40 protein-coding genes, 1 tRNA gene and 3 pseudogenes (1 of these 44 running past the window's edge) are annotated in these 57,671 nt (G+C 59.5%); 23 read left to right on the forward strand and 21 right to left on the reverse strand.

The genetic code is table 11. The features are described 5' to 3' along the window. From Q0O99_RS11615 to Q0O99_RS11625, 3 genes and pseudogenes are all read left to right on the forward strand, one after another. Positions 1–384, forward strand: a pseudogene (locus Q0O99_RS11615) (hypothetical protein); the annotation flags it as partial. A 5-nt stretch (positions 385–389) separates the two neighbouring features. Beyond that, positions 390–3,584, forward strand: coding sequence for a glycosyltransferase family 2 protein (locus Q0O99_RS11620; protein ID WP_293751659.1), 3,195 nt, complete (start codon positions 390–392; stop codon positions 3,582–3,584). Positions 3,585–3,643: 59 nt separating this feature from the next. Then, positions 3,644–4,723, forward strand: a complete 1,080-nt coding sequence (locus Q0O99_RS11625; protein WP_293751661.1) for a TIGR03032 family protein — start codon at positions 3,644–3,646, stop codon at positions 4,721–4,723. Positions 4,724–4,766: 43 nt separating this feature from the next. Here the strand turns inward: Q0O99_RS11625 and cysN are convergent, their stop codons facing one another. Then, a complete protein-coding gene (gene cysN, locus Q0O99_RS11630; protein ID WP_293751663.1) occupies positions 4,767–6,695 on the reverse strand; it encodes a sulfate adenylyltransferase subunit CysN in 1,929 nt (642 codons plus the stop codon). Continuing rightward, entirely contained in the window at positions 6,695–7,621 is a 927-nt protein-coding gene (cysD, locus tag Q0O99_RS11635; RefSeq protein WP_293751733.1) for a sulfate adenylyltransferase subunit CysD, read from the reverse strand. Before cysD ends, cysN begins: the two co-directional genes overlap by 1 nt. A 647-nt stretch (positions 7,622–8,268) precedes the next feature. Here cysD and Q0O99_RS11640 point away from each other — a divergent pair. From Q0O99_RS11640 to Q0O99_RS11650, 3 genes and pseudogenes are all read left to right on the forward strand, one after another. Further along, positions 8,269–8,641: pseudogene (locus Q0O99_RS11640) on the forward strand (transposase); the annotation flags it as partial. A gap of 1,037 nt (positions 8,642–9,678) precedes the next feature. Continuing rightward, positions 9,679–10,989, forward strand: a complete 1,311-nt coding sequence (locus Q0O99_RS11645) for a TolC family protein (RefSeq protein WP_293751665.1) — start codon at positions 9,679–9,681, stop codon at positions 10,987–10,989. Further along, positions 10,986–14,297, forward strand: coding sequence for an ATP-binding cassette domain-containing protein (locus Q0O99_RS11650; protein WP_293751667.1), 3,312 nt, complete (start codon positions 10,986–10,988; stop codon positions 14,295–14,297). Before Q0O99_RS11645 ends, Q0O99_RS11650 begins: the two co-directional genes overlap by 4 nt. 42 nt (positions 14,298–14,339) lie before the next feature. Here the strand turns inward: Q0O99_RS11650 and urtE are convergent, their stop codons facing one another. The 5 genes from urtE to urtA form a co-directional block, all read right to left on the reverse strand. Further along, on the reverse strand, positions 14,340–15,044 hold the full coding sequence (gene urtE, locus Q0O99_RS11655) for an urea ABC transporter ATP-binding subunit UrtE (protein WP_293751669.1): 705 nt from the start codon (positions 15,042–15,044) through the stop codon (positions 14,340–14,342). 151 nt (positions 15,045–15,195) lie between these two features. After that, on the reverse strand, positions 15,196–16,071 hold the full coding sequence (gene urtD, locus Q0O99_RS11660) for an urea ABC transporter ATP-binding protein UrtD (protein ID WP_293751671.1): 876 nt from the start codon (positions 16,069–16,071) through the stop codon (positions 15,196–15,198). Continuing rightward, complete coding sequence (gene urtC, locus Q0O99_RS11665; RefSeq protein ID WP_293751673.1) at positions 16,068–17,231, reverse strand: urea ABC transporter permease subunit UrtC; 1,164 nt, start codon at positions 17,229–17,231, stop codon at positions 16,068–16,070. Before urtC ends, urtD begins: the two co-directional genes overlap by 4 nt. 14 nt (positions 17,232–17,245) lie before the next feature. Then, a complete protein-coding gene (gene urtB, locus Q0O99_RS11670; RefSeq protein ID WP_293751735.1) occupies positions 17,246–18,829 on the reverse strand; it encodes an urea ABC transporter permease subunit UrtB in 1,584 nt (527 codons plus the stop codon). A 121-nt stretch (positions 18,830–18,950) separates the two neighbouring features. Beyond that, on the reverse strand, positions 18,951–20,228 hold the full coding sequence (gene urtA, locus Q0O99_RS11675; protein WP_293751737.1) for an urea ABC transporter substrate-binding protein: 1,278 nt from the start codon (positions 20,226–20,228) through the stop codon (positions 18,951–18,953). A gap of 207 nt (positions 20,229–20,435) precedes the next feature. Here urtA and ureA point away from each other — a divergent pair, with 207 nt between their 5' ends. From ureA to Q0O99_RS11720, 9 genes are all read left to right on the forward strand, one after another. Next, a complete protein-coding gene (ureA, locus tag Q0O99_RS11680; RefSeq protein ID WP_293751675.1) occupies positions 20,436–20,738 on the forward strand; it encodes an urease subunit gamma in 303 nt (100 codons plus the stop codon). A 17-nt stretch (positions 20,739–20,755) separates the two neighbouring features. Further along, positions 20,756–20,935, forward strand: a complete 180-nt coding sequence (locus Q0O99_RS11685) for a hypothetical protein (protein WP_293751677.1) — start codon at positions 20,756–20,758, stop codon at positions 20,933–20,935. A 9-nt stretch (positions 20,936–20,944) separates the two neighbouring features. Next, positions 20,945–21,274 (forward strand): urease subunit beta, encoded by a 330-nt coding sequence (locus Q0O99_RS11690; protein WP_293751679.1) that lies wholly within the window; start codon positions 20,945–20,947, stop codon positions 21,272–21,274. A 1-nt stretch (position 21,275) separates the two neighbouring features. Next, positions 21,276–23,018 carry an urease subunit alpha gene (gene ureC / locus Q0O99_RS11695; protein ID WP_293751681.1) on the forward strand — a complete coding sequence of 581 codons (1,743 nt, stop codon included), beginning with the start codon at positions 21,276–21,278 and terminating at the stop codon, positions 23,016–23,018. Positions 23,019–23,033: 15 nt separating this feature from the next. Further along, complete coding sequence (gene ureE / locus Q0O99_RS11700) at positions 23,034–23,564, forward strand: urease accessory protein UreE (RefSeq protein ID WP_293751739.1); 531 nt, start codon at positions 23,034–23,036, stop codon at positions 23,562–23,564. Then, positions 23,479–24,306, forward strand: coding sequence for an urease accessory protein UreF (locus Q0O99_RS11705; protein WP_293751683.1), 828 nt, complete (start codon positions 23,479–23,481; stop codon positions 24,304–24,306). The genes ureE and Q0O99_RS11705 overlap by 86 nt, the downstream gene beginning before the upstream one ends. Next, positions 24,303–24,968, forward strand: a complete 666-nt coding sequence (ureG, locus tag Q0O99_RS11710) for an urease accessory protein UreG (protein ID WP_293751685.1) — start codon at positions 24,303–24,305, stop codon at positions 24,966–24,968. Before Q0O99_RS11705 ends, ureG begins: the two co-directional genes overlap by 4 nt. Before the next feature lie 32 nt (positions 24,969–25,000). After that, positions 25,001–25,088: transfer RNA gene (locus Q0O99_RS11715), tRNA-Ser, on the forward strand. Positions 25,089–25,686: 598 nt separating this feature from the next. Beyond that, on the forward strand, positions 25,687–26,274 hold the full coding sequence (locus Q0O99_RS11720; RefSeq protein ID WP_293751686.1) for a carbonic anhydrase: 588 nt from the start codon (positions 25,687–25,689) through the stop codon (positions 26,272–26,274). A gap of 249 nt (positions 26,275–26,523) precedes the next feature. Here the strand turns inward: Q0O99_RS11720 and Q0O99_RS11725 are convergent, their stop codons facing one another. The 8 genes and pseudogenes from Q0O99_RS11725 to Q0O99_RS11760 form a co-directional block, all read right to left on the reverse strand. Further along, positions 26,524–27,045, reverse strand: coding sequence for a site-specific integrase (locus Q0O99_RS11725; protein WP_293751688.1), 522 nt, complete (start codon positions 27,043–27,045; stop codon positions 26,524–26,526). A gap of 513 nt (positions 27,046–27,558) precedes the next feature. Then, positions 27,559–28,365 carry a hypothetical protein gene (locus tag Q0O99_RS11730; protein WP_293751690.1) on the reverse strand — a complete coding sequence of 269 codons (807 nt, stop codon included), beginning with the start codon at positions 28,363–28,365 and terminating at the stop codon, positions 27,559–27,561. A gap of 112 nt (positions 28,366–28,477) precedes the next feature. Then, positions 28,478–28,660: pseudogene (locus Q0O99_RS11735) on the reverse strand (IS3 family transposase); the annotation flags it as partial. Between the two features lie 169 nt (positions 28,661–28,829). Further along, positions 28,830–29,879, reverse strand: a complete 1,050-nt coding sequence (locus tag Q0O99_RS11740; protein ID WP_293751692.1) for a hypothetical protein — start codon at positions 29,877–29,879, stop codon at positions 28,830–28,832. A gap of 718 nt (positions 29,880–30,597) precedes the next feature. Next, positions 30,598–31,695, reverse strand: coding sequence for a TRAP transporter substrate-binding protein (locus Q0O99_RS11745; RefSeq protein ID WP_293751694.1), 1,098 nt, complete (start codon positions 31,693–31,695; stop codon positions 30,598–30,600). 54 nt (positions 31,696–31,749) lie between these two features. After that, on the reverse strand, positions 31,750–32,949 hold the full coding sequence (locus tag Q0O99_RS11750; RefSeq protein ID WP_293751696.1) for an alpha-hydroxy acid oxidase: 1,200 nt from the start codon (positions 32,947–32,949) through the stop codon (positions 31,750–31,752). Then, on the reverse strand, positions 32,946–33,878 hold the full coding sequence (locus Q0O99_RS11755) for a Rossmann-like and DUF2520 domain-containing protein (RefSeq protein ID WP_293751698.1): 933 nt from the start codon (positions 33,876–33,878) through the stop codon (positions 32,946–32,948). Before Q0O99_RS11755 ends, Q0O99_RS11750 begins: the two co-directional genes overlap by 4 nt. 237 nt (positions 33,879–34,115) lie before the next feature. After that, positions 34,116–35,081: a Gfo/Idh/MocA family oxidoreductase gene (locus Q0O99_RS11760; protein ID WP_293751700.1), complete on the reverse strand. Its 966-nt coding sequence runs from the start codon at positions 35,079–35,081 to the stop codon at positions 34,116–34,118. A 171-nt stretch (positions 35,082–35,252) separates the two neighbouring features. On the opposite strand from Q0O99_RS11760, the gene Q0O99_RS11765 reads away from it, so the two are divergent. The 4 genes from Q0O99_RS11765 (at position 35,253) to Q0O99_RS11780 (ending at position 38,661) form a co-directional block, all read left to right on the forward strand. Next, the gene (locus Q0O99_RS11765; RefSeq protein ID WP_293751702.1) at positions 35,253–36,578 is read left to right on the forward strand and encodes a glutamate carboxypeptidase; all 1,326 of its coding nucleotides are present in this window, start codon (positions 35,253–35,255) and stop codon (positions 36,576–36,578) included. 79 nt (positions 36,579–36,657) lie between these two features. Then, positions 36,658–37,635 (forward strand): tripartite tricarboxylate transporter substrate binding protein, encoded by a 978-nt coding sequence (locus Q0O99_RS11770; protein WP_293751704.1) that lies wholly within the window; start codon positions 36,658–36,660, stop codon positions 37,633–37,635. Positions 37,636–37,723: 88 nt separating this feature from the next. Beyond that, the gene (locus Q0O99_RS11775; protein WP_293751706.1) at positions 37,724–38,092 is read left to right on the forward strand and encodes a hypothetical protein; all 369 of its coding nucleotides are present in this window, start codon (positions 37,724–37,726) and stop codon (positions 38,090–38,092) included. Next, complete coding sequence (locus tag Q0O99_RS11780) at positions 38,089–38,661, forward strand: hypothetical protein (protein WP_293751708.1); 573 nt, start codon at positions 38,089–38,091, stop codon at positions 38,659–38,661. Before Q0O99_RS11775 ends, Q0O99_RS11780 begins: the two co-directional genes overlap by 4 nt. A 13-nt stretch (positions 38,662–38,674) precedes the next feature. Here Q0O99_RS11780 and hemW read toward each other — a convergent pair whose 3' ends face one another. The 3 genes from hemW to rph are packed head-to-tail and all read right to left on the reverse strand — an operon-like array spanning position 38,675 to position 41,269. Then, positions 38,675–39,886, reverse strand: coding sequence for a radical SAM family heme chaperone HemW (gene hemW, locus Q0O99_RS11785; RefSeq protein ID WP_293751710.1), 1,212 nt, complete (start codon positions 39,884–39,886; stop codon positions 38,675–38,677). Next, positions 39,883–40,497, reverse strand: coding sequence for an RdgB/HAM1 family non-canonical purine NTP pyrophosphatase (rdgB, locus tag Q0O99_RS11790; RefSeq protein ID WP_293751712.1), 615 nt, complete (start codon positions 40,495–40,497; stop codon positions 39,883–39,885). The genes hemW and rdgB overlap by 4 nt, the downstream gene beginning before the upstream one ends. Before the next feature lie 19 nt (positions 40,498–40,516). After that, positions 40,517–41,269, reverse strand: a complete 753-nt coding sequence (rph, locus tag Q0O99_RS11795; protein WP_293751714.1) for a ribonuclease PH — start codon at positions 41,267–41,269, stop codon at positions 40,517–40,519. A gap of 175 nt (positions 41,270–41,444) precedes the next feature. Here rph and Q0O99_RS11800 point away from each other — a divergent pair, with 175 nt between their 5' ends. The 4 genes from Q0O99_RS11800 to Q0O99_RS11815 all read left to right on the forward strand — a co-directional run bounded on the left by Q0O99_RS11800 (position 41,445) and on the right by Q0O99_RS11815 (position 45,605). Beyond that, complete coding sequence (locus Q0O99_RS11800) at positions 41,445–42,347, forward strand: YicC/YloC family endoribonuclease (protein WP_293751741.1); 903 nt, start codon at positions 41,445–41,447, stop codon at positions 42,345–42,347. 11 nt (positions 42,348–42,358) lie between these two features. Next, positions 42,359–42,979, forward strand: coding sequence for a guanylate kinase (gene gmk / locus Q0O99_RS11805; RefSeq protein WP_293751716.1), 621 nt, complete (start codon positions 42,359–42,361; stop codon positions 42,977–42,979). 31 nt (positions 42,980–43,010) lie between these two features. Next, the gene (gene rpoZ, locus Q0O99_RS11810) at positions 43,011–43,211 is read left to right on the forward strand and encodes a DNA-directed RNA polymerase subunit omega (protein ID WP_108354341.1); all 201 of its coding nucleotides are present in this window, start codon (positions 43,011–43,013) and stop codon (positions 43,209–43,211) included. 123 nt (positions 43,212–43,334) lie between these two features. Continuing rightward, a complete protein-coding gene (locus tag Q0O99_RS11815; protein ID WP_293751719.1) occupies positions 43,335–45,605 on the forward strand; it encodes a bifunctional (p)ppGpp synthetase/guanosine-3',5'-bis(diphosphate) 3'-pyrophosphohydrolase in 2,271 nt (756 codons plus the stop codon). 37 nt (positions 45,606–45,642) lie between these two features. On the opposite strand, the gene greB is transcribed toward Q0O99_RS11815, so the two are convergent. The 3 genes from greB to Q0O99_RS11830 all read right to left on the reverse strand — a co-directional run. After that, positions 45,643–46,137, reverse strand: coding sequence for a transcription elongation factor GreB (gene greB, locus Q0O99_RS11820; RefSeq protein ID WP_293751721.1), 495 nt, complete (start codon positions 46,135–46,137; stop codon positions 45,643–45,645). Positions 46,138–46,307: 170 nt separating this feature from the next. Next, complete coding sequence (locus Q0O99_RS11825; RefSeq protein WP_293751723.1) at positions 46,308–48,404, reverse strand: peptidylprolyl isomerase; 2,097 nt, start codon at positions 48,402–48,404, stop codon at positions 46,308–46,310. Between the two features lie 31 nt (positions 48,405–48,435). Next, positions 48,436–57,671, reverse strand: the 3' portion of a protein-coding gene (locus tag Q0O99_RS11830; protein WP_293751725.1) for a DUF4347 domain-containing protein. Its footprint extends 3,715 nt past the window's final position; 9,236 of the gene's 12,951 nt are visible here — the last part of the coding sequence; its start codon lies off the right edge, out of view; its stop codon occupies positions 48,436–48,438.

Below are 57,671 nucleotides of genomic sequence, written 5' to 3' on the forward strand. Positions count from 1 at the left end.
CCGGGCAGCAGTTCACGCATCGAAAGCATTGAGCGCATCGACCTGACTGGCAGCGGTAACAACGCCCTGGTTATTAGCTACCGGGACGTGCTGGACATGGCGGGCATGAACCTGATCAACAGCAGCACGAAAGATGCATTAGGGTGGGCCAACGACACTTACAGCTTTGCAGCACAAGAATCCCGTCACCAGCTCATCGTTGACGGTGATGGTGGCGACACAGTTAACTTGGCAGATTACGACGTCTGGACAGATCTGGGCCAGGTCACCCACACGGTCAACACCGTGAGCAAAACCTATGACGTCTATCAGTATGACGATGCTTATTCACAACTGTTGATTGACAGCTCAGTTACAGTCAATTTCTCCGTGATACCGTTCTAGAGATTATGGTTGATGTGAAGCTGCCGAACCTGTCTGTCAGTGCGCTATGGCAAGAATTGCGTTTGAAGGTGACGCAGCCTTTGCTGTGGCAAGCGCTGGCGCGCCAATACGCAAAGCAGTCACTGCCATGGCAGGGCGGCTACACGGCGCGCCAGGCGGTGCGTCTGGATGCCAGTCTGACTGCGGCTGTGCAGGCGCTGGGCTTAGCGGGTTGGCAAAACCCTGGTGCCGGTGACGCGCAATTGGGGCGTGCCAGCTTGCCCGAGGCGGCTGCTCTGGCAAAACGTTTTTTCGCTGTCATTGCTGCGCAGCCTGGTGACTGGCTGACTTGGCTTTACCTGGCGCGCCTACTGGACATGGTGCAAGAAATGGACGCATCAACCGATAGCGTCGATTTGCCCACGCCAGAACATGCACTGCAACAAGCGCAGGCCTTGGAGCCGATTGCGGGCGAATCACTGCACTGGATGGGGGTGTGGCGCCTGAGCGCAGGAGACGCGAAGGGGGCGGTGGCGGCCTTGTCCGGCTTGCTGGGCGTTCGCCCGGTGCGCTTTGGCTCGATGATGGTGCTGGGCGAGGCGCTGCTGGCGGTGGGCAACACAGCGGCGGCAGAAAAAGCCTTTGCAAGGGCATCGCTGTCTGACAACCCAGACTTTCTGCTCTCCCTGTCAGCCAAGGTGTATGCGCACAACTACTGGCAAGAGGCCTTGCAGGTGTTGCAAAAAGCACTGGGCCTGCGCCCGGCCAGCGTGCCGCTGTGGCTGGCCCTGGCCAAAATCCAGTCCGATGTGTATTCGCTGGCCGACTGCGCCCAAAGCCTGCGAAAAGTGCAGACGCTTGAGCCCAACAACGCTGAGGCGCAGCTGTTGCACGCCGGCTTGCAAGGGCGCATGGGCGACGCTAAAGGCCACTTGGCGACCTTGGAGGCAGCGTACGCCCAAGGCGGTGACCCACTGTCGCGCTTGGCCTCGAGCATCGCGATGACCTCGCTTTATCACGACGGCCTGAGCAGCAGCGAGGTGGCCGATTTGCACCGCCGTGTGTGTGCGCCGATAGAGGCGGCCCTTGTGGAAAAGACCGACTTTGCTTCGCAAAGCGCCGGCCCACGCCGTCTGCGCCTGGGCCTTGTGACGGGTGACCTGCACCGCCAACACCCGGTCAATATCTTCATGTTGCCGGTGCTGCTGCGTCTGGATCACAGCCGTCTGGAGGTGTTTGTTTATCACACCGGCACCATGCATGACGAATACACCCGTCAGGCCAAAGCCAGCGCCGACCATTGGACAGAAGCCGCCAGCCTGACCGACCGGGCGCTGCACCAGGCCATCGTGGGGGACGGCGTTGAAATTTTGATGGATCTGGGTGGTCACACCTCAACCCATCGGCTGGGCGTGTTTGCCATGCGTGCTGCGCCCGTGCAGGCGACTTTTTTGGGCTACCCGCACTCTACAGGCTTGAGCCGTATCGACTGGCTGGTAGGCGACGAAGTGGTCAGCCCGACCGAGCACGCGCATTTGTTCAGCGAAGGCATAGCGCAGTTACCGGGCAGTGTGTTTTGTTGGGCGCCGGTGGATGTGTATCCGCTGCCTCCCATCCGGCCCGCTGGCGTGCCTGTGGTGTTTGGCTCGTTCAACAACGCCATGAAACTCGCACCCAAGACCATCGCGCTGTGGGCACAGGTGTTGCAAGCGGTGGCAGGCTCGCAGCTTTTGCTCAAAGCGCCGTCACTGCGCGATGCGGCTGTGCAGGAGCGCTTTGCGGCCTTGTTTGCGCAACACGGCATCGCCAGAGATCGGCTGATTTTCAGAGGCCCCAGCGGCTTGACTGACATGATGCAGGAGTACGGCGTTGTCGACATTGGCCTGGACCCTACGCCCTACAACGGCGGCACCACCACCTTGCAGGCGTTGTGGATGGGTGTGCCAGTGATCACGCTGCTGGGCAACAACTTTGTGGGCCGCATGGGGGCCAGTTTCATGCAAACCCTGGGCCGGACAGACTGGGTGGCCACAGACGAAGCGGCTTACGTGCAGGCGGCGGTGCGTTTGGCGGCTGATATTGCCCAAGTGCGCAGTGGCCGAGCACAACTGCGGGCGCAAATGGCTGGGTCTGCACTGTGCGACATCAATACCTACGTCAACAACTTTGAAGCCCTGCTGCACACCATGTGGGACCACTATTGCCTGGCAGGCAACAGTGGCGAACAAACCCGGTTGATTTCAGCTGACAACTCCCGGCAGCGACAGGTAACTGGCCGGGGCAAGGCAGAGCAGCAGGTCTTGGCTGTCACTGAAGAGGGAAAAACAACTTACTGTGTTGGCATTGCTTGCGTGAGAAACGAAGCCGATGTGGTTGAGATGTGGGCACGCTACAACCTGCAATTGATCGACGAGTTGCATGTGGTGGACAACCTGTCGGTCGACAGCACCCGCTGGTTGCTGCAGCAGTTGCAGGCCGAAGGCTTGCCGCTGCATATCCACGAATGCGACGACCCCAGTTACCCGCAAGGATTGATGCAGACTCGGGTGGCGCGTGAGGTGGCCAAACGCCCTGAAGTGGACTTTGTGCTGCCGCTGGACGCCGACGAGTTGCTGGCCCTGCCCGACCGGGCAGCCTTGCACGCCGCCCTGGCCACGATTCCGCTGGGTTGTGCTGGCGCCATGACTTGGCGTACCTACCTGCCGGCGCCAGAGGCTGCCGAAGGGCAGCCGTTCTTCAGGCGCATGACTCGTCACCGCAGCCTGGAAAACCGCGGGCTCGATAAACTGGTGCTGCGCGCTGCGTTATGCGCTGAACATAGCTGGTCGCAGGGCTCGCACAATGCATTTCATGACCAGACCGGGCAGCCAGTGCGTCGAGTTGACTTGCCGTTCAAGCTGGCGCACTTCCCGGTGCGTGACGCGGATCAGTTGGCACGCAAGGTGCTGGTTGGGGCACAAGCAGTGTTACGCAATCCCAAGCGCGGAAAAAAAGAATCCTGGCATTGGCTGGCGTTGGCGCAACAACTTCGCGAAGCCGATGCAAAGGGTCAGACGCTTGATCTAGAACGCATTGCACTGACTTATTCACTGGATGACGAAGTTCTGCCGCTGCAGCAAATCGCAGAGGATCCGGTGCCCGATTTTTCGGCGCTGATACAGAAGTACCCAATGCCCTCGATGTCGAAGGCCGAGGTGATGGAGTTGCTCAAGAGCGCATAAGCCTCGCTTCGCTATCATGTGGCTCACAATGAATTTTTGGTGGATGCAAGGGCAAACTTATGACAGATAACGCACCAGCAGCAGCGGATACACCGCAAGAGGTCACGCCATCTTCGACGTTTGAGGTCAGCACCTCCCGCCACTTCATGGATTGGATGGCCGAGCAAAAGCTTTCCGTCGCGCTCACCACCTACCAAATAGGCCGACTGTTTTTGCTGGGCTTGAAGGATAACGGCGATATGTCGGTTTTCGATCGCTCGTTCAGCCGCTGCATGGGCATGTGTCCCACGCCGAACGGTTTTTACATGAGCAGCATTCACCAGGTGTGGCGCTTTGAGAATCTTTTCCTCAAAGGTGAGGTCCAAGATGGCTATGACCGCCTGTATCTGCCGCAGGTAGGCAACACCACGGGGGATCTGGATATTCACGACATGGCGCTAGATGCCGATGGCAAGTTGGTGTTTGTGAACACGCTTTTTGGCTGCCTGGCCACGCTAAGCGATACCCACAGCTTTAAGCCGTTGTGGCGGCCGCCGTTTTTGAGCAAGCTGGCCGCAGAAGACCGCTGCCACCTCAACGGTCTGGCCATGAAAGAGGGTCGGGCCGCTTATGTCACTGCTGTGGGCGAGTCAGATGTGGTGGACGGCTGGCGTGACCACCGCTCGGCTGGCGGCATCGTGATGGATGTCCAACGCAATGAGGTGGTGGCCGGCGGCCTGTCGATGCCCCATTCGCCACGCTGGCACCAAGACAAGCTATGGGTATGCAATTCAGGCACGGGCGAGTTTGGCCATGTTGAACTTGATTCCGGTCGCTTTGTGCCCCTGACTTTTTGTCCCGGGTACATGCGTGGCTTATTTTTTCATGGGGATTACGCATTGGTCGGGTTGTCCAAGCCGCGCCGCAACCGAACGTTCAGCGGTTTGGCGCTGGACGGAAACCTCAAGTCACGCAAGGCAGAGGCGCGTTGCGGTGTGCAAGTGATTGACTTGCGCACGGGCGATACAGTGCATTGGCTGCGCATTGAAGGCGTGGTCACTGAGTTGTATGACGTGATTACACTGCCAGGCGTCAAACGGCCCATGGCGCTGGGCTTTAAGACAAATGAAATTGGCCGTGTGCTCAGCATAGAAAAGTAAACGGACTGATCTTGAAAGCAAGTTGTTGAACAGCAAGGCAAAGTCACAGCGGGTGTTGCTGGCACTCGCTGTCTAATATTTTATTGACGAGGGCAGCTGTGGCTTCCTCGATGGTCGACCGATTGGTTGCCATGACGAAGGAAGGAGTTTCTGGAATTTCGTAGGGGCTACCAATGCCTGTCATATTGGGTAATTGCCCATTGCGAGCCTTCTTGTACAAGCCTTTGGAGTCACGCTGCTCGCAGACCTCTAGCGGGGTATCCACAAACACTTCAAAGAAGTTCTCTTGCCCAACGAGTTCTCGAGCCATCTCTCGTTCGGCGCGGAACGGGCTGATAAAGGCGGTCATCACGATCATGCCGGCATCCATCATCAGTTTGGCCACTTCAGCCACCCGGCGAATGTTTTCTACGCGGTCAGCATCCGTAAAGCCTAAGTCCTTGTTCAGTCCCTGACGGATGTTATCGCCATCAAGGATGTAGGTGCGCTTGCCCAGGGCGTGGAGTTTCTTCTCTAGCGCGTTGGCAATGGTGGATTTGCCCGAGCCGGAGAGCCCGGTGAACCAGACGACCTTACCTTTGTGGCCGTTGAGGCGCGCGCGGTCTTCGTGGGTGATGGTCAGCGCCTGCCGGTGCACATTTTCCGCCCGCCGCAAGTTGTGTCGGATCATGCCAGCAGCCACAGTGGCGTGGCTGAATTTGTCGACCAGTATGAAGCCGCCCAGGGTTGGATTCTCATCGTAGGGTGCAAAGGCAAGCGGCTTGCTCAGCGCCAGGTTGGCCACTGCAATGTCGTTCAAGGCCACTTGTTTGCAAGATTCGTGTGCTTGGGTATTGACATCCACCCGGTATTTCAGACTTGTGATGCTGGCACTGGCCCACTGGTTAGACAGCTTGAGGTCGTAAGCACGGCCCGGCAGTCCGTGCTCCTCATGCATCCACACCAGTGTGGCCTCGAATTGGTCGGTCATGTCCAGCGGTTGAGCAGCCAATGCAATTACATCTGAGCGAGAGGCATCGACTTCGCGGTCCAGCACCAAGGTGACGGCATCACCGGCGCACGCCGTGGTCAGGTCCGCGTCTGCCGTCACTATCCTCGCCAACAGGGCCGTCTGCCCGGACGCTGTCACGCGCAGTGCATCGCCCACTGTCAATTGGCCTGATGCCAGGGTGCCACTGAAGCCTCGAAACGTCGCGTCTGGACGGTTGACCCACTGCACAGGAAAAACCGATTTAGCGTGCGCCGGTTTTTTAATTTGCATCGTCTCTAGGCAGCCGATCAGTGTTGGCCCCTGATACCAGGGTGTGTGCGCAGATCGGGTGGTGATGTTGTCGCCCTTCAAGGCAGACAGCGCAATAGCCGTGACGCTTTCAAAGCGCAGCGACTTTGCCAAGGTATTGAAGTCGGTCACGATGGCATCAAAGATGGCTTTGTCGTAGCCCACCATGTCCATTTTGTTGACCGCCAGCACCACGCAGCGGATTCCCATAAGCGACACGAGGTGGGCATGCCGCTTCGTTTGGCCAAGCAGTCCATGACACGCGTCGATCAGCAGCACGGCCACATCGGCAGACGATGCGCCGGTGACCATGTTGCGTGTGTACTGCTCGTGTCCCGGCGTGTCGGCGACGATGAACTTTCGCCTCGGCGTGGAAAAAAAGCGATAGGCCACATCGATGGTGATGCCTTGCTCGCGTTCAGCGGAAAGGCCATCAACCAGCAGCGCAAAGTCGATGTCGTTGCCCTGCGTACCGAACCGTTTGGAGTCAGAATGCAGTGCGGTCAGCTGGTCATCAAATATTTGTTGCGACTCCCACAGCAGGCGGCCAATCAGCGTGCTCTTGCCATCGTCCACGCTGCCGCAGGTAATAAAACGCAGCAAATCCTGCTGGGCTTGCTGTGCAATCCATTCATGGGCAGTGGTGAACGTCGTATGGGCAGTCACTGTTGGGATTTTCTTGGGGCGTTCCATCAGAAATAGCCCTCTTGCTTTTTCTTTTCCATGGAGCCGGCGCTGTCGGTGTCGATCTTGCGGCCTTGGCGCTCGGACTGACGGGTGCCAATGATCTCCAGCAGAACTTCTTCTAGCGTTTCTGCCTGCGACTCCACAGCGCCTGTCAGTGGGTAGCAGCCCAAAGTGCGAAATCGTACTTTCTTGATTTGCACCTCCTCCCCCGGCAACATGCGGCAACGCTCGTCGTCAACCATCATGATCATCTCGGGACGTATCACGACCGGCCTGGGTTTGGCAAAGTAAAGAGGCACCATGGGAATGTTCTCTTGGTAGATGTATTGCCAGATGTCCAGCTCGGTCCAGTTCGATAAAGGGAACACGCGGATGCTCTCGCCAGGGCGCTTACGCGTGTTGTAAAGGCTCCAGATTTCGGGGCGCTGGTTCTTCGGGTCCCAGCGGTGGGTGGCTGAGCGAAAGGAGAAGACACGTTCTTTGGCGCGTGACTTCTCTTCATCGCGCCGGGCCCCGCCAAATACAAGGTCAAACTTGTAGTGGTCCAGGGCTTGTTTGAGGCCCTCTGTTTTGGTGATGTCGGTGTGCAACGCCGATCCGTGGTCAAACGGGTTGATGTTTTTTTCGATGGCTTCGGGATTGGTGTGCACCAGCAGATCCATGCCACTCTCGCGTGCCATGAAATCACGGAACTGGTACATCTCCTGGAACTTCCATCGGGTGTCGATGTGCAGCAACGGAAAAGGCGGCGGTGCCGGGTAGAAGGCTTTTCGCGCCAGATGCAACATGACGCCGCTGTCCTTGCCGATGGAGTACATCATGGCAGGATTCTGGGCCTCTGCGACTGCTTCGCGCAGGATGTGGATGCTCTCGGCTTCCAGGCGCTTGAGGTGCGGCGACGCTGCCAAAGCGGGTTTGCGGTTGCCGCTCAAACGCAAGTCTGCCGCTAGGGTTGGCCGGTAAGCTTGGGGGCAGAGCTGAATCTCAGGAGCGCTCGGCAAGTGGCGCAAGTGCCCTGCCAACAGGCCATGGGGAAATACGGCAATGGGCCTTCCTATGTGGTGTTGGAGCTTGATCAGGGCCTGCTGAATCGTTTCCCGATTCAAAGTGGCCATCGGCACCCAGAACCGTGCACCGCGTGCATCGTTGGCTTGTAGGCAGTTTTCGCCCGTGGGCACTGGGTACAGCTGCGCGAAGAGAACCCTGTCGCGTCGTTTTCTGGCTTGCTCGATGGCCCAATCCAATACCAACCGGTTTGGCGGCCTGCCAAGCTCATCGAGAAGCAGGTCTGGGTTCAGTACTTGCGTTAGCAGACCCAGGGCGTTGATGCGTCGCTCGGCGGTGCGCTTGGAGTCAGCCTCCCCCAGCGCGTGCAGATGCGAGAAGGCGCGCTCAGTGTCCCAGACTTGATGAGCATCCAAGCCGAATAAATGCAGCGATGGCTTTGACGCAATATGCATTTTTATTTCTCTTTTATGTGAATTTTACTTTTTTATTTTAAAAACAAAAAATTAAATTTAGAAAACTTGCAATGCGACAGCTGGCAACTGATGACGCAAAGTTTGTACAAGTCGCCTGCGCCTGTAAGAGGCGCCCTGAAACGGTCATAAAGTGGCTTGATAAGTAATACCCTTTGATAGCTCAAAATGCCAAAGCTGAAGGTGCAGAAATAAATTGGTGGGATGAAAAATCCTTGATCATCAACGATGTGCGAGGCAGGCGTTACCAACCCAAAGGGCTGACGCTGATGGCCTATGCCGCTGGGGTCAAGCGCCATAAGTTGTCCATGATCTCGAGAGTCACCAACCAAGGCAAGACGCGCTGGATGATCATTGATGAGGTCTTTAACAACGACAAGCTCGTTGAGTTTTTTGAGGCCATGATCAAGGAAACAAACAAATGAAATTCTGATATTGGACTATTTGCGAGTACATCACAGCAAGCCCGTCAAGGCCCAGCTAGCGCAACTCACGGAGGTCATAGAAGTATTTAACCTGACCGGACCCATAAATTAAAAATCATAAATACAGTGCGATTCAGCAAAATCGATATGGCTAAAAATCTCTACCCTTCACCCCCGGCCGATCCTACAAATCTGGGGGACCAGGTGGTCAACCCAACAGCGCCGACAGGTCCCTTGCTGAAAGGCTTTGCTGCCAAACCGCCAGGCACTCGGACAAGCAAGTCTTGTAAATGACCACTCCCCTGCAGCTGACCCACCGTTACTTGTGTTGGGCCTGCATGGCCTGTGCCCCTGTGTGGGCTCAGGGGCAGGGGCAGGCGCAGACCCCCAGCACCACACTGGCCTCGCTGGTCCGGGACACACTGGATTCGCCCCCCGCCACCCAAAGTCAACGTGCGCTGGTGGCCTCGGCAGCAGTGGGGGTAGGCCGTGCGCGATGGCAGTTTGACCCCGCACCCTTGGTGTCTGTGGAAAACGCCACCACCAGTGGGGCCGATCCGGCTGACCAGGGGAACCACCGCGTGGCCTCCTTGCGCCTGCTGCTGAGGTGCGTGGACAAGAGGCCGCGGTGGTTAAACGGCCCGCCAACGCATGATGCATTGGACGGCTTGTTCAACCACCGCATTGCAGGCTGGGCCCACACCCCGTCGTTAACGCAAAGGGTCAATAAGGCACCACCGAGACCTGCCGTTTTGTCACACTCAATGGCGTACACTTGACAATTACGCGTGAAATGGCCCCACAGACGGTGGTTCCCAAACGCCAGTTGGCACAAGCCACACATACCCTGGGCCGACCACAAATGGTATGCCCTGCACTGATGAGGACGACATGGCGATCTGGGATGCCTTCAATGTTATGGGGACAAACACGGGGTGCAATGACAAACCACCAGGCTGGGGTGCGACTTGCTGGACGGCAACGCCTTCGCCCGACGCTCACGCTGGTGCCTCTTTGGGGGGTGGCCGTTTGGGCACCGGTGTAGACATTGCGCACAATCTTCATGTCGCCCTGCAAATCTTGTAAGTGACCACTCCCGTGCAGTTAGCCTACAAAAATTTGTTGTTGGTCTGCATGGCCTGTGCCCAATTATGGGCGCAGGCGCAGACCGCAGCTCCCGCCCCAGCCCCAAGCCCGACGCTGGCCTCGCTGGTCCGGGACGCACTGGATTCTCACCCCACCACCCAAAGTCAACGTGCGCTGGTGGCCTCGGCAGCAGCAGGGGTAGAGAGTGCGCGCTGGCAGTTTTACCCCACGCCCTCGGTGTCTCTGGAAAACGCCACCACCAGTGGGACCGATCCGTCTTACCAGGGGGACAATCGCGTGGCCACCTTGCGCCTGCAGCAGCCGCTGTACACCGGCGGTCGCTTGACGGCAGGGGCCGACAAGGCCCAGGCCAGTCTGGACCAAAGCCAAGCCGCCCTGGAAGAGTCGCGCCTGCAGCTGAGCCTGCGGGTGGTGCAGGCTTATGGTGAATGGCTGTCCGCGCACCTGAAGGTGCAGGCCAGCCAAAAGAATGAAGACACCCACAACCGGCTGCTTCGGCAAGTTCAAAGGCGCATCGAGGAAGGGGTCTCTGCCGAAAGTGACCGGGTTTTGGCGCTGGGGCGTCTGGATGCCGTTCGCGCCGAGGTGACCGCTACGCAGGTCCAGGGCGACATGGCACTGGCCCGGCTCGGCCAGTTGCTGGGCCGACCCATTGTGGGTGCCGCTCTGACCCGCACGGTGGCCACACCCCGCCCCGTGAGTGCGCTGACGGCCGCCCTGCTTGAGCAAGCGCTGGGCCAAAGTGCCGCGCTGCAAAAAGCGCAATCGCAAGTGCGTGTGCAAGAGGCCACGGTGGTTGAACGGCGCGCCGATTTGTTGCCCGAGATTTATCTGCGCGCGGAGCGCCAGTACGGCAACTTCAACTTTGCCAATGGCGCGCCGGTCAACCGTTTTTTCGTTGGGGTGAGCAGCCGCTTAGGTGCAGGTCTGTCGGGCTTGTCCAATGTGGCCGCCGCGCGCAGCCAGCTGGAGGCCGCCTTGGCCGAGGTGCAGGTGCAAACGCGCAACCTCATTGAACAGGTGCTGGCAGACCATGCCCAGTTCATGGCCACAGAGCGCCGATTGGCATCGATGCAGGCGTCTTTGCGCTCGGCGCAGTCGGTGTCAGAGTCGTTTGATCGCCAGTTTCTGGCGGGCCGCAAGACCTGGCTAGATGTGATGAATGCCGCACGAGAACTGGCGCAGACCGAGGCCCAGATCGCCGACTTGCTGTCCACCCAGGTGGTGGTGAGCTGGCGTTTGAGTTTTTACACCCAAGGCATTGAGGCCGTGACCCAGGGCACCCCATGAATTCCCCCGAGATGAATCATTTATTGCCCAGCCTGGCGCGCTTGGCGCAACTGCAGCACGAGAGCATTGACCGCCTGGCCTTGCAAGAGGCGGTAGCTGCGGCCTTGGGCGAAAAAGCCTTGGGTGCACCCGATGCCGAACAAGCGCCCCAAGAACAGCTTCAGACCGTCACCCAGCACCTGCAAGTGGCTGCACCCCGCTGGCTCAAAGGGCCTGATGCTTCCAAGATGCCAGCGCTGGTGCACGCGCAAGACGCGAACCAAGGGCACGGTCAATGGGGGGTTTTGCGCGGGCAAAACGCGCAAGGCCTGTGGATCAGCGATTGGTGGGACGCGGCCAACCAGCGCTGGGACGAATGTGCCGATGCCAAGCTGGACCGCCACACCATTGCCACCCTGCGCCTGACCCGCCCCTATTCGGCCACCAACAGTCCGGTGGCCCAACTGATTCGCCATGAATTGCTCGCCAATGCCAGTGTGCTGCGCGAGACGCTTTTGGGGAGCATGATGATCAACGTGCTGGCCCTGGTGATTTCGTTTTACAGCTTGCAGGTCTATGACCGGGTGATTCCCGCAGCCGCCTCGCAAACGCTCTTGGTGCTGACGCTGGGTGTGGTGGGTGCGATCATGTTTGAGTGGCTGGCCAAGCGCGTGCGCAGTCGGCTCTACGAAAGGCTGATTGACCAAGTCGACCAGCGCTTGGCGCGCCAAGTCTACATGCGGTTTTTGGCGATCCGGCTGGACCAGTTGCCCCAGAGCGTGGGGGCCCTGTCCGCACAAATTCGCGGCTATGAATCCGTGCGTGGATTTTTTACCACCGCCACTTCCAGTTTGCTGGTGGATGCGCCTTTTGCACTGCTGTTTTTGGTGGTGATGGCCATGATTGGTGGCTGGCTGGCCGTCATCCCACTCCTGTTTTTTATGGTGTGTCTGAGTGTGGGCATGTATTACCGCCGGCGGGTTGATGTGTTGGCCGCTCAGGCCAATGCGGCCAGCAACCAAAAAACAGGCCTCTTGGTGGAGACCGTCGAGGGGGCTGAGAGCATCAAGTCAGGCCAGGGCGGCTGGCGCATGTTGTCGCGATGGATGAAGACCACCGACGAAGCCCGTGACAGCGATTTGCAAATTCGCAATGTCAGTGAACATTCGCAACATTTGGCCAGTTCACTGCAACAGGTGTCTTACACGCTGCTGGTGGCCACGGGTGCTTTGATGGTGAGTCGAGGCGAGTTGTCATTGGGCGGTCTGATTGCTTGCTCGATCTTGTCGGGGCGGGTGCTCTCGCCGGTCTCGATGATTCCGGGTCAGTTGGTGCAATGGGCCCACGCCAAAGCAGCGCTGCAGGGGTTAGACCGCCTGTGGGCGCTGCAAGACGACCACCATGGGCAAGAGATGCCCATCTTGCCAGCCAAAATCAAGGGCGCTTTCCGCTTTGAGGGGGTTTTGGCCAGCTACGGCGGCAAAAAGGCGCTTGCGGTTTCAAATTTGGTGATTCAGCCTGGAGAAAAAATAGGCGTGCTTGGCCCCATTGGCGCTGGCAAGACAACGCTGTTGCGCTTGCTCTCGGGCATGTACAAGCCGCAAGAGGGGCGCATTTTGCTGGACGATGTCGATTTGTCACACCTGTCCAAACCGCTGCTGGCCGAACACTTGGGCTATGTGCAGCAAGAGGGCCGGCTGTTTGCAGGCACTTTGCGCGACAACCTGATCTTGGGCCAACTCGATCCAGGAGACGAAGCGATTTTGCAGGCCGCTCGCGAGACAGGCCTGCTGCAAACCGTCATCACCGTGCACCCCAAGGGCTTGCAGCAAGAGATTTTTGAGGGCGGCACGGGCCTGTCGGGCGGGCAGCGCCAGTTGGTGAACTTGACGCGGGCTTTTTTGCGCCGTCCGCGAATTTGGCTGCTCGATGAACCCACGGCCTCGATGGACCGGGGTTTGGAGCAGCAGGTCATGCATGCGCTCAAGGCGGCCATAGGCCCATCAGACACGCTGGTATTGGTCACGCACAAGGCTGAAATGTTGGAATTGACCGATCGCCTGATGGTGGTGGCGAACCACCAAGTGGTGATGGATGGCCCCAAGGCGCAAGTTCTTGAAAGGCTGCAAACGCCACCCCCGCAGCAGCGTGCACAACAGGCGGCACAGCAAGCGGCACAACAGCGCGGATTTGCGTCCATCACGATGCTTTTGGTAGCGGCGTTCATTGGATTTTTGTTGTGGGCGGCCTTGTTTGAGATTGAGCAAACCGTGCGCGCTCAAGGGCAGATCATTCCCACCGCACGCACCCAGGTGATTCAGTCGGCCGATGGCGGCGTGCTGGAGAAGCTTTTGGTCGAAGAGGGTCAAAGCGTCAAGGCGGGCCAAGAGCTTGCCATCTTGGAGCGCGAGCGCTCGCAGGCCAGCTATGACGAGAGCCGCGCCAAGGCGGTCGCCTTGTCTGTTGCGCTGGCACGCACGCAGGCCGAGGCGCTGGGCCGTGCACCCGAATTTGGCCCGGCGTTGCGAACTGACCCCAAAATCGTAGCGGTACAGCAAGACTTGTACGAACAGCGCAAACGCAGCCTGCAAGATGAGCTGACGAGCCTGCAACAAGGTCTGGACATGGCCCTGGAAGAGCTGCGCATGAACGAGGCGCTGCTGAAGAATGGCGACACCAGCCGCTTGGAGGTGATGCGGGCCAAACGCCAGACCGTGGAGATCGAGGCCAAGATCAACGCCACACGCAACAAATACCTGCAAGATGCCCGAGCCGAGGCCACCAAGCTCGCCGAGGATCTGGCCGCCATGGCCTACAAGCTCGATGAACGTCGCAGCGTGCTGGGCCACACCGTGCTCACCGCACCGATTGCCGGGGTGGTGAAGTACCTCAAGGTCACCACCATCGGAGGTGTTTTGCGGGCGGGTGACGAGATGATGCAGATCTCACCCACCGAAGGGGGCATGGTGTTTGAGGTCAAGATCAACCCGGTCGACATTGGGCAACTGCAATTGGGACTGCCAGTGGCCATCAAGCTCGATGCGTTTGATTATTCGGTGTACGGCAATTTGGAGGGCACATTGGTGTATCTGAGCTCGGACACACTGGTCGAACAAGCCGCCAATGGCCAAAGCAACAGCTACTACCGGGCCCACGTGAATCTGGACGCCGACAAAGCCCGCAGCCACCCCAACCCGATGCTGGCCGCCGTGGTGCTCAAGCCGGGCATGACTGCCACGGTCGACATCAGAACGGGTCAGCGCTCGGTGCTCAAGTACTTGGCCAAACCCATCTACAAAGCCTTTGGCGGGGCCATGAACGAACGCTGAACGCGAAGACTTGGATTGCCGAGCGGATGACCAGCAGAGGGGTCAAATCGCCACCAACTGTTGAATGTTCTTGGCCTTCATCTCGCCGCCCGGGCCGCGCGCGATCACTTCACCCCGCTCCATCACCAGATACTGGTCGGCCAGTTCTTCGGCAAAGTCGTAGTACTGCTCGCACAACAACACCGCCATGCGCTGGCCTTGCAGGCCCACATCGGCCAGCTGGCGGATCACGCGGCCGATGTCTTTGATGATGCTGGGTTGAATGCCCTCGGTGGGCTCGTCCAGGATCAGCAAACGCGGCTTGGCAGCCAAGGCACGGGCAATGGCCAGCTGTTGTTGCTGACCGCCTGACAAGTCACCCCCCCGGCGGTGCAGCATCTGCTTCAGGACAGGGAACAGCTCGAACAACTCTGGCGGGATCGGCGTGCCTCCTGGCTGTGTGGCCAGGCCCATCCGCAAGTTGTCTTCGACCGTGAGGCGCGCAAAAATCTCGCGGCCTTGCGGCACATAGCCGATCCCGGCTGCAGCACGTTCGTAGGGTTTGGCATTGGCGATGTCTTTGCCGTCCAACACCACGCTGCCGCTTTGGATGGGCACCAGGCCCATGAGTGATTTCAACAAGGTCGTCTTGCCAACGCCGTTGCGGCCCAAGAGCACCGTAACCTGAGCTTGCTGAGCGCTCAGGCTCACATCGCGCAGGATGTGCGAGCCGCCGTAGTACTGATGAATGTTGTTGACTTCTAGCATTGGAACCTCTACAAACCTTCAATTGAATGGCGCACTGACCGTCATCGCGAGGCACGAAGCGATCCATGGACTGCCGCGTCGCTTCGCTCCTCGCAGTGACATCAAGTTCAAAGTCGCATCGCTCATTTCATTGACAAGAGCACACGGCCCTTCAACGCCCCAAATAGACCTCAATCACCCGCTCATCGGCTTGCACTTGGTCCAGCGTGCCTTGGGCCAACACTGCGCCGTCGCACAGCACGGTGACGATGTCCGAGATGGTGCGGATGAAACCCATGTCGTGCTCCACCACCATCAGCGAGTGCTTGCCTTTGAGCGACAAGAAGAGCTCAGCCGTGCGCTCGGTCTCAAAGTCGGTCATGCCCGCCACCGGTTCATCGAGCAACAGCAACTGAGGATCTTGCATGAGCAGCATGCCGATCTCGAGCCACTGCTTTTGGCCATGGCTGAGCGTGCCCGCCTGCACCCGAACGCTGTCGGCCAGGTGGATGGTGTGCAGCACGTCGGCCAGGCGATCGCTTTGGCGAGAGTCGAGCTTGAAGAACATCGAGGCTTTCACGCCCTTGGGAGTTTTCAAAGCCAGCTCGAGGTTTTCAAACACGCTCAGATGTTCATAGACCGTGGGTTTTTGGAACTTGCGGCCGATGCCCAATTGCGCGATCTCGGGCTCGTTGTAGCGCAGCAAGTCGATGGTGCTGCCAAAGAAGACACGGCCTGCGTCTGGACGGGTTTTGCCGGTGATGATGTCCATCATCGTGGTCTTGCCCGCGCCGTTCGGGCCGATGATGCAGCGCAGCTCGCCAGGCGCGATGTCGAGCGACAACTGGTTGATGGCCTTGAAGCCGTCAAAGCTCACGCTCACGTCTTCCAGATACAAGATGCGGCCATGCGTCACATCGACTTGGCTGGCGTCTTGCACCACGCGGCCATAGCCCGCGCTGCGGCCACCGGACTCTGTGGTTTCAACCCGTTGTTGGGCCAAGCGGGCCACGCGTTCAGCGCCTTTTTGCAGCAGATCGGGCGTCATGCGGCACCGCCTTTCTTGGCCGCAAGGTCTTGCGCATGGTCTGTGGGTGTCTGCGCTGTGCCGCGTTGGCGCCAGAGTTTGCGCACCAGGCCCACCACGCCCTGCGGCATGTACAAAGTCACGCCAATGAACAGCGCGCCCAAAAAGTACAGCCAAAATTCTGGCGCGCTCACCGTCAGCCAGCTTTTGGCCCCGTTCACCAAAAACGCCCCCACGATGGGGCCGATCAAGGTGCCGCGCCCGCCCACCGCCGCCCACACCGCGATCTCGATCGAGTTGGCCGCGCTCATCTCGCCGGGGTTGATGATGCCCACTTGCGGCACGTACAAAGCCCCGGCAATGCCGCACATCACGGCCGAGATCACCCAAATGCTCAGCTTGTAGGGCAGCGGCGAATAGCCCGAGAACATGACCCGGGTTTCGGCATCGCGAATCGCCATCAACACGCGGCCGTACTTGCTGCCCACCAGCCAGCGCGAGAACAGATAAAAGCCCAACAAGGTCAAGCCGGTGATGACAAACAGCGTCATGCGCATGCCGGGGGTGGCGATGGGCAAGTCGAGGATGCGCTTGAAATCGGTGAACCCGTTGTTGCCACCCAGCCCGGTTTCGTTCCGGAAAAACAAGAGCATGGCCGCATAGGTCAGGGCCTGGGTGATGATGGAAAAATACACACCCTTGATGCGCGAGCGAAAGGCAAAGTAGCCAAACACAAAAGCGATCACACCGGGGACCAGCACCACCAGCGCAAGCGTGGCCCCAAAGCTGTCTGACAGCATCCAGTGCCAGGGCAGCTCTTTCCAATCCAGAAACACCATGAAGTCGGGCAAGTCGCTTTTGTAATTGCCGTCTTGGCCAATCTGGCGCATCAGGTACATGCCCATGACATAGCCACCCAAGGCAAAAAACAAGCCGTGCCCCAGCGACAAAATACCGGTGTAGCCCCAGATCAAGTCCATGGCCAGCGCGCAGATGGCGTAGCACATGATCTTGCCCGTCAAGGCGATGGCGTAGTCGCTCCAATGGAAAACGCTGCTCTCTGGCACCCACAAGTTGAGAATCGGGGCCAGCACACCGACCACAATGAGCGCCAGCAAAAACGCCGACCAGGCTGGGCGGTCCATCAAAGGAGCGGGGGTGGGGAGTTCCAACTTTTTCATGTTCAGGGTCCTCTTCACGCTTCAGCGCTGCGCCCCTTCATCGCGAAGATGCCTTGCGGGCGCTTCTGGATGAAGATGATGATGAACACCAGCACGGCAATCTTGGCGAGCACCGCGCCCGTCCAGCCTTCCAGCAACTTGTTGACCAGGCCCAGGCCCAGAGCGGCGTACACCGTGCCTGCCAGCTGACCCACACCGCCCAGCACCACCACCATGAACGCGTCCACGATGTAGCTTTGGCCCAGATCCGGCCCCACATTGCCCACCTGACTGAGCGCACAACCTGCCAGGCCTGCGATGCCCGAACCCAGTGCAAAGGCATAGGTGTCGATGCGCGCCGTGTTCACGCCCATGCACGAGGCCATGGGGCGGTTTTGCGTGACGCCGCGCACAAACAAACCCAGCCGGGTTTTGCCAATCAAGAGCGCCACCCCGACCAACACGGCCAACGCAAACACAATGATCAGCAACCGGTTCCAGGGCAACTGCAAATTGGGCAGCAGCTGCAGCGAGCCGCTCATCCAGGATGGGTTTTCCACGCCCACGTTTTGCGCGCCAAACAGGCTGCGCACGCCTTGCATCAGCACCAAGCTGATGCCCCAGGTGGCCAGCAGGGTCTCGAGCGGGCGGCCATACAAATGCTGCAGCACCGCACGCTCCATCACCGCACCCACCAAGGCCGCTGTGAGAAAGGCCACCGGCATCGCGACCAGCAGGTAAGCATCAAACACGCCCGGCAAGTGCTCGCGAAACAGCGCCTGCACCACATAGGTGGCATAAGCGCCGATCATCATCAACTCGCCATGCGCCATGTTGATCACACCCATCAGGCCATAGGTGATGGCCAAGCCCAACGCCACCAACAGCAAGATCGATCCCAAGCTGAGTCCGGTGAACATGGCCCCCAAGCGCTCGCCCCAGCGCAGGCTGTCCTCCACTTTGGCCAAAGCGGACTGGATTTGTTTTTGGACCGCAGGGTCTTGCTCTTGGGACAGCTGTTGGTTCAGCAGCAACAGGGTCTCGGGTTGCTTGCTGTCCGCCAACTCGCGGGCAGCCAACATTCGGTCGTTCGCAGCCTCGCTGGTCAGCTGGGCCGCTGCGCGAGCTTGGCGCACCAGGCTTTGCACCGTGGGGTCTTTTTCAGCCGCCAAAGCTTTCTCAAGCAAAGGCTGGCGACTGGCATCGGGTTCTTTGAGCAGCAACAAGGCCGCTTGCCTGCGCAGCTTCACATCGGGGCTGAACAACTTCAGGGCCGCCAGGGCCGTGTCGATTTCGCCGCGCAGGCGGTTGTTCAGCATCACCTCGTCGGCGTCTGGGGGCACAGTAACCGCTTGTCCGGTGACGGGGTCAAAGCCTTGCCCGTTGCGCACCACCATCACACGATCGCCCGCCAACTTGACCACGTCATCGGCCAGTGCTTGCAAATAGGCCGCGGTTTTTTCGCTGCCTTGGGCCACCGCTTGGGAGATGGCCTCCACGCGGGCATCGCTCTCGCCCACAGCCATCCTCTTGGCTTGGTCCATCGTCAGGGCATGCGCGAAGGACAGCCCCCACAAGGCGCTGGCCATCAACGCCGCTTTCAACATCCATCTTTTCATCTTGCTCATTTCCCGGTCTGGCCACTGGCCACCGTCCATGTCGGGGCCAAAGCCGCCGACCTGCACAAAGACTGTGTAGGTCGGGGCTTCAGCTCCGACAAGCATTCACACTTTCAAACTGTCACTTCTTGGCAGGCTCATCAGGCTTCTTGTCGTTGCCCGGGATGTAGGGGCTCCAAGGCTTGGCCTTGACCGGGCCGGGTGTCTTCCAGACCACATTGAACTGGCCGTCGGCCTTGATCTCGCCGATGAAGACCGACTTGTGCAGGTGGTGGTTTTTCTCATCCATCTTGCTGGTGATGCCGCTCGGCGCCTTGAAGGTCTGGCCCGCCATGGCGGCAATCACTTTGTCGGTGTCAGTCGACTTGGCTTTTTCAACCGCTTGCTTCCACATGTTGATGCCGATGTAAGTGGCTTCCATCGGGTCGTTGGTGAGCGGCTTGTCTTTGTGACCGGCGATGTTTTTGGCCTTGGCATAAGCCCCCCACTTTTTGGTGAACTCGTCGTTGGCAGGGTTCTTGATGGACATGAAGTAGTTCCATGCCGCCAGGTGACCCACCAATGGCTTGGTGTCCACGCCGCGCAGCTCTTCTTCACCCACCGAGAAAGCCACCACAGGCACGTCTTTGGCCTTCAGGCCTGCGTTGCCCAGTTCTTTGTAGAAAGGCACGTTGGAGTCACCGTTGATGGTGGACACCACAGCGGTCTTGCCACCCGCCGAGAACTTCTTCACATCGGCCACGATGGTTTGGTAATCTGAGTGGCCAAACGGGGTGTATTTCTCGTCGATGTCGCTGTCTTTCACGCCCTTGCTTTTGAGGTAAGCGCGCAAGATTTTGTTGGTGGTGCGGGGGTACACATAGTCGGTGCCCAGCAAGACCCAGCGCTTGGCGCCGCCACCTTCTTTGCTCATCAGGTAGTCCACTGCCGGAATCGCTTGCTGGTTGGGCGCAGCGCCGGTGTAAAAGACGTTTTTGGACAGTTCTTCACCCTCGTACTGCACGGGGTAGAACAGCAAGCCATTCATTTCTTCGACGACGGGCAACACCGATTTGCGTGACACCGAAGTCCAGCAACCGAAGATCACCGAGACCTTGTCTTGGCCGAGCAGTTGCTTGGTTTTTTCAGCAAACAAAGGCCAGTTGGAGGCCGGGTCCACGATCACGGGCTCGAGTTTTTTGCCCAACACACCGCCCTTGGCATTGATTTCGTCAATGGCCATGAGCACGGTGTCTTTGAGCACGGTCTCTGAGATGGCCATGGTGCCCGACAGGCTGTGCAGCACGCCCACCTTGATGGTGTTGCCCGCTTGCGCTTGGGCTTGGTGTGCAAAAGTCAAACTGCCAGCCGCGATGGCGGCTGCGGTCGCGAGGGCTTTGAGGTTGCCACGTCGGTTCATCATGAGTTCACTCCAATCAGGTAGGTAAGTTGTACAAACACGCACCGTTCAACAGCGCTGTTCAACCCTTTGCAATCGCCATGCCAACCCCAGAGTCCGACCCAAAAACCTGTGTTTTCCGGGGCATTTTTTCGGGCCTCTATAAAGGGCACACAATTTGCTTGATTTAAGCCATTCAATGCACCAAGACGTTCATCACGCACCAATATGGAACTCACCCCCCGCGAAAAAGACAAGCTGCTGATCTTCACCGCAGGCCTGCTGGCCGAACGCCGCAAGGCCCGAGGCCTGAAGCTCAACTACCCTGAGGCCATCGCCCTGATCAGCGCCGCTGTCATGGAGGGCGCGCGAGATGGCAAGACCGTGGCCCAGCTGATGAGCGAAGGCCGCACCGTGCTGACGCGTGCAGACGTGATGGATGGCATTGCCGAGATGATCCCCGACATCCAGATCGAAGCCACTTTTCCGGATGGCACCAAATTGGTGACCGTGCACCAACCCATTGTTTGAACCAAGAGCGCCCCGAAATGAAAACCTTTGCACCCTCTGCCACCACCGCCTGGGCGCTGGCCTACCTGCACGCCCCCGTCTGGGCGCACGAAGGACACGGCCTGTGGGGCAGCCACTGGCACGCCACGGACGCCCTGGGTTTTGCCGTCGTCATCGCACTGGCTTTGGCCGTTTGGGCCATAGGCCGTCGCAAATAAGGGGGCCGCATGATTCCCGGTGAATTTCTGATCGACCCCGGCCAACACGCCTTGAACGTGGGCCGCCGCACTTGCACCCTGGTGGTGCAAAACGCCAGCGACCGCCCCATCCAAGTGGGCTCGCATTACCACTTTGCCGAGACCAACGCAGGCTTGCGCTTTGACCGCAACGCCGCGCAGGGCATGCGCCTGAACATCGCCTCGGGCATGGCGGTGCGCTTTGAACCCGGCCAACAGCGCACCGTGGAACTGGTGGACTATGCGGGCGGTCGTGTGGTGTACGGGTTTCGGGGTCTGACCCAAGGCGCACTCGACGCCAACACAGCCAAAGGCAACTGACATGGCCCACATCGACAAACGCGCTTATGCCGAAACCTTTGGCCCCACCGTGGGCGACCGCGTGCGCCTGGCCGACACGGCACTGATCATCGAGATGGAAAAAGACTTCACGCAGCTGGCGGGCAGCTACGGCGAAGAGGTCAAATTTGGCGGCGGCAAAACCATCCGCGACGGTATGGCGCAATCACAGCGGACGAACTCCGCCCACGGAATGGGCCCTCAAGCACCCGGCGCGATGGACTGCGTGCTGACCAATGCGCTGATCATCGACCACTGGGGCATCGTCAAAGCCGATATCGGCCTGCGTGGCAACCGCATCGCGGCGATCGGCAAAGCAGGTAACCCCGACACACAGCCGGGGGTGGACATCGTGATTGGCCCCGGCACCGAGATCATCAGCTGCGAGGGCCTGATCGTGACCGCGGGCGGCATCGACTGCCACATCCACTTCATCTGCCCCCAGCAAATTGACGAGGCCCTGGCCAGCGGCGTGACCACCATGATGGGCGGCGGCACGGGCCCCGCCACCGGCACCTTTGCCACCACCTGCACACCCGGCCCCTTCAACATCGAGCGCATGTTGCAAGCGGCCGACGCCTTTCCCATGAACCTTGGCTTTTTTGGCAAGGGCAACGCCAGCCTGCCTGCCGCCTTGCACGAGCAAATCAACGCGGGCGTGATCGGCCTGAAGCTGCACGAAGACTGGGGCAGCACCCCATCGGCCATCAGCAATTGCCTGGACGTGGCCGACGAGGCCGACATCCAGGTGGCGCTGCATTCGGACACGCTCAACGAATCAGGTTATGTGGAAAACACCATCGAAGCCACGCGGGGGCGCGGGCTTTGCGCCTTTCACACGGAAGGCGCAGGCGGCGGTCACGCGCCCGACATCCTGAAGGTGGTGGGCCAAGCGAACTTTTTGCCCAGCTCGACCAACCCGACCATGCCCTTCACGCACAACACACTGGACGAGCATGTGGACATGCTGATGGTCTGCCACCACCTGGATGCCAGCATCGCCGAAGACCTGGCCTTTGCCGAAAGCCGCATCCGCAAAGAAACCATTGCAGCCGAAGACATCCTGCACGACCTGGGCGCCATCAGCATGATGAGCAGCGACAGCCAAGCCATGGGCCGGGTGGGCGAAGTCATCCTGCGCACCTGGCAGACCGCACACAAAATGAAGCAGCAGCGCGGCAGCCTGCCCGGCGACACCAGCCGCCATGACAACGCCCGTGTCAAGCGCTACATCGCCAAATACACCATCAACCCCGCGATTGCACACGGCATCAGCCACGATGTGGGCAGCATCGAAGTGGGCAAATGGGCCGACCTGGTGATCTGGAAACCGGCCTTCTTTGGCGTCAAACCGGCCCTGGTGCTCAAGGGCGGCTTCATCGCCCTGGCGGCCATGGGCGACCCCAATGCCTCCATCCCCACGCCCCAGCCGGTGCATTACCGCCCCATGTTTGGCAGCTTTGGCGGCGCGCTCACACGCGGTGCCTTGACCTTCGTTTCCAACGCAGGATTGAAAGCGGGCATTGGCGAGCGTTTTGGCCTGCAAAAACCCTTGTCCGTGGCGCACAACATCCGTGGCGTGCGCAAGCAAAACATGGTCCACAATGCCTACCTGCCCCACATGGAAGTCGATGCACAAACCTATGCGGTGCGTGCCGACGGGCAGTTGCTGGTTTGCGAGCCCGCCACCAGCCTGCCCATGACGCAACGCTACTTTTTGTTCTGAACGCCCATGTCCACTCTGCTCATTTGTTCCAAACTCATGCCGCAAGGCCGTGGCCTGGCCCGTGTGTTGGTGCAACGCGCCAGCACCCTCACCCTGGACTGGGACACGCGACAAAAAAGCCGCTTTGACGCCACCGACAGCCAAGGCCGCTTGTTGGGCATCTTTTTGCCCCGCGGCGCTGTGGTGCGCGGCGGCGATGTGCTGGTGGCCGAAGACGGCTCGTTGGTGCGGGTAGAGGCCGCACCGCAGGCCGTGCTGCGCATCACCGCTTGCACTGAGCACGGCTCGCCCTTTGACCTGACACGCGCCGCCTACCACCTGGGCAACCGCCATGTGCCGATTGAGCTGCAACCCGACCACCTGAAGATCGAACCCGACCATGTGCTGGCCGACATGCTGCGGGCCATGCACATGACGGTGCTGGCGGTGTCGGAGCCCTTTGAGCCCGAAAGTGGTGCCTATGGGGACCACGGCGACCACGGCGGCCATGGTGGTCATGCCGGGCACGCACATGGGCACCACCACGATCACGACCATGCCCATTGACCCGCCAGTAGGAGCGGTCTCCGACCGCGATCGGCCCTTTAATGATGCATCGCGGTCAGAGACCGCTCCCACAACCCGCCTGCTGCAACTGATCTGGCTCGCATCGCCTGCGTTGCCCATTGGCGGCTTCTCGTATTCCGAAGGCCTCGAATCCGCCATCGAGCAAGGCCTGGTGCACAATGAAGCCAGCGCCACCGATTGGCTGGTGGACCAGCTGCACCTGACGCAGTCGCGTGGCGACATGGCGGTCATGGCGCAAGCCATACCGGCTTGGCAAGCCATGGACACACCGCGCCTGCAAGACCTGAACGACTGGGTGATGAGCACCCGCGAAACCGCCGAAATGCGTCTGCAAGCCGAGCAAATGGGCCGCTCCCTGCTTGACTGGCTGCGCAACCTGCAACAAGCCAGCGACGCACAACTGCAATGCTGCGCGCAGTTGCCCCCCACCTACCCGCTGGCCATGGCGCTGGCCTTGTCTCTGGCGCAAGCCCCGCTGGACCAATCCCTGCAAGCGGTCGCCTTTGGCTGGGCCGAAAACATGACCCAGGCCGCGCTCAAAGCCGTGCCATTAGGCCAAAGCGCCGGGCAACGCTTGCTGGCGCGCCTGGCCCGAGAAATCCCGGTGGCGGTGCACACCGCCATGCATTTGAACGACGAAAACCGACAGGCTTTCAGCCCCATGCTGGCCATCTTGTCGGCCCGCCACGAAACCCAATACTCCCGGATCTTCAGATCATGAACACCTCGTCGGCACTGCACCACATCCCGAACCGCACCCAAAAACTGCCCCCCCTGCGTGTGGGCATCGGCGGGCCTGTGGGCTCCGGCAAAACCACATTGCTGGAGATGCTTTGCAAAAACATGCGTGAGCGCTGGGACCTGATCGCCATCACCAACGACATTTACACCAAGGAAGACCAGCGCTTGCTGACGGTGAGCGGCGCGCTGCCCGCCGAGCGCATCATGGGTGTGGAAACCGGCGGCTGCCCGCACACGGCCATTCGCGAGGACGCGTCGATCAACCTCGAGGCGATTGACCGCATGCTGGAAAAATTTCCGAATGCCGACGTGGTTTTCATTGAAAGCGGCGGCGACAACCTGGCCGCCACCTTCAGCCCGGAACTCTCCGACCTGACGATTTACGTGATCGACGTGGCCGCCGGCGAAAAGATCCCGCGCAAAGGCGGCCCCGGCATCACCAAGAGCGATTTGTTTGTCATCAACAAGACCGACCTGGCCCCGCATGTGGGGGCCGATTTGCAAGTGATGCGCGACGACACCAACCGCATGCGTCCCAACCGCGAAACCCGCCCCTGGGTGATGACCAACCTGAAAACCCTGGATGGCCTGGCCGAGGTGGTGGCCTTCATTGAAAAACGGGGCATGCTGGGCAGCGCCTGAGCGGCTTTTTAATCGCTACAATCTGCACCCAAGGAAGCGTGGCAGAGTGGTCGATTGCACCGGTCTTGAAAACCGGCGACTTGAAAAGGTCCGTGAGTTCGAATCTCACCGCTTCCGCCAGGACACAACCCTAAGTGATTGATTTACTTAGGGTTTTTTCTTTTTCGCCTTCGCTGAGTCACACTCCAAGTCACACCAATGTGCTGGACTTCACCCGTCTCACCGCGACATCTCTGGACAATGTCGCTGGGACACACCGATTTCCAGGGCAATCGCCCTCCTCTATACATGTGCCAGAGCATGTAACTTGTGCTGGCGCTGAGTGTGACTTCGACGCTTGTGAGATCACTTTTGCTTCTGAGTCACCTTGGCTCTTCCCATTCTTGGACCTTGTCCCTAAAGAAACCTACGAATGCTCCATTTGAGTAATGCCAACGCGCCAAAGTTCCACCATTTATACGGGTAGGCTCTCCAAGGATTGATCTTTCTTCTTCACTGAGTAAAAACAAGTTTGAGAAAGCCCGTAGGATTCACTACGACGGAAACTGAGCCAACATCTGAGCGTCCAGAAACACGACGCTTAAAGGCCTTTGATTTAATAAGGGTTCCTACTAGACCGCGGTATGAAAATGCCCAGTTACCATATCAGAGGTTTATGATACATTTTTCGTTTTCAACTCGTTTTTAAATTACGATAACTCAAATCAAAAGACAAAAAATGAACAAAGCTTTTACTTTTACTCAAAATATACAGAGCAATCGCTATATTGCCACATGTTGCGACACCTCGCTTTCAGCCCAAAGTCGTCGTAGTTTCCTGCAAGCCGTGGGCGGCTCTGTGTTGTTCACGAGTGTAGGCATGTTGGCTACCGGCTCTGCTGTGGCGGCATCTGGCAATTACGAAGCCATGGTGCTTTCGTGTATTGATCCGCGCTTTCAGGATTTGGTGAACAAGCAGCAGGCTAGCGAAGGTATGAGCGGTAAGTACAGCGCGTTTACTATTGCCGGTGCGTCCATCGGTGTAGTGGCACCGGCCTTCAAGGAATGGCACAAGACCTTTTGGGAGAACCTAGGGGCGTCTGTGCAGTTGCATAACATCAAGAAAGTTGTAGTGGTGAATCATCGTGACTGCGGTGCTGCCAAGATTGCTTACGGTGATGCCAAGGTTGCCAACGCTGCTGTGGAAACCGTTACGCATAAGGAGGCATTGATGGAATTCCGCAAGCAGCTAAAAGAAAAACACCCTAATTTGGGCGTCGAACTCAGACTTATGTCGCTCGACGGAAAGATTGAGCAGTTTGCCTGAGCAACCGCTATTTGTTAAACACTGATAGCGCCCTAGGGCGCTTTTAGTGTTTATGTAGGTTATAACTTTGAGCGCTTGTGTACTTTTACCCACGCCGATACGGTTCAAATCAGCTTATTATTTGACGGCGTGAGTGGACAACGAAATCAAAAACCTTTTCAATCGCTGCCAAACCGCCATGTAAAGTACCGGTGACTTCGACTGAATTTTTCGAATGCTTGTCAACGATTGCGGCAACTTGACCGTGCTCTACAAAGTTTTGGCCACAATAAAAAATTTTAAACAATACCCCGCCCAATCGGCCATCAGCGCCCGACACTTTTCCAAATAGTCGCCACGCGGATAGGCGGCTTCGGTCTGGTCAGCCAGCGAGTGGGCCAGCGATTGTTCGATGACTTCACGGCTATGGGTTGTTGTCTCTCCTGCCCAGTCACGGAAAGATGAGCGAAAGCCGTGAACGGTGTATTCCTTGAAGCCTAATGTGCCCTTCAAGCAGTTGCTCATTGCCATGTTCGATATAGGCTTGCCTTTACCTCGACTGTCGAACACCCAGGGCGACCCTTCAACTCGGTTGATTGATTTCAGAACTTCAATCGCCTGATCTGACAAGGGCACTGTGTGCTCACGACCCTTTTTCATTCGCTCTTTGGGGATCGTCCAGATTCCTTTGTCAAAGTCGAACTCTGACCAGTTCGCTTCAATCGTCTCGCTGGTTTTGGTTGCTGTCAGAACACACAGGAGCAAGGCTTTTGTCGACAACACCGCTTCCACAAAATACCCATATAAATCAATAATTTACGAACGTTATTTGGATTTACATACCCAACCACATACCATCAAAACAATGTTGGCTTTTAGCAGTGGTAGCAGTCGATTGCGCCATGCCTAGCCAGTCGGCTAACCAACCAGTGGCGTCTTTCAGGGTTTAGCGGTGCGCTTGTATGACAAGCGCCAAAGGGACCCTCGTCCCCTTGTCATTTCTGGCTGGAAGGCCCCCCACATTACCCCGACCACCCACTTTTAACGTTTGGTTCCATCCGGCTACCCTTGCACCGTGATTCGGACGAACGTTGTTCATTCTGGACTTTTTGTACCCGATGCTGGTTTGGAGAACTGGTATCAATATGCCATCCGCTACAGCGACTATGAGGTGTGAAATACGTCTGACTTTCGCACCCAAATTTCATCGCTATTTAAATACCCATTTTGAAAAACCTTAATAATCGATCTCGAATATCGCTTCCCAGATCGCGTATCAGTAATAGTACCTGTTACATTATCAAATCACCAATTTTCATATTCCGTCAAAGATTCCAAATCTTCAGCAGTATTTAAATAATGATTCGAATATTCTTTGGAAAAATCTTTAAAATTAATGCTAGAAATTGATAATTTATGTTGCTTTAATCGCACAAGTGTTTGACATAAAATTATCAGGACTTCTGTTTTATTAGCGGGGCTAATTGCTTGTATTTTATTATTGTGTAAATTAATTATGCTGCCCAGGGAGGCCGGTTCATGATGAGTAGATTCAAACGTGCTTCTTCCATGTACAGCCCTGTCCGACTTTTCAAAAACTCCTATTTGCGTCGGAGAAGAAAGATTAGACTTTACGACGATGGGGGGAATTTTCTTTACCGTAACTGCTTCGGATTTCTCCGTGTATTTTTCAGGTATATTTTTTATATTCTTAGAAAGATATGAATTTAAAAACCACAGTAATCCGATAACAGGAATTCCCATCAAAAAAATTAACTTGCGATTGAAAAATAATAAAATTAATAAGGCAATCCCATATAAAATAATTATTAAGGTTGCCAGCCCCCGGAGACCATGGCGTTCACCTGATAATTTTTCAAATATCAAAGCAATAAAAGATCCAGAGGCGATCCAAATTACAAGCACAAAAATAATTCGGATTAAACCTGTTCCAATAATATCAAAGTCAGAGCTTGAATACAAAGAACTATCAGGATCAAAACCGCGATCAACTAGACCAGGCCCTGCAAAGGCAGTGCAACATAGAACACAACAAAGATGAACTGCATAACGGGCAAACATGGCAATATTTTTAAACACAGAAATTTCCAAATGACTTGGATAGAGAAAAACCAAAGTACATTAACTTTTCTTCCTCTGCCTGAACTGTTGACGCCGATCCAATATTGACCACCTGGGGGTGCAGCTAAATTCTTGGACTGGTTTATGCTGTAAATTCCAAGCTTTTCCGGTATTGGATGGGACTGAGTGACCCCAATGACACTTTGATTCGTTTCTCGTTGTACCAGCGAATGTAGACGTCAACGCTCTGGATGAACTGCTCAAGGGTGATGCCCTGCCAGTCGCGTGGATAGAACATCTCAGTCTTCATCCTCCCAAAAAACCCATAACGCGGACGTTCAGTAGGAGCCAGCCTGCTGGCGATCATGCGTTGGGCCACCCCAGTCAATCGCTTCCAGGCAAGCTCCTACAAACTGGCCGCGCGTTGAGGGCAAATCAAGAGGGCCTGACCCCGACTGACACCGTTTACTTGTTTAGAAAAGCCACCGTTGAAATCAAGGCCACTTGATGAGTTGCGCGAAATCATTGGCGATCTTAGTCGCGGCAGCACTCGGTTGCTTGTGCCCCCGCAACGTCCAGTATTCCCGTACGCGGGCGCTGAGGGCGACGCGATTGTCGATGGTGCAGTCGTTGCGTCCGTTGATACGATCTATTACAGGGCGAACAATGGGAATCATCGAGATTTCATTGTTGGTAAATGCTGCGACAGACCTGTGTTCCAAATGCTTTGGTTCGATGACGACGATGGTGATATCGGTGACATCCGGGGTCTGTCTATTTTTGATCTGAGCCTCCATAGATTCAAGCATGCGCGGCAATTCCGTCAGAGTGAAAATAGAGTTATGGCGGAGGCCGCACCTTACGACCGATGTGACATGCCCTCGTGCCGATTGCCCGAGCCGGTCGGACACTTCGGTGAAATACGTCTTGAATGGGCCGTCCTCCCACTCAAATTTCTTGTTGACATAGCGGGCGGCAGTGGTCGCCTCCAGCTGTCCAAAGATCTCGGCACCCAAGGCGGTGTTCCATTGATCGACCAGCTTGGCCAAAGCAAGTTCGTTGATCCCGTTCCAGAAAATGCTGCCATTCACTGGTGTATACGCGTCGAATTGCTCCATTAACTGCTCATAAGCCTCTTTTGCATACTTGTACTGGTCTCCCACCATGAACTCGGCTTGGTACAACTCAGCAATGTCGTTTTTGACAAAAAACGAGTTGGCCTTCGTAATCCCGATCAGCTGAGGCCCAGCTGTGTGATAACCCACTCTCCTTGCGCCGGCCTGTGCCATCGCTCGCCGGTGCACGGCTTGCATGAGTTCGGTTTTGAATTCCGGGGTCCCGAACATCTTCTGGGCCAACATCGGGTGGCCTTTCACGCGATTAAGCCAATTTAAATCGGACTCGCCATCGGTCTGAGGGAACGTGTTTTGAAGTTTAACGTACAGTTCGACGGGCATCGTTCCACGGTAATTATTAGCATAAAGCATAATATTCCCTTTGTATGTCAGGATCGGAAGCCCGAAATTTTCAGGCTTCTTTTTCAAGTTGCTACGCGGTAATTTCTGACGGATTGACCTGTGTCAAATGTTAATCCAAACTCTGTAAGATTATTCAGTCAAACTGAAATTTCTCCTGTTGGACGTACCTCTTCACCGTTGATTTGTGAGGCTTTCAATGGCTGTGCCGCGTGCCAACTTTTCTCAAACTGCTTTGGACTGACATAGCCCAACTGGTCTTGACCCCGTGACCCAGTGCCGCAGGTGTGTTTAATCAACCGCCCGTTTTCTTTGTATTTTTTAATTAAAAAACATATAGGCTTCAGCACATTCCTTGAACGTTTTGTTCTTGGCTGCTGCGACGATCAGGGCGCTACGTTGGGCTCGTAGATTTTGGCGCAAGACCTTGACGACCGCTTTGATGGGTCTTACAAGCTGTGTTGGTCAGGCATGCACGGCGAGCAGCAAAGCTTTGGCGAACACGTCTTCGTGATCGTCTCACCCTGCGGGCAACCAATCATCCTGGAAATCAAAGCTGGCAGCGCAGCCCAAAGCGACAACGGGCTGACCAAGCCATATGGGGCCGAAAGACATGGGCTACTTCCACCCATGACCAAATCAAATGAAGCGCTTGGGCAATTTTTCTTTGTGTCTCGGCTGTCCAACGCCCACAAGCAATCCCCCAAAAAAAACCGCAGACTTGCTCTGGGGTCTGCGGCCATTGGGGCCATCGCCAGGAGGCAAAAGCCACACGCGCCAGCGCGGTTCAACCCCGCTTGATGGTGCTGTCCATGAAATTGTCAAAAGGCGACTCGCAGAACTGCGACCAGAACAGTTGCTCGTCGCGGAACTTTTTCCACGGCACATACAGCTTGGTGAAGGCTGGGCTTTTCGCAGCCATCTCGTCGTAGAGCTCTTCAGCGGCTTTGTAGCAAGCTTGCATGATCGGCCTTGGGAAGGAGCGCAGCACAGCGCCACCGGCCACCAATCGGCGCAGAGCAGCGGGGTTCGAGTTGTCGTACTTGGCGGTCGACCACTGGTTGGCTTCGGCGCAGGCGACTTGAATCGCTGCCTTGTAGTCGGCGGGCAAGGCGTCCAGGGCTTTGGGGTTCAGAAACAAGGTCAGGGTGGCGCAACCTTCCCACCAGCCGGGGAAATAATAGAACTTGGCCACTTTGTTGAGGCCAAGTTTTTCGTCGTCGTAAGGGCCCACAAATTCGGCCGCGTCGATCACGCCTTTTTCAAGCGCGGTGTAAATGTCGCCCGCACCCAGTTGCTGGGGCACCACGCCCAGCTTGGACAGCACCATGCCGGCCAAGCCGCCTACTCTGAATTTCAAGCCTTTGAGGTCGGCCGCTGTTTTGATTTCTTTGCGGTACCAACCGGCCATTTGCGCGCCTGTGTTGCCGACCGGCAAACTGGTCACCCCGTGGTCTTTGTAAAAGTCGTTCAGAGCAGCCAAACCGCCGCCGTCGTACAGCCACGAATTTTGGGCGCGTGCATTCATGCCAAAGGGCATGGCGGTGCCAAAGCCAAAAGCGGGGTCTTTGCCGATGTAGAAATAACTCGCGGTGTGGCCGCCTTCCACCGCGCCGCTTTGCACCGCGTCGAGCACCTGAAGGGCTGGAGCCAGTTCACCCGCTGGGTGCACCGTGATGCGAAAGCGACCGTCGGTCAACTCGCCCACGCGTTTGGCCATCAGCTCCATGGCGCCGTAAATGGTGCCCAGTGAGCGCGGGTAGCTGGAGGCGATTCGCCATCGAATTTCGGGTCGGGTGCCCGTTTGGGCCAATGCCGGTGCGGCCATACTGGCAGCAATTCCGGTGACGGCGCTGCTGGTGGCTAAAAATTTTCTGCGTTCCATGAAGGTCTCCTTGTAGTAAGTGAATTGGAATGACAACGGGGGAACCGGGTTGGCCTAAGGCGAGGCCGTTGAGGTGTGCGGGGCCAACCCATCAGCGGCATCGCCCCAGCGCGCCAGACCGGACAGTTTCATGGACAGGCGCAATTCATCGATCAAAATTTGCAAGGCGTGTCTGGCACCGGCTTCACCGCCTGCTGCGGCACCGTACAGCACGGCACGGCCCACCGCCACGGCTTTTGCGCCCAAGGTATGGGCTTTGAGGATGTCCACCCCCCTACGCACACCAGAATCGAGCAGCAAGGGCATCTTGCCCCCCAGCCGACGGGCGATGGCAGGCAGGGTGTCAAGGGACGCGGCCGCGCCGTCCAACTGTCGCCCGCCATGATTGGACAACCACAAAGTGTCCACCCCCATTTGGGCCAAGCGCCAAGCGTCATCGGGGTGGGCCACGCCTTTGACCATCAGTTGCCCTTTCCAGCGATCGCGCAGTCGGGCCAGATCGTCCCACTCGTAGGCCGGGTCCAAGCTTTGGCCGACCTTGGCCGCTATCGTCAGGTTGGCCGACTGTTGGCCCATGTAGCCTTTGACGTTTTCAAACTGGGGCGAGCCGCTCTGCAACATTTGCCAAGCCCAGGCCGGATGCGCCAGGCCACTGAGCACTTGCCGCACATTGAGCCGCAAAGGCACGGTGATGCCGTTGCGCAAATCACGCTCCCGCTTGCCGCCTGCTTGCAGGTCGAGCGTGACCACCAAGGTGCCGTAGCCTGCAGCCTGTGCGCGTTGGACCAGTTGGTCATTGAAGGCATGGTCTTTCAAAACGTAGAGCTGGAACCACAAATCGCCCTGCACGGCGTCGGCCATGGCCTCGATGCTGGTGGTGGCCATGGTCGACAAGGTGTAGGGCAAGCCCAAAGCGGCGGCCGCTTTGGCAATGGCGATGTCGGCCTGGGGCCACGCCAACATGCACGAACCCATGGGTGCGATCACGATGGGGGCTTGGGCGGTTCGGCCATGCCAAGGTGTTTGCATGTCGGGTTGGCTGACGTCGTTGAGTATCCGAGGCCGCAGCAAGGTGCGCTCAAAAGCGGCGCGGTTTTCGCGCAAGGTGATCTCGTCCTCTGCCCCGCCGTCAATGAACTCGAACACCGCTTTGGGCAAGCGCTTTTGGGCCATACGGCGCAAATCTGCGATGTTGATGGCCCTTTTCAAGTGGGCGTTCAAGCCAGCATTCAGAACCGGGTTGGGTGAGCTCATGGCGTCAGCACCTGGGTCGCTGGGGTCGTAGCCCCCGTCGTGGCCAGTCGGCGCGCCAACACACTCATCATTTGGTACAGCTCAGCCGCTTCAGGGTGCCACTGCATGACCCGCTCGGCTTGCGCCGACACCACCGCGCTGTCGCCCCGTGCGGCAGGTCCTGTGATGGCCTTGGCCGGTCCCAAGGTCAGCAAATTTTGAACACTGCCCTGCAGCAATGAGCGGTGCATGTCGGGGATCAAGGCCTCGGGCACACCAGCGGCATGCCAGGCTTCTCTGGCCACGGCCTGCAACACCGCCATGAAGTTGCTGGAAAAAACTGCCGCCGCGTGGTACAGCGGTTTGGCCTGTGCGTCCACCGGGAAACAGCTGCCGCCCACGCCCGTCAACAAAGAATGCAGCAAAGCGGTGGCCGCGGCATCACCCTCCAAGCCGCAGGGCGTGCCTGCGAATTGGTCCAAACACTGGGCAGGGTCGGCAAAGTTGAAGACGGGATGGGCGCTGGCCACCTGCCAGCCCTGCGTCGCGAGCGCAGCCAAGCTGACGCTGGACAAAAAGCCACTGCAATGAAAAACAGTTGGCGGCTGAGGGCGGGTCTGAGGCAAAGCCTGTGAAGGCGAGGGCAAGGGCAAAGTGGCTAACGCTTGAGCCACGGCCTCGACTTGGCTGTCGGGCACGCTGAGCATCCACACATCGGCCGCTTGCAGCTCGGCCATCTGGGTCACCACCGCACCCGCACCCACAAACTGCGCCGCCCTCATGGCCGACGGCACGCTGCGGGAGTAAAACTGCTGCACTTGGCACAAACCCGCGCGTTGCCACAAAGCCGCCAAAGTGGTGCCCACCCGGCCACAACCGAGCACGTTCAGGCGCAGTGCCGTGGGCGTTTGTGCTTGGCTTGGATTGGCTGAAACCGAAAGTGCAACCATTTGATTTTTGTAACGAGTTGGATTTTCATAATAGCCATGACGTGCAAAAGCAGTCAATCACATCCACGGCCTCACAGGGTAAGTCCGCATCCGCAAAAAACCAAAAGAGCCATTTGCTTGGTCATTTCGACCGTTTCTCAGGGCAGCAACACGGGGTACGCCTCAAAATTTGTCATTGACGGGGTTCTTTGGGCTTGCGCATCAAGTTGGATCCGCGCCAAACCCCAGCCAGGCCCTTCAGGTTTTGCCCTGCAACATGGCCTCCACCAGCTCCTGCACCGCCAATGCCTCCTCGGCCGTGGCCAGTTTGTGGGGCTTGCCGCGCAACCACAAGTCCACTTCGCTCAATTGCCGCTGCAGTGCGCTGGTGCGCGGGTCTTCGGTGCGCCAATCCACGGCCTCCACCCAGGGTCCGCCGTCTGAGCGCCACAGTTGAAAAAATTCACGAAACTGGTGGTTCAGGCGGCTGCCACGCACCGTCACTTCTTGCCGGTCGGGCTGTTGGCCACCGGTGGTGGCCATGACCGTGACGGGCCTCCCATCGGCGGTGGTCAAGCGGGCCAGCATGTCCAGCTCACACAAAGTGGGGTCTTGCGGGTAACGTGGCAAGGCCTGCTGCAAAGTCAGCGGCCCCAGAAATCGACCGGCCAAGAACAGGAAATGCGAGATCACTTCACGGGTGTAGCCGCCCTCCTCGCGCAGGCGCAGCCAGTCTGCATCTTTTTGCCAAGCACGGGGCCAGGCGGGGTAATTGACCACGATGTCGATGCCCAGCAGCTCACCGGCTTCACCGGCTTGGATGGCTCGGTTCAGCTCTTCAAATCCCCGCGACGCCGCTTGCGTGAAATTGACCACACCGGGCAATCGGCTTCGGGCCAGCTGGGCCACCAGATCTCGGCTTTGGGCGTTGTCAGTCCCCAAGGGTTTTTCCATGAACACGCCCTGCCCGGCCGCGGCGGCCTGCAAGGCATAGGTTTTGCGCGGGCCTGGCGGGCAAGCCAGGTACACCACATCAGCTCCCTGCATGGCCGCCTCGGCGCTTACAGCCACCGGTGCATCGGGCAGCATGGCGCGCGTTTTGGCCACAGAATCGGACGACGGATCCCACACACTGCAGACCTCGAAAGCGGCGTGGCGCAGCGCGTTGTCCAGCATGCGCCGCCCCATAATGCCCAGACCAATGATCGCCAATTTGTGAGTCATATTTTTCTCCTGTGGGTGACAAGCTTAACAAGGCCTTGGCGGCATCAGGCCCGCCTTCACATCGCCCTTGCAAGGCCGGGCTGCCTGGCCCATCGGTGTCGCGAAGGCTGCTGACTGGCTTGATTCAAAGACGTTAAATGACAAGATTGATCCTTCAAAGAGGAGTTCGTCATGGTGTTTTCGCATTGGGTTCGACATTCAATTCGCCCGGCAGCCAAGCTGCTGCTGGCCGCAGGCTGCTGCGCCGTGGCACTGATGCCGGCTTGGGCGCAGACCCCAACCGACCCTGTCAAGGCCCGTGTTCAAACGATGGCCCAAACCCAGACGCCGGCCTTGTTGGACACCCTCAAAACCCTGGTCTCCATCGAATCGGGCAGCCGAGATCTGGAAGGCCTTGAAAAAATCAGCCAGTTGATTGGGCAACGCCTGCAACAACTGGGCATGGAGGTCAAAACCATTCCCACCCAGGCCCCAGACTTCCACCCCCAACTCAAAGGGGCAAAGCTGGGTTCGGTGGTGATGGGCACCAAAAAAGGCAAGGGCCAAAAGAAAGTGCTGTTGATCGCCCACATGGACACCGTCTATTTGAAAGGCATGGTGGCCAAACAGCCCTTCCGCATCGATGGCAACCGGGCTTATGGCTTGGCCATTTCGGACGACAAAGGGGGTGTGGCCTTGATTTTGCACACCGTTCAAATGCTGCAGGATTTGGGTTTTGACGATTACGCCGAGCTGGCCGTGGCCATCAACGGCGACGAAGAAGTGGGCTCGGCGGGCTCCAGCGCCCTGTTGGTGCGATTGGGCGAGGAATACGATGCGGTGATGTCCTTTGAAGGTGGTGGCGTGGACAAAGACATGGTGCGCCTGGCCACCAGCAGCATTGCCATTGTGGAAATGAAAATCACCGGCAAAGCCTCCCACGCCGGGGCCAACCCCGAAGGCGGGCGCAATGCTGTGTATGAATTGGCACACCAGATGCTCAAGACCCGCAATTTTGGCGACCCGGCCAAGGGGCTCAAGATCAACTGGACCGTGGCCCGCGGTGGCGATGTCCGCAATGTTATTCCGGCTTCAGCCAGCGCCATTGCCGATGTGCGATCGCTGTCCAACAAAGACCTTGACTTGATGGAGGCCAGCCTAAAAGAAGCCATCAAGGACAAGCTGATCCCTGACACCCAAATTGATTTGAGCTTTTACCGAAGCCGTCCGGCCTTTGAAGCCACACAGGCCTCTCGGGTCATGGCACAGCACGCCTTGGGGATTTTTCAGGAAATTGGCCAAAACCTGCTGGTGCAAGAGCGTGCCACTGGCGGGGGCACAGATGCGGCTTTTGCCGGCTTGCGCCCCAAAGGCGGCGTGTTGGAGAGTTTTGGACTGCGGGGCTTTGGAGCCCACTCGAACGACGACGAGTACATCTTCATCGACTCGATCGCGCCACGGCTGTATTTGTCCACCCGCATGGTGATGGATGTCGGCAGCGGCAAAGTCAAATGGTGATCCTGCGCCCGCAGGATTGAGCTGACAACCCATGCGCCTGCAAATTCGGCGCTCTTTTTTTAAAACACCACGCCACGCCATGACACGTCATTTGATCTTCATCACTTTTTGGGCCCTTGTGAGCCTGGTGGGCCCTGGGTCCGTCGCTTCAGCGCAGGACTTCCCACCCAAAAAGACCATCAGCATGGTCGTGGGCTTTGTGCCCGGCGGGGCGGCCGACACGGGTGCCCGCATCATTGCCAAAAAACTGGGCGAGAACCTGGGGGTCGCGGTCACGGTTGAAAACAAAGCCGGTGCCGGCGGCAACATTGCCCACCAATACACCGCAACCGGCCCAGCGGACGGCAGCGTGCTGTTGTTCGGCTCGGTCGGCCCGCTCAGCATTGCCCCCAACATGATGAAGCTGCCTTATGACCCGGTCAAAGACTTGGCCCCTTTGACCATGGCGGTGAACTTCCCGAACGTGCTGGTGGTCCACCCCGGCACGGGCATCAAGAGTTTTGCTGAATTCATCGCCGCCGCCAAAAAAGACCCCGGCAAACTCGACTTTGCCTCCACCGGCCCCGGATCGGCATCCCACTTGGCGGGTGAATTGCTCAACGACATGGCCAAAATCGACACACTGCATGTGCCCTACAAAGGCGGTGCGGCGGCGCTGCAGGACCTGCTGGGTGGGCGTGTCGCGGCTTGGTATGCCACCTACGCCACAGCAGCGCCGCACATTGAAGCGGGCAAGGTGGTGCCCCTGGCCAGCACCGGCACGCAGCGCCTTGGCGGATTGCCCCAGGTGCCCACCATTGCCGAGTCGGGCTACCCCGGCTTCAGTGCCACCAACTGGTATGCCTTTGTGGCTTCGTCCAAAGTCCCTGCGCCTGTCCTGGACCGCTGGCATGCCGAACTGGTGAAAGTTCTTTCCGCGCCCGATGTGGTCGAGCAACTCAACAAACATGGGCTGACCCCCATGCCGGGCTCTCGCGACGATTTGGCCCGCTACATGGCCAAAGAAACGGCCACTTGGGGTCGAATCATCCGTGAGCGCAAAATCAACGGCCAATGAGCGGGTTGTGAAAAAGCCAAGTGGTCCTTCCAACTGGAGACAAACAGGTCGTACACAACACGATTCAATTGGTTAAAATCGCAAAATAATGGAAAAAACCAACAGCCCCTTTGCTTCAGCCTACCTGCGCTTCTTACAGTTGGCGCAGGTGGTTCAAGCCCTGCCTGACGGCCTGGAGATGGATGCCAACGAAAAGGCTTTGCTGCAAGCCGTGGTTTTGCGTTGGTACGAAAATGAACCCATGACCGTGCGTGAAGCCATTGGCTTGGTCGATTTGGGCTCACCCGCCACGCTGCACAAACGCATCACCCGGTTGCGCGACAAGGACATGTTGGGCACTCTGAACCTCGAAGGTGATCGGCGCGCCAAGTTCCTGATCCCCACCCAACGCACGCTGGATTACTTCAGTCACCTGGGTCAATCCATGCAGCAAGCCCATCAAAAAACGGTGGCATGACCCGCAGCATTCATCACCTCATTGAGCAAACAGCGTTGGCTTTGACCAGCGCTGTTTTGTTTGTGCTGTTTTTTAAACTCAACGGCTGGGTCTTTTCCAATTTCGCTTACAGCGAAAACATCAGCTGGGTCTTTTTACCTGCGGGCTTTCGGGTGATTTTGGTATTGGTCTTGGGTTTACCCGGGGCTGTGGGTCTGGTGTTGGGCAGCTGGTTCATCGACAGCGTGCTTTTTTCGGCTGACGCTTGGCTGTTGCCATTTTTAAATGGCCTCGTGTCCGGCTTGACGCCTTGGCTGGTGATGAAATACCTGCAGCACCAAGGGTGGTTGGCGCCCCACATCATGTCCATCACGGCCCAACGTTTACTTCAAATGACCTTGATCTTTTCTGCGGCCAGCGCCATCAGCCACCAGTTGCTCTGGTGGTTGTTCGAAAGGGAAGATACCAACATTTTGGTCGACGTTTGGCCCATGTTCATTGGCAACGCCTTGGGGGCCTTGTTGATGCTCTACGGTTTCAAATTTGCCTTGGACCGGATCCGGCCGAACAGGTCAACCCCAACCCATTGATTTTTTTGGGCGCTCAGTCGCTGGACGGTAAAAACAGCGCCTGTAAATCGCTCAAAAAGTCAAAGCCCCGGTCTGTTGGCCAGACCCGCTGCAGGTCACGCTCAATCAAGCCTTTTTTTTCGGCCTCGGCCAGCCCTTTTTGAAGGCTGGTCATGGCCAAACCCGTGCGGTCCACAAAGTCGGCCAAATCAAACCCACCGCGCAAACGCAGGGCGTTGAGCATGAATTCAAACGGCAAGTCCTGGCGTGACACCTCGGTGCTTTGCGTGACCGGCTCGCCTTTCATGGCCTGCTGCATGTACAGCGCAGGCTCGCGGAAGCGCACTTGCCGCAGCACGCGGTGCGCAAAACTGAGTTTGCTGTGCGCACCCGCGCCAATGCCCAAGTAGTCGCCAAACTGCCAATAGTTCAGGTTGTGGGCACAAGGATGTCCGGGCTTGGCATAGGCCGACACTTCGTAACGATCCAAGCCCGCCAAGGCCGTCAGTTCGGTGATGCGGTCCATCATCTCGTAGGCCAGATCGTCCTCGGGCAAGGCAGGCGGGAACTTGGCAAACACCGTGTTGGGCTCGATCGTCAGGTGGTAGATCGAGATGTGCGGCGGCGCAAAGGCCAAAGCGGTCTGGATGTCTTGCGTGAGGCCCTCGAGCGTCTGGCCCGGCAAGGCGTACATCAGGTCGAGGTTGAAGGTGTCAAACACCTGCGCCGCTTCGGTCACGGCGGCCAGAGCCTGGTCGCGGTCGTGCACGCGGCCCAGGGCTTTCAGGTGCGCGTTGTCAAAGCTCTGCACGCCTATTGACAAACGGGTGATGCCGGCTTGATGGAAGGCCTTGAAACGGTCTTTCTCAAAAGTGCCGGGGTTGGCTTCCATGGTGATTTCGGCGTCCGGCGCCAAGCGCACGCGGGCTCGAATGCCCGAAATCAAACGGTCAATCGCTTCGGGCGAAAACAAGCTGGGCGTGCCGCCCCCCAAAAACACCGTCTGGATGCTGCGGCCCCAAATCAGCGGCAGGCTCGCTTCCAGGTCGGCCAACAGCGCGTGGATGTAGGCGTCTTGCGTTGACACTGGGTCAGCGCCCTCACGCAACTCGTGCGAGTTGAAGTCGCAATACGGGCACTTTTTGATGCACCAAGGCAGGTGCACGTACAGCGACAGCGGCGGCAAGGCGTTCAGTTGCAGCACACCGGGGCGCATGGCGTGCACCGGGTCCATCATCGGGCTCATGGCGCGGCGCTGTCCAGCCAGCGTTCAAGCATCAGCGCCAGCATGGCTTGCGCAGCGCGGCCTCGGTGGCTGTGGGCGTTTTTCACCTCGGGGGGCAACTCGGCAAAGGTCTTGCCAAACTCGGGCAACAACATGACCGGGTCAAAACCAAAACCGTTCGTGCCCCGGCGCTCGGGAGTGATCTGCACCACCACCCGGCCCACGGCAATCAGCGGCTCGGGGTCATTGGCGCTGCGCACCGCCACCAGCGTGCTGACCATGGCAGCGCGGCGGTTGGCGATGCCCTGCATTTGCGCCAGCAAAGCGGTGACGTTGGTGTCATCGCCTTTGGGGTAACCAAAGCGGGTGGCGTAATAAGCCGTGTCCACGCCGGGCTGGCCGCCAAAAGCATCCACACACAAGCCCGCGTCGTCGGCCAAGGCGGGCATGCCGCTCAGCTGCGCTGCATGGCGGGCTTTGGCCAGGGCGTTTTCAACAAAGGTCTTGAACGGCTCGGCGGCTTCAGGAATGTTCAGCTCGGACTGGCGCACCAGCGTCATTTTCAGCGGCGCCAACAGGGTTTGCAGCTCGGCCAGTTTGCCTGCGTTGTTGGAGGCAAGAACGATTTTCATGTGCGCCATTGCCAGGGGTTCAGGCGCTGAACGTCAGGGTCTGGGGCTGGTCGTGCGCCTGCTTTTGCAACTGCACCAACTGGGCAATGCCCTTTTCGGCCAGCGCCAGCATGCCGTCCATCTCGACGCGGGTAAAAGCCACGCCTTCGGCCGTGCCCTGCACTTCCACAAAGTGGCCCGCACCGGTCATCACCACGTTCATGTCGGTGTCGCAAGACGAGTCTTCGGGGTAATCGAGGTCCAGCAAGGCGGTGCCGTTTTTCAGACCCACCGAAATGGCGGCCACGCGGTCGAGGATGGGGGATTCGGTCAATTTGCCAGTCTTCATCAACCAATTCACGGCATCTTGCGCGGCCACAAAAGCGCCCGTGATGCTGGCGGTGCGGGTGCCGCCATCGGCTTGCAGCACGTCGCAGTCGAGGTGGATGGTGCGCTCGCCGAGCTTTTTCAGGTCAAACACCGCGCGCAGCGAGCGGCCAATCAGGCGCTGGATCTCTTGCGTGCGGCCGCTTTGCTTGCCGCGCGCGGCTTCGCGGTCGCCCCGGGTGTGGGTGGCGCGGGGCAGCATGCCGTATTCGGCCGTGACCCAGCCCTCGCCACTGCCCTTTTTGTGGCCCGGCACCTTTTCTTCGACCGAAGCGGTGCACAGCACGCGGGTCTGGCCAAACTCGATCAGCACCGAGCCTTCGGCGTGGATGGTGTAGCCGCGGGTGATGCGCACAGCGCGCAAAGCGTCGGCAGCGCGGCCGGAACGAACAGAAGAGGATGTCATGAGAATGTCTTTAGAGAGTGGTGTGATGCCGGCGTAGCCAAGAGGTGTGGGCGAGTTTGCGATAATGCCCTGTTTCATGCTTTGCCAAACCCGTCAAGGGCCTGGCCAAGGCAATTGCCCCAGGCTGTTGTTCGGCCTGCGGCGCGAAGGAACCCGTTCAATGTCAGTTTACAGTATGACCGGCTACGCCAGCGTGCAGCACAGCCCGCTGCCCGCAGACGGCGAAGCCCCCGCCAGCGCGGCCCCCACCGCCCGCCTGGGGCTTGAAATCCGCTCGGTCAACAGCCGCTTTCTCGACCTGAGTTTTCGCCTGCCCGAAGAGCTGCGCCAGCTCGAACCCAGCCTGCGCGAGCTGATCACCCGCCAGATCAAACGCGGCAAAGTCGAACTGCGGGCCAGCCAGGACGCAGGTGACGGCGCTGCCCTGCAAGCCCCCAACCACCAAGCCCTGCAAAAAATCGCGGCCTTGCAAGAAAAAATTCAAGATTGGTTGCCCAGTGCCCAGTCCTTGAGCGTGGCCGATGTGCTGCGCATGAGCGCTGGCAGCTCGGGCCAGGCAACGCCCGACGAAGCGGCATGGATACAACTGGCCGCCCAAGCGGTAGACGCCCTGCGCGAAGCCCGCGCCCGAGAGGGTGCGCGCCTGACCACGATGCTGCAAGGCCACATTGGCCAGCTGCGCAGCCTGGCCGAACAGGCGGTGCCGCTGGTGCCGCAATTGGTCGAGCAGCAGCGCCAGCGCTTTTTAGAGCGCTGGAAAGACGTCATGGCCTTGGCCGATGGCAGCCACCTGCCCGAAGCCGCGCAAGACCGGGCGCTGACCGAGGCCACCGCATTTGCCATCCGCATCGACGTGGCCGAAGAGTTGACCCGCCTGCGCTCGCACCTGGACGAACTCAGCCGCCTTTTGGACAAAGGCGGTGACATTGGCAAGCGCTTGGACTTCTTGATTCAAGAGCTGCACCGCGAAGCCAACACCCTGGGCTCCAAGTCGGCTGTGCTGGAGATGACGCGCATCTCGGTGGACATGAAGGTGCTGATTGAGCAAATGCGTGAACAAGTCCAGAACATCGAATAAAGAGCCGCAGCATGGATTACCCCGGAAACCTGTTTGTCGTGGCCGCCCCCAGCGGGGCTGGCAAATCCAGCCTGGTCAAGGCCTTGATGGAGCTGGATTCGCGTGTACACCCCACCGTCTCACACACCACCCGCGCCCCAAGGGGCCAGGAAAAGCATGGCCGCGAGTACTTTTTTGCTTCGGCACAAGAGTTTGACGCCATGGTGCTGGGCGATGCCTTTGTCGAATGGGCCCATGTGCACGGCCAGCGCTACGGCACCTCGAAAAAGATGATCGAAGAACGCATGGCCCAAGGTACAGACGTGATTTTGGAGATCGATTACCAGGGTGCCCTGCAGATCCAAAAGATGTACGCCAACGCGGTGCTGATCTTCATCTTGCCGCCCAGCTGGGAAGAGTTGCGCTCGCGCTTGGAGCGCCGGGGCGAGGACACCCCCGAGATCATCGAGCTGCGCCTGCAAAACGCCGCAGTGGAGATGGCGCAGGCCAAGGAGTTTGACTTCGTTATAATTAACGAAGTATTTGACCGCGCCCTGTTTGACCTCAAAGCGGTGGTTCACGCCCAGCGACTCAAGTACCACGTTCAACGCCGCGCCCGGCCTGACACCTTTCAAGCCCTCAAGATGGCTTGACTCCCCACACAGACATTTTCAAGGAAAACTCATGGCCCGCATCACTGTTGAAGATTGCCTGGACAAGATTCCCAACCGCTTTCAGCTGGTTTTGGCCGCCACCTACCGCGCCCGCATGCTGAGCCAGGGCCACACGCCGCGCATCGAAAGCAAGAACAAGCCTGGCGTGACCGCCTTGCGCGAAATTGCGGCGGGCAAAGTCGGCATCGAGATGCTCAAGCGCGTGACTTGAAACGCCACCATTTGGCCCGGTCTGGCCCCCGCCAGTCCCGCCACCAGAGCTGAAAACGCCCCTTCATGGGGCTTTTTTTTGGCTGCCGCCTAAGTAGGCAATCGCTTACGTTACATTGATGGCATGAGCGCCGTCGCCCCCAAAATACCCAAAGCAAACGCCAGTCGCCCCAAAGCGCTGGACCCGGCGGCTGCCAACGCGGCCGCCGCCAGCTTTGCTGTGCTGGAGGCGCAACTGGGTTACCTGAGCGAAACCGACACCGACATGGTGCGGCGGGCTTACAAATTTGCCGACGAAGCCCACCTGGGCCAGATGCGCAAAAGTGGTGAACCCTACATCACCCACCCGATCGCGGTGGCCGGTTTGTGCACCGAGTGGAAACTCGACGCTCAGGCGTTGGCTGCCGCCCTGCTGCACGACGCGATGGAAGACTGCGGCGTGACCAAGATCGAGCTGATTGAGCGCTTTGGCTCTCCGGTGGCTGAGCTGGTCGATGGCCTGACCAAGCTGGACAAGCTCGAATTCAACACCCTTGAAGAGAACCAGGCCGAATCCTTTCGCAAGATGCTGCTGGCCATGGCCCGTGATGTGCGCGTCATCCTGATCAAGCTTGCCGACCGCACCCACAACATGCGCACCATGGCCGACATGCCACGCAGCAAGTGGGGCCGCATTGCGTCCGAAACGCTCGAGATCTACGCCCCCATTGCGCACCGGCTGGGCCTGAACCAGATCTACCGCGAACTGCAAGACCTGTCGTTCAAACACCTGCTGCCCTGGCGCTATGCCGTGCTCACCAAAGCCGTGACACGCGCACGCAACCGCCGCCGCGATCTGATCCGAAAAGTACAGAACGATGTGCAAGCGGTGTTTGCCCAGGCCCATATGGATGTGCGCATCAGCGGCCGCGAAAAGACGATCTATTCCATCTACAAAAAGATGGACGAAAAACACCTGAGCTTTGCGCAAGTGACCGACATTTATGGCCTTCGGGTCATTGTCCCCTCGGTCATCGACTGCTACACCGCTTTGGGCTTGTTGCACCAAATTTACAAGCCTTTGCCCGGCAAGTTCAAGGACCACATCGCCATTGCCAAGGTCAACGGCTACCAGTCGCTGCACACCACCTTGGTCGGGCCGTCCGGCGTGAACGTCGAGTTTCAGATGCGCACCGAGCCGATGCACTTGGTCGCCGAATCGGGCGTGGCTGCGCACTGGCTGTACAAAGAGCACGAGTCGGCCAGTGCCCAATCCGCGCGCTTGGGCTCGCAGTGGCTGCAATCGCTGCTCGACATCCAGACCGAAACACGCGACGCCGCCGAATTTTGGGACCACGTCAAGGTCGACTTGTTCCCCGATGCCGTGTATGTTTTCACGCCCAAGAGCCAGATCATGTCCTTGCCACGGGGCGCCACAGTGGTGGACTTTGCCTACGCCATCCACAGCCGGGTGGGCGACCATGCCATGGCCGCCCGCATCAATGGCGACCAAGTGCCGCTGCGCACCGAGCTCAAAAACGGCGACGTGATTGAGGTGATCACCGCCCCCGTCTCAGCCCCGAATCCGGCCTGGTTGGGCTTTGTGCGCACCGGACGCGCCCGCTCCAAGATCCGCCACCACCTCAAGACCATGGCGCAAACCGAGTCGGTGGGCCTGGGTGAAAAACTGTTGGCACAGGCTTTGCGTGCCGAAGGCATCCACCAGCTCCCCGCCAACGACGAAGCGCACCATGCGCTGTGGGAAAAATTGCTGCGCTTCACGGGCAACCGCAACCAGCCCGATTTGCTGATGGACATTGGCCTGGGCAAACGCATCGCCACCATCGTGGCCAAGCGGCTGACGGCGCTCTTGTCCGAATTGGGCCAAAAACCCGACCCACTGCTGATGACCCGCGAACGCTTCACAGCGCACGATTCCATCTCGCAAGGCTCGATCACCCTGGATGGCAGCGAAAACGCCTCAGTGGTCTATTCACGTTGCTGCCGGCCCCTGCCCGGTGACGACATCGTGGGCTACCTGGGCCGAGGCGAGGGCCTGGCCGTGCACACCCGCGATTGCGCCACCGCACGAAAACTGGAACACAAGGACAGCGAACGCTTCATCGGCGTGGAGTGGTCTGACGAATTGAGCCGCAGCTTTGAGACCACCATCACCGTCACCGTGGTCAATGGCAAAGGCGTGCTGGCCCGCGTGGCCGGCGCACTGGCCAGCGGCGAAACCGACATCGTGCACGTGGACATGGGGCAAGAAACGCCCCAGGACACGGCCGAATTGAAGTTCGTGGTGGCTGTGCGAGATGTGACGCACTTGGAACAGGTGCTGCGTCACCTCAATCGCACCCCCTCGGTGATCAAAGCTGAGCGACAAACCAACAAGAACCAAGGACGGACCTGATCTTGTCCAAGCTGAGCGCAGAGGGCTATGCAGCCGCTCAAGGGCCCTTTGGATAACTCACCTGCAGCACCTCGATGTCGATCACGCCTGCGGGCGTGAGCAGTTTGAGTTCATCGCCTTGGCGTGCTTTGAGCAAAGTGCGCGCAATGGGCGAGACCCAGCTGACCTGGCCTTGCAAACTGTCGGCTTCGTCAATGCCCAAAATCGTCACCGTGCGTTCTGTGCCTGAGTCTTCGGCATACGTGACCGTGGCACCAAAGAACACCTGGTCGCTGCCGTGGTGCACCACCGGGTCGACCACTTCGGCCATCTCCAGACGTTGGGTCAGGAAACGGATGCGCCGATCGATTTCACGCAAACGCTTTTTGCCGTAAATGTAATCGCCGTTTTCCGAGCGGTCGCCATTGCTGGCGGCCCAATGCACGATCTCGACCACCTTGGGCCGCTCGTCGTCCATCAGGGTAAAAAACTCCGCCCTCAAACGGGCATAACCCGCAGGCGTGATGTAGTTGATCAACCCTGAAGTACTCATGCACGCATCTCCATCAGGTCGATGGACTTGGAGTGGAGTGACCTGAGTTGGCTCTAAACAAATCAGCAATCATGCAACCAGCTCCTCATTGCGCAAAAAATACCGTATCCCGGATTCACAGGCTCATCCGGGACCACCCATTACCCCAATGGCTGGATGAACAGTGGGCATCAGGCATAAACTCCAAACTGCGACAAACTCAAACCCTGTGCATTTGACAGGGACAGTAAATAATCTGGCTGCTCTGTATCGAGGTCAAGGGACCCAGCAGGGCCGTCAAAATTGCCGTCTACATCACCGCTTAAGTAGGCCACCAAACCAACCGGCAGAACGGTCCGGGTATCCGTCAGGTCAACGCTGATGGCCTGCGAAACGCCGGGTACCAGGGGGTCGGCCGTGATGGCCGCCACGGCTGGACTGTTTTCATTGGCAAACCTCCACACGGGCTCGGGCGTGCCGGTGCCTCTTAAGCCCACCACATGTTTGAGCACGCCAATGGCATCGTTGAGTTCGACACGACCGTTGCCATCGAAATCAGCAGCCAAGGATTGATAAGGCGACAAGGCCTGGTTGACGGGGTTCACGTTGAGGCCAACCACCATTTTGAGAATGGCGATGGCGTCTTGAAGGTTGACAGCGGCGTTTACGGCTTCCTGCTCGACCAAAGGAGTCGAACGGCTAAGTTGGAGATCGAGCACGGCCGTACTGGCTTCCAACAGCCTGGCACTGCCGTCGCTGGCTGTGACCTGCGGTAAACCAGTGGCGCTGACCACGACATCAGCCAAAAGCTTGTGCTCTTTCCAGGTATAGGCCAGCACATCGATGGCCTTGCCGCTGACTGGCGCGGTCGGGTAAGTCAACGTTTTGAAGTTGTAACTGCTCAGACCGGCAAAGGCATTGCCGGCCAAGTCCTGGACCATTCCAGAGGAAAAAACCAGGCTGAAATCGGTGCCTTCAGCCAGGTTCGCTGTCGGGTTCACGGTGAGGGTGTTGCCGGCCCACTGCAGGCGAGGGCTGGTGGACACGTCAAACCGCTCAACCTCCACACCTGCCACTGTCTTGAGCACAATGCTGCCGCTACCGCGCTCCACCGCCTCGCTGAACACCAACTCTAAGTTACGTGTGGGGGCAACGGCCAGGGCCTCATCGGCTGGGCTGAGCGCTTGCACCAAGGGTGCCGTGGTGTCGACCACCAAGGCACGCACCATCACGCCAGGAGTGACGCTGGCATTGCCGAGGCCATCGGTCTGCCTGACCTGGATGGCCCCCTCACCGTAACTGCCTTCGGCCAAGGTGAGGCTGCTGCCTGAACCGGCCTTCCAGCTTTTCCCGTTGTCCACGCTGTAGGACCAACTGCCACCCGCCTCCAAACCGCTGACGGACAGCACACCGGTGCGTGTCAGGGCACTGCCGGCCCGTGTCTGGTTGAGGGTGGTAATGACTTCTTCAGCCAGCGGAACATCGCCGTAACCCGCGACCGTCCCAACGGCCAATTGGGCCAGGCTGTCAATCACCGATAAGCCCGACACCACCTTGCCGAACACCGCATAGCCAGGCGATGCGGCACTGCTGTAGTTCAGGAAGCCGTTGTCCACATGGTTGATGAAAAACTGGCTGGTCGCAGAATTTGCCGCATCGGTGCGGGCCATGGCAATGGTGCCGCGCAGGTTGAGCAAGCCGTTGTTGCTCTCGAGCACGATGGGGTCGTAGGTTGGCTGCCTGCTCACCATTCCGGTCGTGAAGCCACCGCCTTGCACCATAAAGTTTTTGATCACGCGATGGAACAAAGTGCCGTCGTAAAAATCGCCGTTCACATACGCCAGCATGTTGGCCACCGTCGCCGGAGCGCGCTGCGGGTCCAGCTCAATCACCACCGTACCCAGCCTGGTTTGCAGCGTGATCTGCGGGTCCACCACGAGGCGGTAGCTGGCATCCAGCAGCAGCTTAGGGGCCCACGCAAGGTTGTCGATCAATTGGGCTGTGTTGGTGGCCACAGCATTCACCTCGCCGGCCGCGTTTCTCACGCTGCCTGCCTTCAGTTGCAGCCCCATGTAAGACAAGTCCACGCCCAAATTGGGCGTTGTCGTGACCTGCCAGTTGGCGCCACTGCCCGACACGGCACTGACCCGGCAGTTCAGGATCAGAAAATCATCAATGCTCAGGCCCGTCACAGGCTCGCTGAAATCAAAGTAATACGTCACGCGAGTCGTCGCGTGGTTAACAATGCCGGGCAGGTTGTCGGTGATGGTGACGGTTGGTGCAGTCATCAGTTAACAATAAGACAGGTGAGTTATGCCATCAGCCGGCAGCATAAATGCCGAACTGTGCCAGACTCAGAGCTGGATTATCAGCCACCAGCGCTTCAAAAAACCCCGGCTGCGTATCGTCCAGATCCAGTGCCCCGGCGGCTCCAGCAAAACTGCCATCCACATCCCCGCGCAAATACCCCACCAGCCCGACATGCACAGTGGCAGCGTCGCCAGTCAGGTCCAGCACGATGGCCGGTGGCTGGCCCGGGCGCAGCGGGTCGCCGCCGACTGCCGTGATCGCGGCTACCGCTTCACTGGCTTCGTCCACGAACTTCCAGACGGGCGTGGGCGTGCCGGCACCGGTCAGGCCGACCACATGCTTGAGCACGCCAATGGCGTCATTGAGCTCGACCCCGCCGTTGCCATCAAAGTCGGCCGCTAGCGCTTGGTAGGGTGACAAGGCCTGATCCTTGCCGTTGACATCGAGCCCCACGATCATCTTGAGGATGGCGATGGCGTCTTGCAGGTTGACGGCATCGCTGGTGGCCTTCAGCTCGGCCGCACTCACGTCGCGACCTGCTGACAGGCCCGGGCGCGCGTCGGCCAGCCCGTCCAGCAGCAGCGATAGCGCGCCACGGTTGTCAGTTGTCGGGCTGACTAGACCCACCTCCACCCGCACGCTCTCGAGCAAGGTATGCGCCTTCCAGCTGTAGCTCAGGGCATTGACGGTTTTATCGGCCGTCGGGTTGGTGCTGAGGTAGCTGCCGCTGGCGTCCATCCAGACGCGGGCGGTGTTCACCAAGTCGATACTCAGCGACTGGTTGGCCTGACTCAGGGACAGGCGCAGGTCGTCAACCGCGCCATCGGCATCGCTGTCGACTTTGCTTGCCGCGTTGACGATGGCACGCAGCGCGTCACCTGTCAGGCGGGCGCCATTGCTCAGCTCGATCCGGTCAGCAGCCGTCAAGTCCCAGACACGGTCCTTGTCGTCGGCGCCGGCCGTGGCCAGGTCGAACTTGAAGGTGTCGGCACCGCCGAGGCCAAACAACTGATCAGAGCCGGCACCGCCATCGAGCACGTCGGCACCCGCGCCGTAGCCTGGGTTGTTGGCCAGCAGCGTGCGCAAGACCGCCAGATTGCTCAGGTACTGGTAGATGGTGGCATTGTCATCAAGGTAGCTGTGCACCTCGGTGCCGCCGGCAGAAGCCGGTTGGTTGGAGCTGCCACCCGCCGCACCACCAAAAGCGCCGCCACCCCCAAAGGAGGAGGCCCCACCTTTGCCCGCCAGGCCGGTCACACTGAGCTGGGTCGGCACGCTGTTGGCCGCGTCCCCGCCCTGCCCGGTCAGGCCAAACCCGGAAAGCAGTGCCGCCGATGCGCCAGCATAGCCACCGCCACTGCCGCCGCCCAGGCCGCCCCTGCCGCCCAGTGAGCCGACCAGATTTTCACCGGAGGCGCCACCGCCGCCACCGCCCAGGCCGCCCGCAGCGCCCCACTGCACCGCGTCAAAGCCATTGAAGCCGTCACCAAACATCAAGTCATTGCCGGCGCCGCCAGCCAATAGGTCTGCGCCCGAGCCGCCAGCGCCACCTTTGCCGCCAGCGACGCTGAACACACCAGCTCCACCACCCCCGCCACCACTGCCATCACCAAAAATAACATCAAAGCCAGCCGTACCGGTCAGTGTGTCATCGCTACCGCCGCCTGCACCGCCTGCACCGCCCGCAGAAAGCGCAGCTCCTCCTGAGCCGCCCCCCCCACTGCCATCGCCCTGGATGTACTGCCCCGGGAGAATTCCGGCCGCAGCCAGCGCCGTGGCGCTGACCGTGATCGCATTGCCGACAAGGTCGGTCGTACTCGGGCTGGCCAGAGTCCAGCCAGCGTCTAGCGTGGCCAACTCGAAGCTGCGTCCGTCAGTCGCTGCAGTGCCGTCTTTGTTCAGCAATCCATTGACCGCCGCGCGATCTGTGGCCGAAAGATGCAAGGTAAACGAGGTGGCCGACGTCAGCTCCACATCGGCCGTGTCTGTTAGGCGGTAACTCACGCCGCCCTTGCCCTTGAGTGTGAATGCGCTGGCGTCGATGTCTGCCGAGTCTTTCGCCGCGGGCAGCAATGTGCCGGTCACCACCAGTTCGCCGGTGGTGGCCCGGTAGCTGGCCCGGGTGATCGTCGCTCCAACGGTCAAATCGCTGCCATCAGCGCCCAAGGTCAAGCTCTGGGTATTGATCAGGTCGACCGCCAACACATGACCGGCCACACCCAGTGACAGGCGCATGTCATCCTGAGCGCCATCGCCATCGCTGTCGACCAGAGTGGCCGCCTGCAGAACAGACAGCAGGTCAGCACCAGTGATGCGAGCGCCGTTGTTCAGCTCGATCCGGTCTTCGGGCGAGAGGTCCCAGACGCGGTCCACGTCTGCCGCGCCGGCCGTGGCCAGATCAAACACAAAGGTGTCTGCGCCACCCAGGCCAAACAGATGGTCCGAGCCGGCGCCACCATCCAGCACATCGGCGCCCGCGCCATAGTCGGGATAGTTGGTCAGGATCGAGCGCAACACCGACAGCTGGCTGAGGTAAAGGTAAATGCTGGCATCAGCGTCGAGGTAGCTCTGCACGTCGGTGCCACCGGCGGCACCCGCCGAGCCTGCCGCAGTGGCCGCGCTGCCTGTGCCACCATCGGCACCGCCGAAAGCCCCCCCTCCACCATAGGCCTTGTCGGCGCTGACACCGCCCAGCCCGGTCATCTCCTGCTCGGTGGTGGCACTGTTGGCCGGCGTCTGAGCGCCTGCGCCACCAAACCCCGGCACCATGGCTTGTACTGTCCTGCTCGAACTGGCGCCCGCGCCGCCGCCAAGGCCACCAACACCGCCCAAAGTATCAACAATAGAGTTAGCGGCCCCGCCGCCGCCGCCGCCGCCAAAACCGCCAGAGCCGCCATCCCTCCGAGCGTCACGGCCACTGAAGCCGTCACCAAAAATGATGTCGTCGCCGGCACCACCGGCAATTCTGTCGGCGCCTTGGCCAGCCGCCCCGCCCTTGCTGACGTTAAACCAGCTGCCCCCCCCGCCGCCGCCGCTACCGTCACCAAAGATGACATCAAAACCCGATGTGCCGGACAGGCTGTCGTTACCACCGCCACCTTCGCCACCGTCACCGCCGACCTGGTTTGCGGCACCACCACCACCGCCACCGCCACTGCCGTCACCCTGGATATATTTTCCCGTCGTGTACCCTGCGGCCGCTAGGCTTGCGCCGGTCGCGATGATGGCGTTGGCCACCAGATCTTTCGAGCTGGGGGAAGCCAACGTCCAGCTGGAGGACACCGTCTCCAAGCCAAAGGCCGTGCCATCGGCTGCGGCCTTACCGTCCAGGTAGATCAGGGCGTTGACGCCCAGCTTGTCGGCGGCCGAAAGCGTCAGCGTGAACGAAGTGGCAGAGGTGATCTCGACATCGGCCGTATCGGTCAGCCGGTAGCTCGCACCGCCGTGACCGGTGACACTGAAAGCGCTGGCGTCGATGTCTGCCGACAGCGGCGCAGAAGTCAAAGACGTCGCAGTGACCACGAGACGGCCGGCGATGGCGTGGTACGTGGCACTGGTGATCGTCGGGCCCACCATCAGGTAATTGCCAGTGCCGTCCAGGGTGAGGCTGCTCACATTCACCAGATCGATGCCCATGGCCTTGCCGGTCTCGCTTAGCCGCAGTCGCAGGTCGTCCGTGGCCCCGTCGCCGTCACTGTCGACCAGCACGCCGGTGTCGAGCACCGCCGACAAGGCATTGCCGGTGATCCGCTCGCCGCTCAGCGCGCTGCGCAGCTCTAGCTTGTCAGCAGCGGCCAGGTCCCACACGCGGTCCACATCACCCACGCCAGCGGTGGCCAGGTCAAAAACGAAGGTGTCGGCTCCGCCCAGGCCAAACAGATCGTCTGAGCCGGCTCCGCCGTCAAGCACATCAGCGCCCACACCAAAGCTCGGGTTGTTGGCAAGCAGGGTTCGCAGTACGCCCAGATCACTCAGCCACCCATAGATACTGGCATCGGCATCTAAATAGGTGTGCACATCCGTGTTGCCGGCGGTACCAGGCAAGGCCGCCCAAGTCCTGGAGCCGTTGCCGCCAGCCGCACCGCCAAAACCACCTCCACCCCCAGCGCTACCCGTACCGCTGCTGGACAAAACCCGCTGGTCCTGCTCAGGTGTGACACCGCCAAGGCCCTGCACCGCCAGATCAGTGGCCACGCTGCTGGCAGCATTGGGTGTGCCGGGATTGCCAAAGCCCACCAGCAGCACATCCGCCGCCCGTCCCCCTCCACTGCCAGCACCCAGCCCCCCCACGCCACCCAACGAGGCTGCGGTCGTCCCGCCGCCGCCGCCGCCGCCACCCAAACCACCAGCGGCACCGGCATTCCGCGTAGCGTTTTGGCCGCTAAAGCCGTCGCCAAACAAGATGTCAGCGCCAGCACCGCCACGAATCGTATCGTCACCCGAGCCCGCCGCCCCGCCGGCTGTGACTCGAATATTGTCATTGTTAGCGACAAAGCCCTGCAGAGTGCCACCTGCGCCGCCGCCACTGCCATCGCCGAAGACAACGTCAGAACCTAAGGAGCCCGTCAATGAGTCATCACTGCCTCCGCCGGCGCCACCCAAACCCCCTGTGACGGTCGCAATACTTGGTCCGTACGCACCGCCGCCACCGCCGCCGCTGCCGTCGCCCACCATGAACAAACCAGGCACCAGGGTGACACCGTTCACCAAAACGCTGGCCGTCCCGGTGGCCGCGCCATCGCTGACCGCAAGGCTGATACCTGCCACACCCGGCGACAGCACTAGACCCGCAGCCAGCGCTGCGTTAATGGCCGAGGGCGTGCCGGAAAAAGCCAGGGTGCCATCGCGCCCATTGCCATCGGTCAAAGTCAGGCCGGTGCTGCTGTTCAAGACCAGCGTCCCCAGGCCCTCGGAAACAGCGATCGTCACCGACACACTGGCGGGCGCATCCACATCGGCCACCGACAAGGCATTGCCCTTGGCGCTGGACAAAACCAGTGACAAATTGCCGCTGGCCAACTGCGTCGGCGGCACCAGCAGCGTGGGCGCGTCGTTCACCGCCGTGATGTTCACCGACAAGCCATATGGCGGCACATAAGCCGCTGAGCCAGGAGCAGCGCCGCTCCACTGGCCGCCAAACACATCAAACAGCAAGGCGTTGGCAACCGCACCGTTAAGGTGGCTGGCGGGCAGCAACCTGAGCTGGCCCGCAGCGATGTCTGCGGCCGAAAATTCAACATCCCCGGCGCTTTGCGAAACCCACTGCCCGCCGGTCAGCTTATCCAGATATTGCAGCGTCACCTGGCCCGCGCCACCCACACGCACCGACAGGCGCTCGAGCGCATCGCCCTCGACATCGCTGTAATTGAAGTCGGCCAGGCTCAGCACCCGGGCCGTGTCCTCCTGCAGAGTCAGGCTCGTATTGGCCGCCGTTGGCGCATCGTTCACAGTGGAGACCACCACACTCACCTGAACGGCATTCGACGTGGCCCGCGCATCGGATGCGAAGACCTTGAAAGCCGGCCAGGTGCCGTTGGCGTTGGCATCCGGCGTCCAGACAAAGCTCTCGCCCTCGGCGATTTGCGTCACGCCCGCCAACACGGCCACGCCGCCCTTGGTCAGCGTGCCGCTGCTGAGGCTCTCAGCCACAAAGGTCAGCGTGTTGCCGTCCCCGTCTAAGGCCTCGCTGGCAGCCGCCAAAGCCGCCCAGCTGATGCTGTAGGGCGTGTCTTCGGTCGCACCTGTCAGCTCGGGCGCTGCGCCCAAGGTCGGCCTTAGGTTCCCGGCGTTGGCGGCATTGACGGTCAGGAAAGACTGCGAAGAGTCAACCAGGATTTGAGCGATATCAATCAGGTCAATTGACAGCGTTTGGCCATCGACCTGTAGCGTGAGCCGCGTGTCGTCCCGGTTGCCGTCGGCATCGCTGTCGACCAAAACAGCTGCGTTCGCCAAGGCCAGCAGACTGGCACCGGTGATTGCAGCGCCGTTGTTCAGCTCTATCTTGTCGGCGGTGGTCATATCCCAAACGCGGTCAATGTCGGCCGTACCCGCCGTGGCCAGGTCAAAGACAAAAGTATCTGCCCCCCCCAGACCGAACAGGTTGTCGGAGCCCGCCCCCCCGTCGAGCGTGTCGTCACCCGCGCCGTAAGCCGGGTAATTCACCAATATCCGGCGCAAGACCGGCAGGTTACTCAGGTAGAGGTAAGCACTGGCGTTGGCATCCAGGTAGCTGTGCGCATCGGTGTTGCCTGCAGCACCCGCCAGCGCGATGCCCGAATTGACAGAGGCCAGCCCCCCGGCGCCGCCCGCAGCCCCGCCAAAGCCGCCACCGCCGCCTACACCATTGATACCCGGCTTGGCACCAGCCGCGCCTACCGCACCGCTCTGGTCGGGCACGCTGGCTGCCGCAGCACCCGCTGCTGCTGCCCCACCAAAGGCCGGCAGCAGCGGCACGGACGCCTTCAGCGCGCCGCCATTGCCCGCACCCAGGCCTCCCTGACCGCCCGCGCCACCGGCGCTGCCAGCAACCCATGCACCACCACCGCCGCCGCCGCCCAAGCCGCCGGCCGCACCCGCGCTGGTCGAATCACCCGCCGACAGGGCATCCAGACCATTGAAGCCGTCGCCGAACAAAAGGTCATCGCCAGCCCCACCTGCAAGTCGGTCGGCACCCGAGCCGCCCAGCCCGCCCGCACTACCCACGTCAATAGGATTGCCGTCAATATCCCGCGGGAAGCTACCACCCCCACCCCCACCTCCGCCGCTGCCATCGCCAAAGATCACATCAAAGCCAGCCGTGCCGGTCAAGGTGTCATTACCGCCACCGCCGGCGCCGCCCGCACCCCCGCCGAGGAAAGAGCCACCGCCGCCGCCGCCGCTGCCGTCGCCCTGAAGGTACTGGCCGGGCACCACGGTGACGCCGTTGATGGTCACATTGGCCGTGGCTTCCAGCTTGCCATCGCTGACCTGAAGGCTCAGTCCCGCCACGGTGGGCGAGGCCACCAGACCCGAGTCCAGGGCCTGGTTGATGGCCGAGCGGCTGCCAGAAAAAGCCAGCGTGCCGTCGCGGCCATCGCTGTCAGAAAAAACCAGGCCATGATCAGCGAAATTTGGGCCGCTGCTGCTAAGCCAGCTCAGGCTGCCAGAACCCGAGGTCACATTGAGCGTGACCGAAAGACTGGCCGGCAAATCTACATCGTCCACCCACAAGGCGTAGCCGCTGGCACTGGAAAAAACCATCGCATCGCGGCCGTTGGACGTGACAGAGGCCGGTGCCGAGACGGTCGGTGCGTCTTCAACCGCACTGACCACCCAAGACAATTGGCTCGTGTGGGTAACAACCCTGTTGGCATCCCCAAAGCTCAGCGTGAGCCTCTCTATGCCGTTGAAGTCAAGAGTTTCCGAGTTGGCATTGGACACCGGCATCAATCTGACCCAGCCTTGCCCCAGCCACTCACCCAGCGCGTCGGTGCCATTCGCCAACGGCGCCCACAGCCCACTGCCGTTGCTGACCTCCATGACGACCCTGGCCCGGCTGTTCTTATCAATGCTGAAGTAGGCTGGAACGTCGCCATCCACATCGACATAGCCCAGGTCAGACAGGCTCAGCACGTACGGCGTGTCCTCTGTCAACAGCAGCGTCCGGTTGGTGAGCGTTGCAACATCGTTCACCGCCGCAACCGCCACCTTGACCTGCACTGCAGGAGAGGCCGACAGACCATCGTAGGCGGCCACTGAAAACGCCGACAGTGTTCCGTTGGCGTTCGCCGCCGGCGTCCAGACCAGGCTCTGGCCCGGACCGATGTTGCGGCCCACATCGACGCCAACGCTCAGCGTGTCCATGCTGACGCCTTGCACCCGAAAAAACAAGGCATCACCAAAGGCATCGGCCTCGTTGGCGGCCGCAGCCAGCATCTCATACGTGATGGTGAAGGCTGTGTCTTCGGTCGCCCCGGTCAGCGTGCTGATGCTGCTCAAGGTCGGTGCCGGGTTGCTCAAGCCTAAACCCGACTGCAAAGCCACACCCTCGGCATTAAAGACCTGGGCATAGATGCCGCCGCCATCGATCTGCCCGGTCGAGGTCCAGGTGACTACCCAACCACCGTTGGGCAAGGCAGAGACAGAGGGCCCCATCTGGTTGTCAGTTGTGTAGGTGTTGACCTGAAACTCAGCGCCGACAGCTTGCCCGGTTGCGCTAAAGCGCTGGCCGTAAATGCCGTAATCCCACATCGGCTGACCGTCGGAACCACTCGATCCACTCGATCCGCCCGATCCACCGACATTGTCCTGATCAAGCGACTGCCAGGTCACCAGCCAGCCACCGTCGGCCAGCGCGGTGACAGCGGGCATGGACTGCTCGTTGAGCAAATGGGTGTTGACCCGAAACTCGTCTGAAGCCACACCCTCTGCGCTGTAGCGCCGGGCGTAAATACCGGTGCTGGCGCCATCGGTACCCGCGTCCTGACCATTGGATTGCCAGGTCACCAGCCAACCCCCATCGGCCAGGTCGGTCACAGCGGCACTGGACTGGCGAGTGCTCTCGACTGTGGCCTGATTCACTTGGAAGGCTGCTGATGCCACGCCCACGGAGCTGTAGCGTCGGGCCAAAATTTCCGAATCAAAACCGATGTTTTCTTGCTGAGACCATGCGACGAGCCAGCCACCATCAGCCAGGTCCGTGACCGTGGGAAGGCTTGCAGTCGTTGACAAAGTGCTGGCGCCAATTTTGAACTCGGTCCCGCTGGCCAACCCGCCTGCCGTGTAGCGCTGAGCGTAAATGCCTGCACCCGAGGTGTGCCCTGTAGAGGCCCAGGTTGCCAGCCAGCCGCCATCATTGAGCGCGGTGACAGCCACCGATTCGTTGCCCGTTGAATCCGTGCTGTTGACCTTGAACTCGCTACCGCCCACACCGGTGGCAGAAAAAACCCGCGCGTACAGGTCGGCATTCGGTATCCAGCCGCCACTGTCCGTGGCCCAGGCCACCACCCAGCCACCGTTAGCCAAAGCCGTGACGACCCCGCCAGACTGAAAGCTGCTGGCTGCAGTGCTCACCTGCACTTCGCCACCGAGCATGGCGCCGTCGGCGCCAAAGCGCTGGGTGTGCACACTGGACGGACCCATTGGCAGGGTCCAGTCCGCCGGATTAGGTGGACTCGTCGTCCAGCTCACCAAAAATCCGCCGTCGGCCAGCACGGTCACGTGCGCATCGCGCGGATTGGCCGCCTCTTCGGTCGATTGTGAATTGA

It is taken from the genome of Limnohabitans sp. Rim8, from assembly GCF_945901735.1.
GTDB lineage: Bacteria > Pseudomonadota > Gammaproteobacteria > Burkholderiales > Burkholderiaceae_C > Limnohabitans_A.

What these genes read in the sequence shown, in the direction of transcription:
- Q0O99_RS11620 (WP_293751659.1), top strand. Translation starts at nt 390, where the DNA reads ATGGTTGATGTGAAGCTGCCGAACCTGTCTGTCAGTGCGCTATGGCAA.
- Q0O99_RS11625 (WP_293751661.1), top strand. Translation starts at nt 3,644, where the DNA reads ATGACAGATAACGCACCAGCAGCAGCGGATACACCGCAAGAGGTCACG.
- cysN (WP_293751663.1), bottom strand. Translation starts at nt 6,695, where the DNA reads ATGGAACGCCCCAAGAAAATCCCAACAGTGACTGCCCATACGACGTTC.
- Q0O99_RS11650 (WP_293751667.1), top strand. Translation starts at nt 10,986, where the DNA reads ATGAATTCCCCCGAGATGAATCATTTATTGCCCAGCCTGGCGCGCTTG.
- urtE (WP_293751669.1), bottom strand. Translation starts at nt 15,044, where the DNA reads ATGCTAGAAGTCAACAACATTCATCAGTACTACGGCGGCTCGCACATC.
- urtD (WP_293751671.1), bottom strand. Translation starts at nt 16,071, where the DNA reads ATGACGCCCGATCTGCTGCAAAAAGGCGCTGAACGCGTGGCCCGCTTG.
- urtC (WP_293751673.1), bottom strand. Translation starts at nt 17,231, where the DNA reads ATGAAAAAGTTGGAACTCCCCACCCCCGCTCCTTTGATGGACCGCCCA.
- urtB (WP_293751735.1), bottom strand. Translation starts at nt 18,829, where the DNA reads ATGAAAAGATGGATGTTGAAAGCGGCGTTGATGGCCAGCGCCTTGTGG.
- urtA (WP_293751737.1), bottom strand. Translation starts at nt 20,228, where the DNA reads ATGAACCGACGTGGCAACCTCAAAGCCCTCGCGACCGCAGCCGCCATC.
- ureA (WP_293751675.1), top strand. Translation starts at nt 20,436, where the DNA reads ATGGAACTCACCCCCCGCGAAAAAGACAAGCTGCTGATCTTCACCGCA.
- Q0O99_RS11685 (WP_293751677.1), top strand. Translation starts at nt 20,756, where the DNA reads ATGAAAACCTTTGCACCCTCTGCCACCACCGCCTGGGCGCTGGCCTAC.
- Q0O99_RS11690 (WP_293751679.1), top strand. Translation starts at nt 20,945, where the DNA reads ATGATTCCCGGTGAATTTCTGATCGACCCCGGCCAACACGCCTTGAAC.
- ureC (WP_293751681.1), top strand. Translation starts at nt 21,276, where the DNA reads ATGGCCCACATCGACAAACGCGCTTATGCCGAAACCTTTGGCCCCACC.
- Q0O99_RS11705 (WP_293751683.1), top strand. Translation starts at nt 23,479, where the DNA reads ATGGGGACCACGGCGACCACGGCGGCCATGGTGGTCATGCCGGGCACG.
- ureG (WP_293751685.1), top strand. Translation starts at nt 24,303, where the DNA reads ATGAACACCTCGTCGGCACTGCACCACATCCCGAACCGCACCCAAAAA.
- Q0O99_RS11720 (WP_293751686.1), top strand. Translation starts at nt 25,687, where the DNA reads ATGAACAAAGCTTTTACTTTTACTCAAAATATACAGAGCAATCGCTAT.
- Q0O99_RS11745 (WP_293751694.1), bottom strand. Translation starts at nt 31,695, where the DNA reads ATGGAACGCAGAAAATTTTTAGCCACCAGCAGCGCCGTCACCGGAATT.
- Q0O99_RS11750 (WP_293751696.1), bottom strand. Translation starts at nt 32,949, where the DNA reads ATGAGCTCACCCAACCCGGTTCTGAATGCTGGCTTGAACGCCCACTTG.
- Q0O99_RS11755 (WP_293751698.1), bottom strand. Translation starts at nt 33,878, where the DNA reads ATGGTTGCACTTTCGGTTTCAGCCAATCCAAGCCAAGCACAAACGCCC.
- Q0O99_RS11760 (WP_293751700.1), bottom strand. Translation starts at nt 35,081, where the DNA reads ATGACTCACAAATTGGCGATCATTGGTCTGGGCATTATGGGGCGGCGC.
- Q0O99_RS11765 (WP_293751702.1), top strand. Translation starts at nt 35,253, where the DNA reads ATGGTGTTTTCGCATTGGGTTCGACATTCAATTCGCCCGGCAGCCAAG.
- Q0O99_RS11770 (WP_293751704.1), top strand. Translation starts at nt 36,658, where the DNA reads ATGACACGTCATTTGATCTTCATCACTTTTTGGGCCCTTGTGAGCCTG.
- Q0O99_RS11775 (WP_293751706.1), top strand. Translation starts at nt 37,724, where the DNA reads ATGGAAAAAACCAACAGCCCCTTTGCTTCAGCCTACCTGCGCTTCTTA.
- Q0O99_RS11780 (WP_293751708.1), top strand. Translation starts at nt 38,089, where the DNA reads ATGACCCGCAGCATTCATCACCTCATTGAGCAAACAGCGTTGGCTTTG.
- hemW (WP_293751710.1), bottom strand. Translation starts at nt 39,886, where the DNA reads ATGAGCCCGATGATGGACCCGGTGCACGCCATGCGCCCCGGTGTGCTG.
- rdgB (WP_293751712.1), bottom strand. Translation starts at nt 40,497, where the DNA reads ATGAAAATCGTTCTTGCCTCCAACAACGCAGGCAAACTGGCCGAGCTG.
- rph (WP_293751714.1), bottom strand. Translation starts at nt 41,269, where the DNA reads ATGACATCCTCTTCTGTTCGTTCCGGCCGCGCTGCCGACGCTTTGCGC.
- Q0O99_RS11800 (WP_293751741.1), top strand. Translation starts at nt 41,445, where the DNA reads ATGACCGGCTACGCCAGCGTGCAGCACAGCCCGCTGCCCGCAGACGGC.
- gmk (WP_293751716.1), top strand. Translation starts at nt 42,359, where the DNA reads ATGGATTACCCCGGAAACCTGTTTGTCGTGGCCGCCCCCAGCGGGGCT.
- rpoZ (WP_108354341.1), top strand. Translation starts at nt 43,011, where the DNA reads ATGGCCCGCATCACTGTTGAAGATTGCCTGGACAAGATTCCCAACCGC.
- Q0O99_RS11815 (WP_293751719.1), top strand. Translation starts at nt 43,335, where the DNA reads ATGAGCGCCGTCGCCCCCAAAATACCCAAAGCAAACGCCAGTCGCCCC.
- greB (WP_293751721.1), bottom strand. Translation starts at nt 46,137, where the DNA reads ATGAGTACTTCAGGGTTGATCAACTACATCACGCCTGCGGGTTATGCC.
- Q0O99_RS11825 (WP_293751723.1), bottom strand. Translation starts at nt 48,404, where the DNA reads ATGACTGCACCAACCGTCACCATCACCGACAACCTGCCCGGCATTGTT.